Origin of the sequence: Streptomyces cellostaticus (assembly GCF_023630175.1) — a bacterium.
GTDB lineage: Bacteria > Actinomycetota > Actinomycetes > Streptomycetales > Streptomycetaceae > Streptomyces > Streptomyces cellostaticus_A.
The window spans coordinates 55,402-110,195 of sequence record NZ_JALLIN010000025.1 but is presented as its reverse complement, the minus strand read 5'-3'; the positions used below and the strand labels follow the sequence as shown (position 1 = coordinate 110,195).

Sequence of the window (54,794 nt, the reverse complement as noted above, 5' to 3'; positions counted from 1 at the left end):
CTCTCAAGCGCTGCGGCGGTTGGGCGCAGTGGCAAGCGCCGGCGAGGACGAGTTCTCAGCCGTGGGGTTGGACCGGCACCGACACAGCGAGGCGTGGATTGACTGACGCGCGGCTTCCGGATTCCCGCGCTCACGGGCAGGTTCCCGGCTCAGCTCGCGCAGTCCGCTGGTGAGTGCGAGAACGTCGTGGGCTCGCCGATTCGCGGGTGCAGGTGTGCACCCGCCTACTCGCACGGATGCGACCGCGGTACGTCTTGAGGAACCCGGGTGAACGCCAGTTGGTATCGCCCCCATCACACGCGGCACGAGTGTCGTGACGGCGAAGGCTCGCCGGGTTGGCCATGCTGCGCAAGGGAGTTGACCGCGTGCGTATGGTGGGGAGGAAACGCATCAACGCCCGCGCCGGTCATGAGCCGGGCGGGCCGAACGGGGGAAGAAAGGTGCGTGCCCGATGATGGTCGGGCTCCTCTCCACGATCGCTGCTGTGTTCTACGGGGGTACGATCTCGATCCTCGCTCTTACCGCCACCTTTGCTCGGCGCCGCACGCTGCGGCGTGAAGCGCGCAGCACCCTTGCCGTCCTGGTACCGGGGAGGGCGGTGGAGTCGCAGCGAGTGGACGGCGCGGCAGTAGGCCCAAGCAGCTGAGCGGCCACGGCGAAGTCACGTGCTGATCCGTTCTCGGCGCCCGGGCACGTCAGCGCCGGGGTTGGTCAGGCCGAAGGCCCTCGTGGCTGATGTCGTCGACCACCCCCTCGGTGACCAGGAAGTCGGCCGGCTTGGCCAGGCTCCGGGTCGAAAACGGCAGGTCGTGTTCGGCCGGCCTGGACTTGGCGATCTTCTTGATCTCGCGGCGTTCCGAGCGGGTGAAGGTCCTGGGCCGCTCGCCCTTGTACTTGGGGCAGAGCGAGTCGAAGCCGCCGGTGTCGAAGTTGTGGATCACGTCCCGGATCCGGTCCGCGCTGGTGAACGTGACCTCGGCGATCTTCGCTACGGGCATGCCCTGGGCGGACAGCAGCACCATCTGGGCCCGCCGCCAGGTCACCACCGACCCGGTGCCCCTGCGGATGATCCGCGGCAGCCGTCTGCCCTCGGCGTCACTGATCTCGCGGACCCGCACTCGCTCTGCCATCGGCCCGGCCTGGCGCCCGCGCGCCGTCCGAAGGGGCACCCGGACGCCGCGTCACATCTGCGCCCGAGCACGTAGTTGGCAGGATTTGCCACCTGCTGTGGTCAGCCTGGCGCCTCGACGCCGTCAGTGGAGGCGCGCAGCAGATGCTGTACCGGCAGGGCCAGGCCGCCGAGCACGCTGAGGTGCTACCGGCCCAGCCCGTTCACCGGGCGCACCTTAGCTCACCGCCTGCTTCACGAGCGCACCGATCCGCGCCTCCACCTCGGCCGTCACCTCGGTCAGGGCGAAACCGGCCGCCCACATCGTGCCCTCGTCCAGCTTCGCCTGGTCGCTGAACCCGAGCGTCGCGTAGCGCGCCTTGAACTTCTCCGCGCTCTGGAAGAAGCACACGACCTTGCCGTCCAGCGCGTAGGCGGGCATCCCGTACCAGAGCTTCGGCGCGAGGGCCGGGGCGCTGGCTGTGACGACGGCATGGATCCGCTCAGCCATGATCCGGTCCGAGTCCTGCATCCCGGCGATCTTCGCGAGCACGTCCCGCTCCGCCTCCGCCGCCTTGTCCGCGCGTGAGCTGCGGCGGGCTGCCGTCTTCAGCTCTTGGGCGTGGTCCTTCATCGCGGCCCGCTCCTCGGCCGTGAATCCCTCGTGCGTGCTGCTTTCGGTGCTGCTCATGGCAGATCTCCCTTTGAGGGGCTGATGTGCTGGATCTCGGGCGCGTGGGTGGCGACGTGCAGCCACAGCCAGCATCGGCACGCAGCGTGCCGATCGAGTCTGAATACTGCGCGCAGCCCTCGACATTGTCAACGGCACGCCATGTGCCGTTAGGGTGGCGGCATGACCGACATGCCCGCCACGCCGAGGCGCCGCGGTGCCGCGCGCACCGAAGAGCTGCTGCAGGTGACCCTCGATCTGGCTGCGGAGGTCGGATACGCGGGCCTGAGTATCGAGGCGGTCGGCCGAAGGGCCGGGGTCGGAAAGCACACGATCTACCGGCGCTGGCCGTCCCTGTCGGCGCTGCTGCTCGACGCGCTCAGCCGCGTGTGGACCAGCGACCTGGACTACCGCGACACCGGGGACGTCCGCGCGGATTTGCGCGAACAGTTCCTGCGCTCGGGCCTTGCCCTCTCCAGCCCGCCGATCGGCCCCGTCTACCGCGCGGTCATCGCCGAGGCGCAGGCCGATTCGATGCTGCGGGCGACCCTGCACGAACGGTTCCTGGCCACCGTCGAGCAGAGCACCCTCGACCGGATCACCCGCGCCCAGCGCACCGGTGAACTGACCGCGGAAGCGAATCTGGAATTCGCCGCCGAGGTGCTGTGCGGCACGCTGTACTACCGCAGCCTGCTGTCAACCCGCCCCATCGACGAGGACGCGGTCGACGGACTGCTGGACATGTTCATGGCCGCCTACGGAACCGGCAATTAGGACTCGACCGCACAAGGCGGACTCGCTCTCCCGATCCGGGGACCGTACAGGTCACCACCGCACAGCAGGGCGAAGGTTGTCTGACGCGGCACTGGCAAGCCCTGATGGAGATCGGCGCGTCGCTCGTGGCGGGTGCGGAGTCGTTCGAACCGGTGCAGCCAGGCGAAGGCTCGCTCGATCACCAGGCGCACCTTGCCCAGTCCGGAGCCGTGAGCGACGCCGCGTCGGGCAATCACGGAATCGATTCCCCCTTCGAGGGCCCGGACGTGCGATCCGTTCACGGAGCAGTCGGCCAGGTCCAGGAGGCCGGCGCGGCGAAGCTCGGCCGGCCGGGCCGAGTGCAGGCGCGGCCATACATCCGACTCGGTCCAGTCCCGCAGCCGACGCCAGGCCGTCACTCCAGAGCGGCCCACCGTCTCCGCAGGGACATCACGCCGGGCATCACCGGTCCGCAGCACATACGTCGCACCAGCCGGTGAGCCCCAGGTCCGGGTTCGGGGTCGGCGGGGTCTGGTGGGTGGATCGTGGGCGGTGTGACGGTGTGTCTGTATGACCGCGCGGGGTGTGTGTGGCTTGATCGCCGGGTGGTCCCGGGCAGGGGCCTCTTCACCGGCCGACGTCCGTGGCGCGTTCTGGGTGCCGCGCTCTTTGTCGAGGAGTCTTGTGAGACCGATCCTGCAACGTGCCGTGTTCCGTCGCCGTGGTGCGGGAGTGGCGGGTGAGTTGCGGCGTCCGGCCGTGGCGGGGCGTGCTGCCGTCCTGTGCGCCGCGGTGGCACTGCCGGCGGCGCTGGTGGTGCCCACGGCCGCGCCGGCCACTGCGGCGGCGGCGCCCGTGACGGTCACCTTCGACACGGCGGGTGCCGACCAGCCCTTCACCGTCCCGCCCGGCGTCACCCAACTGTCCGTCATCGCGACGGGCGCCGCGGGCCAGAGCGGGCCCTTCGGCGGCGCGGGCGGCGACGGCGCCACCGTCACCGGCACGGTCACGGTGCCGTCGGGCACGACCACCCTCTTCGTCAACGTCGGCACGGGTGGGGGCCCCGGCGGAGGGCCGAGTGCTCCAGGTGGTGCCGGCGGCGGTTCCAGTGATGTCCGCACCTGCAGCTCGGCCGGCCCCGGCTGCACCCTGACCGGCGTCCCCGCCACCGACCCCCGCCTCATCGTCGCGGGCGGCGGCGGAGGCGGCGGAAGCGGCTCCGACTCCAATTTCCTCAACCCGGAGGCCACCGGCGGAGACGCCGGAGAAACCGGGGGGGACGGCGGCAGCAGACCGGACGGCGGCCAGGGCGGTGGCGGCGGGACCCAGACAGCCGGCGGCGCGGCCGGAGCCGCATGTCCCTCCAACGGCAATGGACCCGGCACTTCGGGCACTCCGGGCACGGCCGGTGCCGGCGGCACCGGCGGAGACGGCTTCGGGGCGGGCGGAGGCGGAGGCGGCTGGTTCGGTGGAGGCGGCGGCGGAGGCTGCAACCGTATCGACAGGCTCCCTCCCTCTTACGGCCCCGGTGGCGGCGGTGGTGGGTCGAATCGCGTCCCCACGGGTGGTGGCTCCGGCACCGCCGCGGGGCCGGCCATGGTGACCATCACCTACACCCCGGTGCCCCTCACCTGCGCGACCGCCACGCCCACCATCACCGGTACCAACCGCGACGACATCCTGACCGGTACCCCGGGCGACGATGTGATCTTCGCTCTGGCCGGGAACGACGTGGTCGACGGCCGCGGTGGCGACGACCTGATCTGCGGCGGCGACGGCAACGACGTCCTCGCCGGGGGCAACGGCGACGACCGCGTCGAGGGCGGCGACGGCACCGACGTCCTGTCCGGCGGCGCCGGCGACGACGCCCTCTTCGGCGGTCCCGGCAACGACGCTCTCGACGGCGGTCCCGGTACCGACACCAACGACGGCGGATCCGGCCACAACAGCTGCGTCAACCCCACCAGCGGCCCCGGCTGCTTCTGACCCACCCCACATGCCTCCGACCTGATCGACGAACATCAGAAACGGGCCCCGGCGCATCCCCCGTCGCGGCGGCGACCAACGCACGGGGCCCGTTTCAACGTCGTCGGTCCTGCCGGTTCGACGGAGCGGAGATCTTGGCGTTCGCGGCGTCGTCCCCGTCGGTGAGGAACGTGGCGTACGCCCGGAAGAGCACAGCGACGCTGTGGCCGGCGCGCTTGGCCACGAGCTGAGGCTCTGCGCCGGAGCTGAGCCAGGTGGACACCGCCGCGTGACGGAGATCGTACGGGCGCTTCGCCGGCGTCGCCCCGAGCTCCGCCGAGGTGAGAGCCGCGGGCACGGGCCTCCACCCAGACCGCGCCGTACCCGGTGTCCTGGGCCGGCCCGCCTCGCACGGTCCGGAACAGCCGGCCATCCGAGGCGGGCCCGCAGGCGGTGACATGCCACCGCGGCAGGGCGACCAGCTCAGGGGTGGCCGGTACGTGACGGACCGCCTTCCGGGCCGATGCCTCAGCCCCGGCGGCCGTGAGCTTCGGCGTTGTCCGTCCAGGCTGAGCCGCGGCTCATCGCCGAGGTGCCCGCCGGGCCGGCTTCCGGGCCGCCCGGGTCCGCCGGCCGGGTGGAGCCGTGGTTTCCAGCGAGGCAGGCTTGGTGCATGAAGTCGCTCATGCGCTCACCCGCGCTGCCCGGAGCAGGCGGTCATCACCGGGTCCTCTTCACGCTGATGCAGTGTGTGCCCTTCCTGATCGCGCTGGCCGTGCTGGTCATCGAGCTCACGCCTGCGCACTTCATCTACACGGGCCCCTTTCTCACCGCGGTCCCGGCTCTGGCCGCGGTGACGCTGGGGCCCGGGGGCACCACCGCGGCGGCGGCCCTCGCGCTGGCGATCAGCGTGACCACCGCGACCGTCAACGGGGCGTGGGGCACCCTGCAGGTCTACAGCAACTTCCTGGCGCTGGCCCTGGTCTTCGCGGCCGGTTTCATCACCAGCCGCGCCATGCGGGAGCGCAGGCAGAGAGAGCTCGACCAGGTCCGGCGCATCGCGGTGGCGGCCCAGGAGGTCGTGCTGCGGGCCGTGCCCGCGCGCCTGGGCCCGCTGCGGGCCGGCAGCCTGTGCCTCGCGGCCGGGACCGGGGCACGGGTCGGCGGTGATCTGTACGAGGCCGTGCAGACGCGCTACGGCGTCCGGATGATCGTCGGGGACGTGCGGGGCAAGGGATTGACCGCGGTGCGAGCCGTCGCGGTGGCGCTGGGCGCGTTCCGGGAGGCCGTCCACTACGAGCAGGATCTGGTGGAGGTCATGAACCGCTGTTCGGCCGCCCTGCGACGGGAGCTCTCCGTGGCGGGCGCGTATGGGCCGGAGGTGGTGCTGGAGGGGTTCACCACGGCGCTCATCGCGCAGGTGCCGGACGCGCCCGTGGTACAGGTGGTCAATCGTGGACATCCCCCACCGCTGCTGTTGCACCAGGGCAGGGCCGCTCCCCTGACGCCGAGCTCGTCGTCGCCGCCGCTCGGTCTCGAGGACCTCGTCACCGGCCTCCCCGAGAAGCCCGAGAGCTATCCGTTCCTCCCCGGTGACCGTCTGCTGCTGTACACCGACGGTGTGATCGAGGCGCGCAACCGCGACGGAGAGTTCTTCGCCCTGCCGGAGGCACTGGAGGGGATAGGCGCCGGTCCCGCCCCACCGGAATTCCTGGAGCGACTGCACCGGGGACTGACCCGCCACACCGGCGGAGACCTGGCGGACGACGTGGCGGTGATCGTCGCCGACCGGTTCGACGGCCTGCCGGGGACGCCGTACGGAAGGGCAGACGGGGGATGACCGTCGTTGCCGGCCGCGGAAGCTCGGCTCGGAGGCCGTCCTCCGCACGGACCGCGAATCCGCCGGCTCGGCCGTCCGGGGTTCGGATCCTGGCGCCGCCACGCTGCGGGAACCCCCCTCCGGCCGGCCCACGGCACGGGTCGCAGGGGGCCTCCTCGCTCCCCGGGCGCCCAGGTGCCGCATCCGCCCGCGCGAGCGATGAGTTCCGCCTCGCCGCGTCGTCTGCATGACGGGAACGTCCCGCAGCGGCTGCGGGAGGCCCGGCGCGTCGGCACGGGGCGTGCGCGCCATGGGCCAGGAGAAGGCGAGCGCCGCGCCGGCCGTCGCCCGCCCGCCGCCGGGATGTTCGCGGTATTGACTCACGGTGGGCCGGTGAGCATGTAGGGGCTTGCCGGCCCGGTCCCAGGGACGGCAGCGGCCACCGGCCGCGGGAAGCGAAGGAGGCCCCGCTGTGGCGATCCGGCGGATGGACAACGTGCTCATCGTCGTCGACGACCTCGACACCGTCATTTCGTTCTTCGTCGAACTCGGCATGGAACTGGAGGGCAGGGGGCCGCTCGAATGGCGCGGTGCCGAGCGTGTCATCGGGCTCGACGACGTGCGGCAGGACATCGCGATGCTGCGGATCCCCGGCGGACACGGGCGGGTCGAACTGGCGCAGTTCCACAGGCCGAAGGCGCGCGCGGCCGAGCCGAGGGACGCGCCGGCGAACACGCCGGGCCTTCGCCGCATCATGTTCGCCGTCGACGACGTCGAGGACGTCGTCACCCGGCTGCGGGCGCACCGCGCCGAACTCGTGGGCGAGATCGTGCGGTACGAGGACGTCTACCGGCTCTGCTACGTCCGTGGCCCGGAGGGCATCGTCGTCGGGCTGGCCGAGGAGCTCGGCTGACGGTGGCCCGGCTCGGTTCCTCCCGGGAATCGGCCGCGACACCACCGCAACACCGTCCGCCGGGACGGTGGTCGGGGCCGCCGGCACAGAGTGGGGAACACGATGCCGGGCGGTGGCCGGAGGAGGTCGGATCCGGTGCCGATCGGGGCGGGCCCCGCGGACCGTCTCACGGGTGCCCGCGCCGCCGTGCGCGCCGTGACCGGGGCCGGTTCCCCGGCGGGGCCGGAGCGCCGCTTCGGCTCCTGCGGTGCCGGTCGTGCAGCGGGCACACTGGCCGCATGTCATCCCGTCGCAGGACCTGCCCCGTGTGCCGCCGTGAGATCGCCGTCGTCGCGGGTCGCTTCGCGCGGCACGACCCGCCCGGGGCGCGGGAGAACGGGGAGCTGCTCTCCTGCTCCGGGTCGCGGCGGCAGGCGCAACTCGGAGCCGTCCAGCCGGCGCTGGACGGCTACGGCGTGCCGGACTTCCCCGGGCAGCTGACTCTCTTCTGACCGGTGGTCAGCTTGTTCCGCCCGGCGATCGGCTGCCGCCCGGTGAACGGCGTCCACCCCGTGAACGGCCGTCGCTCCGCCGGCCGGTGAACGACCGGCCGGCGGCCTCAGTTGCCCGCGACCGACTTCACGGCCACCGACACCGGCGTGGAGCCGCCGATCAGCTCCAGCGTCAGGCCGGCCGTCGCCGAGGTGTCCACCAGCTCCGCCAGCACGGCCGCCACGTCGTCCCGCGGGACCGGGCCGCGGCCGGTGCGCGCCTCCAGCCGGACCAGACCGGTGCCCGGCTCGTCGGTCAGCGCGCCAGGGCGCAGGATCGTCCAGTCGAGGGTCTCCTGCCGGGCGACGTGCGCGTCGGCCTCCCCCTTGGCGCGCAGGTACACGTCGAAGACGTCGTCGCCCTGGTGCGCGGGGTCCGCGCCCATCGAGGAGACCATCACGAAACGGCGCACGCGCGCGCGTACGGCCGCGTCCGCGAACAGCACCGCCGCGCCCCGGTCCACCGTGTCCTTGCGGCCCGTGCCGCTCCCCGGACCCGCGCCCGCCGCGAAGACCGCGGCGTCCGCTCCCTGGAGATAGGCCGCGACCTCCTCCACCGAGGCGGACTCCAGGTCGAGCAGGACCGGTTCGGCGCCCGCCGCCCGCAGGTCGTCGCCCTGCTCCGCCTTGCGGATGATCCCCGCGACCTCGTCCCCGCGCGCGGCGAGCACCCGCTCCAGCCGCAGCGCGATCTGACCATGACCACCAGCGATGACAATGCGCATGATTCCGACCGTACGCCCGAAGGGGTCCGTGCGCCGTACGGGTCGGGGGAGCACGGGGCCCGTCACGCCGGGGCCGCTCCGGGCCGCCGTACGGCGGCGGGCTCCCCGGAGGCAGCGGGGCGCCGCACGGCGGCGGGCGCCCGTGCGGCGGCGGGCGTCCTCACGACAGCTCTCCCCGTCCCTGCCGGGGCAGCCCCAGCTCGGCGGCGACCGCCGAGTTGCAGTACTCGCGGACCGCGCTGGTGCGGGCCACCACCCGGCCGCGGTGCACCACGATCCGGCTGTAGGCGAGGGAGAGGGCACCGGGCAGATGGTCGCCGCGCACCGCCAGCAGTTCGGCGGGGAAACCGGCCTCGACGCGCACCTCCGGCAGGCCCAGGGTCTGCCGGGCCGCGGAGCTGACCGCTTCGTAGGCGTCCTCGGGGCGCATGCCGTGCGCCGAGGCGAGCAGGTAGGCGGCCTCCAGGGGGTCGCCCCGGCCGACGGGGTTGGCCACGTCCCGCAGGGCGCCGCTCCCGGCCGCCACCCGGACCCCGGCCGCGCGCAGCAGCCGCACCGGCGCCGCGCCCCGCCGGTCGGCCGTGCCGCAGCCGCCCTGGGGGAGGCACACCACCGTCACACCGGCCGCCGCGAGCTGCTCCGCGAGCCGGGAGGCGGCCTCGGCCGGCAGACGCGCCAGACCGGCGCACGGGCCGACCGTCACGCCGGGGCGCAGACCGCCCGCCATGGCCGCGAGCCGGGAGAGCCGGGCCGGGTCGGTGGCGTCCGTGTGCAGGTCCACCGGGCAGCCGTGTTCGGAGGCCACCTCCAGGACGGCCTCCACGTATCCGGTGGGATCCGGGTCGGTGTCCGGGCAGCCGCCCACCACCGAGGCGCCCATCTTCACCGCGTCCCGGAGCATCGCGAGCCCCTCGGCCCCCGCCGCCCCGGTCAGCAGGCGCGGCATCGCCACCGTGGTCAGCTCCGCGAGGCCCCGCAGCGAACGCCGGGCCTGCAGCACGGCACCGAGCGCCCCGAGGCCCTGCACGCCGCCCACGCGTACGTGCGCGCGGGCCGCCGTGGCGCCGTGCCCGAGCTGGAGCAGGGCCGCCTCCGTGGCCCGGCGCTGGACGTCCTCGGGGGCGTACGAGACCGGGCCGGGGTGCTCGGCGGACAGCGCGGTGTCTCCGTGGGCGTGCGGCTCGGCCGGGGCCGGCAGGAGCAGGTAGCCGCTGAGGTCCACGCGGGAGACGCCCGGTCTGGGCGGGCCCGTCGTCAGGCTGCCGGCCGTGCCGACGGCCTCGATGCGTCCGCCGCCCAGCCGTACGTCCACGGTCCGGCCGTCGGTGAGGCGCGCCCCGCACAGCAGCACCACCGCCTGGTCGGGCTGCCCGGAGGATCCCGACTGGTTCGACGGCCACGGGGGTGGCTGCGGCTGGCTGTCGGGCATCGGACTCCAGGGTTCGGGCCGGGGGTTCGGGGCGGGGCCGCGTGAGCGGGGTCCGGGACGTGGGCCGACCCCAAGATCACGCAGAGTGGGTCGAGCCTAGGGTGGCGAACGCTGCGGGACGCGGAGGAGCGCAATAGTCGTACCGGCGTGGCCCGCCCCTGGCAGGACGTCCGTCACCCGCTCCGAGAGGCCGTCTGCACGCGCCCGTGCGCCGGCGCCCGGAAGGGCTCCGCAGGCGGTCCGAAGGGGCCGGAACCGCCCGGGAAGAGGAGCGTGGCGGGCCCCCGGATACGGATTTGGGTGAACGGCGGCGGACCGTGTAATGTCTTCATCGCTCGCCCCAATAGCTCAGTCGGCAGAGCGTCTCCATGGTAAGGAGAAGGTCAACGGTTCGATTCCGTTTTGGGGCTCTGGTGCGAGAGGCACCCGTCGAAAGGCGGGTTCCGATCGCATCACAGCGGTGTAGCTCAGTCGGTAGAGCAAGCGGCTCATAATCGCTGTGTCACCGGTTCAAGTCCGGTCACCGCTACTGACAGTAGCCGATTGCGGGGTCGGTCCTTCGATCGGCTACTCTTGCTTGCGTTGAATTAGTCCATCCGTTCGTCTATAGGAGCACTCACGTGGCTGCCACCGACGTCCGCCCGAAGATCACGCTGGCCTGCGTGGAGTGCAAGGAGCGGAACTACATCACGAAGAAGAACCGGCGCAACAACCCGGATCGTCTCGAGATGAAGAAGCACTGCCCGCGTTGCAACGCGCACACCGCGCACCGCGAAACGCGATAAAACAGGCTCGCACGTGAGGCCGCCCCCGCAAGCTGGGGGGCGGCCTCACGTCGTTTCACCGGCTGCTGAGACCAGACACGCTGCTTGAGACCAGGAGGTGCCGGGCCAATGGCGCTCGACCAGTCCTTCGTGGGGCGGACCTACCCGCCCACCCCGCCCTACGAGGTGGGCCGGGAGAAGATCCGCGAGTTCGCCGAGGCGGTCGGGGAGACCAACCCGGCGTACACGGACCCGGAGGCCGCCAAGGCGTTCGGTCACCCGGACGTGATCGCCCCGCCGACCTTCGTGTTCTCCATCACCTTCCGGGCCGCCGGACAGGTCATCGAGGATCCGCAGCTCGGGCTCGACTACAGCCGCGTGGTGCACGGCGACCAGAAGTTCGCCTACGTCCGCCCGGTGCGGGCCGGTGACCGGCTCACGGTGACGTCCACCATCGAGGGCATCAAGTCGCTCGCGGGCAACGACATCCTGGACATCCGCGGCGAGGTGCACGACGAGGCCGGCGAGCACGTGGTGACCGCCTGGACCAAGCTCGTGGCCCGTGCGGCCGAGGAGGCGTGAGGCAACCGATGACGGCGAAGATCGCGTACGACGACGTCGAGGTCGGCACCGAACTGCCGGCCCAGACCTTCCCCGTGACCCGCGCCACGCTGGTGCGGTACGCGGGCGCCTCCGGGGACTTCAACCCGATCCACTGGAACGAGAGGTTCGCCAAGGAGGTGGGCCTGCCGGACGTCATCGCGCACGGCATGTTCACCATGGCCGAGGCCATCCGCGTGGTGACCGACTGGACCGGTGACCCGGGTGCGGTCGTGGAGTACGGCGTCCGCTTCACCAAGCCGGTGGTCGTGCCGGACGGCGACGAGGGCGCGGTGATCGAGGTCGGCGCCAAGGTCGCGGCCAAGCTCGACGACGGGACGGTGCGAGTCGACCTGACGGCGACGAGCGGTGGCCAGAAGGTGCTGGGCATGTCCCGGGCGGTCGTGCGGCTGGCCTGAGGGCTCCGGCGGTTTCGGGTGAGGGGCGTCCACCGTGGTGGGCGCCCCTCACCCGAAACCGGGTCCGGATCCGGGGTTGACGAAGTTAGTTATTGAGCACTAACTTCATTGCATGCCCAGGATGAGTGCGGAGGAGCGGCGCGAGAGCGTCATTCGCGCGGCGATCTCCGAGTTCGCGCGGACGGGGTACTACGGCACCTCCACCGAGGTGATCGCCAGGCGGGTGGGTGTCTCGCAGCCGTACCTCTTCCGGCTCTTCGAGGGCAAGAAGGCGATCTTCGTCGCCGCCTCGCTGCGGTGCGTGGAGGACATCTGCCGGGTCTTCGCGGAGGCGGCCGAGGGACTGGAGGGCGAGGAGGCCCTGCACGCCATGGCCGACGCCTATGTGCGCCTGATCACGGAGCAGCCCGAGAAGCTCCAGATGCAGATGCAGACGTACATCACCGTGGCCGCGGCGGAGGCGGAGGGGGAGCACGGATTCGGGGAGGCCGTACGGGCCGCCTGGATGCGGCTCTGGGACACCGTGCATCTGCCGCTCGGCGCGGACGACGGCGAGACCACGACCTTCATGGCGTACGGGATGCTCATCAACACCCTCGCCGCCATGGGGTTCCCGCCCGAGCACCGGGTCTGGCAGGCGATGTACCCGTCGTCCCGGATCGCCGGGCGGCTCCGGCACTAGTGCCGTGCCGGCCAGGGTTCGCACGGGAGGCGGAGTCCCGCCTCTTCTCTGGCCGCAAAAGTTAGTCAGTGATTACTAATCAATGCGGGAACACCCTCTGGGGGAGAGATGGCACAGCAGACCGCACGTCGCGGGGGCGCCCTATGGGCCCTCGTCATCACCAGTGTCGCCGGGTTCATGGCGGCCCTCGACAACCTCGTCGTCACCACCGCGCTGCCCTCCATCCGCGCGGACCTCGGAGGCGCGCTCGACGACCTGGAATGGACGGTCAGCGCCTACACGCTCACCTTCGCCGTCCTGCTGATGACCGGCGCCGCGCTCGGCGACCGCTTCGGGCGCCGCCGGCTCTTCCTCGCCGGACTCACCGTCTTCACCGGCGCCTCCGCCGCCGCGGCCATGGCTCCCGGCATCGGCTCCCTCATCGCCGCCCGGGCCGTCCAGGGCGTCGGCGCCGCCGTGCTGATGCCGCTCACCCTCACCCTGCTCACCGCCGCCGTGCCCGCCGCGAAGCGCGGCATGGCCTACGGCATCTGGGGCGCCGTCAACGGCCTCGCGGTCGCCTCCGGGCCGCTCATCGGGGGCAGCCTCACCGAACACATCTCCTGGCACTGGATCTTCTGGCTGAACGTCCCGCTCGGCGTGGCGCTGCTGCCGCTCGCCCGCCTGCGCCTCGCCGAGTCCTACGGCACCGGCGCCCGGCTCGACCTGCCCGGCACCCTGCTCGCCAGTGGCGGCCTGTTCGGAATCGTGTACGGCCTGGTGCGGGGACCCGCCGACGGCTGGACCGCCTCCCTGGTGCTGACCGCCCTGTTCGCCGGGGGCGCGCTGCTGGCCGGCTTCATCCTCTACAGCACCCGGGCCGCCGATCCGATGCTGCCGATGCGACTGTTCCGTTCCCGCGCCTTCTCCGGGATCAACGCGGCCAGCCTGCTGATGTTCGTCGGCATGTTCGGCTCGATCTTCCTGCTCAGCCAGTACATGCAGGGTGTGCTCGGCTACTCGCCCACCGAGGCGGGGCTGCGGATGCTGCCGTGGACCGGCATGCCGATGCTCGTGGCGCCCGTGGCGGGCATCCTCTCCGACCGCGTCGGCGGCCGGCCGGTCGTCGCCACCGGCCTCTTCCTGCAGGCGGTGGGCCTCGGCTACCTGGCCTCCGTGGTCTCCGCCGACCTCTCCTACGCGGCCCAGCTCCCCGGTCTGGTGATCAGCGGCATCGGCATGGCCCTCTACTTCGCTCCGGCCGCCAACCTGGTGATGTCCAGCGTCCGCCCGCAGGAGCAGGGCATCGCCTCCGGCGCCAACAACGCACTGCGCGAGGTGGGCGGCGCGCTCGGCATCGCCGTCATGTCGTCGATCTTCGCCGCCCAGGGCGGCTACGCCAGTGCCCAGAACTTCGTGGACGGTCTGCGGCCTGCCCTCGTCACCGGCTCGGCGGTGGTGGCGCTCGCCGGCCTGGCCGCCCTGCTCATCCCGGCCCGACGGCGGACACCGGGCACCGAACCGGCCGCGGGGCAGGAGCCCGCACCGGCGGCCGAGGCACTGCCCGTCTGACGACCAACGGCGTGCGGACGCGCGCGTGGGTCCCTCGGGACGCACGCGCGCGTGCCTCGCTCCGGGCGGTCCGGTGTGTCAGTGGGGTGTCAGGGCGCGGTCAGCGGGTCCTGGCACCGTGGTGGTCGTGAACGGCGCGGGGGACCGGGCCGGGAGCGAGGAGAGGTGCCCGGAGTGGCTTATCGGGGACCGAGAGCATGGCTTGAGGTCGGATCCCTCGGGGTCCGCGCAGGTTCGAATCCTGCCCTCTCCGCTCGCAGGGAACGACGGCGCCACCGGGCCGCCGGAGCCGTCTCGTAGTCTTGGGCCCGTGCAGGAACTCCACGACGCCCCCCTCGCCCCGCTGACCACGTTCCGGCTCGGCGGCCCCGCGGCCCGGCTGGTCACCGCCACCACCGACGCGGAGGTGGTCGACGCCGTCCGCCGGGCCGACGACACCCGGACGCCGCTGCTGATCATCGGCGGTGGGTCGAACCTGGTCATCGGGGACAAGGGTTTCGACGGCACCGCCCTGCGCATCGCCACACGCGGTGTCGAACTGCGCGGCACCACGATGGAGCTGGCGGCCGGCGAGGTCTGGACGGACGCCGTCGCCCGCAGTGCGGAGGCCGGGCTCGCCGGGATCGAGTGCCTGGCCGGGATCCCGGGCTCCGCGGGCGCCACCCCGATCCAGAACGTCGGCGCCTACGGCCAGGAGGTCTCCTCGACGGTCACCGAGGTGATCGCCTACGACCGCCGCGCCGGTGAGACGGTCACGCTGACGAACGAGGAGTGCGCCTTCTCCTACCGGCACAGCCGCTTCAAGGCCGACCCCGAGCGCTACGTCGTGCTGAGGGTCCGCTTCGGGCTGGAGGACGCGGGCGGGCTGTCGGCGCCCGTCAGGTACGCCGAGGCGGCCCGCGCGCTCGGTGTCGAGCCGGGCGACCGGGTGCCGCTCGGCGCCGCCCGCGAGACCGTGCTGAAGCTGCGTGCCGGGAAGGGCATGGTGCTGGACCCCGAGGACCACGACACCTGGTCCGCCGGGTCCTTCTTCACCAACCCGATCCTCGGCGAGGAGCAGTTCGCCGTCTTCCGCGCGCGTGTGCGCGAACGGCTGGGCGAGGGCGCCGAGCCGCCCGCGTACCCGGCGGGTGAGGGCCGCACGAAGACCTCGGCGGCCTGGCTGATCGACAAGGCCGGCTTCACCAAGGGCTACGGCACCGGTCCGGCCCGCATCTCCACCAAGCACACGCTCGCCCTCACCAACCGGGGCGGCGCCACCACCGAGGACCTGCTGGCCCTGGCCCGCGAGGTCGTCGCCGGTGTCCGCGAGGCCTTCGGGGTCGTCCTGGTCAACGAACCCGTGACCGTCGGTGTGAGCCTGTGACGGCATGAGACGGACGCCGTGCGGGTTCTCCGGCCCGGGCGGGACCGCGGGAGCGCCGCGCCCTCCGGACCCGCCGCCTCCGCGGCACCCGGACGCGCGTTCCGGGGCCCTACGGCCCCGGGCCCCGGTGATCACGGCGGGCCGAGCCGAACGGCCGGTGCTCGGGCGCCACGGCTGAGGACGGCCGCTCCCGCGGGCCGCGTCCGGGGGCCGGCGGGGCGGGTCCGGCGACCGGCCCGGGGCGCCGAACCGGTCGCGGGCCGGTCGCCGCCGCCGGTCTCAGGCGGCCGGGCGGGTCAGCCAGCCGTCCACGCCGGACAGCAGCCGGGCCCTGACGTCGTCCGGGGCGGCCGAACCGCGGATGGACTGGCGGGCCAGCTCGGCGAGTTCGGCGTCCGTGAAGCCGTGGTGCTCACGGGCGATGCCGTACTGGGCGGCGAGGCGGGAACCGAAGAGCAGCGGGTCGTCGGCGCCCAGGGCCAGCGGGACGCCCGCCTCGAACAGAGTCCGCAGGGGGACGTCCTCGGGCTTCTCGTAGACACCGAGCGCGACGTTCGAGGCCGGGCACACCTCGCAGGTGACGCCACGGTCCGCCAGCCGCCGCAGCAGCCGCGGGTCCTCGGCCGCGCGCACGCCGTGCCCGATCCGGGAGGCTTGCAGGTCGTCCAGGCAGTCCCGCACCGACGCCGGGCCGGTCAGCTCGCCGCCGTGCGGGGCCGCCAGCAGACCGCCCTCGCGCGCGATGTGGAAGGCGCGGTCGAAGTCCCGGGCCATCCCGCGCCGCTCGTCGTTCGACAGCCCGAAACCGACCACGCCCCGGCCCGCGTAGCGCACCGCGAGCCGGGCCAGCGTGCGGGCGTCCAGGGGGTGCTTCATGCGGTTCGCCGCCACCAGCACCCGCATGCCGAGCCCGGTCTCCCGTGACGTCGTCTCGACCGCGTCCAGGATGATCTCCAGGGCCGGGATCAGACCGCCCAGCCGGGGCGCGTACGAGGTGGGGTCCACCTGGATCTCCAGCCAGCCCGAACCGTCCCGCACGTCCTCCTCCGCGGCCTCCCGGACCAGCCGCTGGATGTCCTCCGGCTCTCTCAGGCAGGAGCGCGCCGCGTCGTACAGCCGCTGGAAGCGGAACCAGCCCCGCTCGTCCGTCGCCCGCAGCCGCGGCGGCTCCCCGCTGGTCAGGGCGTCCGTCAGGGCCTCGGGCAGGCGTACGCCGTACTTGTCGGCCAGTTCCAGGACCGTCGTCGGCCGCATCGAGCCGGTGAAGTGCAGGTGCAGATGGGCCTTCGGCAGTTCGGAGAGATCACGTACATGCTCCATTCCCAGATCCTGCCGCACGTCACCGCCATCCGGGTAGCCGTTTCCCCTTACGTGCTCTTGCCCGCACACAGGAGCGGGCCGCCTCCCCGGAGGGAGACGGCCCGCACACGCGCGTGAATCGGGACGGGACTAGTCCCGCGCCTCCGCCAGCAGCTTCTGGATCCGGCTCACGCCCTCGACGAGGTCCTCGTCCCCGAGCGCGTACGACAGCCGCAGGTAGCCGGGCGTGCCGAAGGCCTCGCCCGGAACGACCGCGACCTCGGCCTCCTCCAGGATGAGGGCGGCCAGCTCGACGGTGTCCTGCGGGCGCTTGCCGCGGATGTCCTTGCCGAGCAGGTCCTTGACCGACGGGTAGACGTAGAAGGCGCCCTCGGGCTCGGGGCAGAGCACGCCGTCGATCTCGTTGAGCATCCGCACGATCGTGCGGCGGCGGCGGTCGAAGGCCTCGCGCATCGTCCGCACGGCCTCCAGGTCACCGGAGACGGCGGCGAGCGCGGCGGCCTGGGCCACGTTGGAGACGTTCGAGGTGGCGTGCGACTGCAGGTTCGTCGCGGCCTTGACCACGTCCTTCGGGCCGATGACCCAGCCCACCCGCCAGCCGGTCATGGCGTACGTCTTGGCGACACCGTTGACCACGACGCACTTGTCGCGCAGCTCGGGCAGCAGGGCCGGCAGCGACACGGCGGACGCGTCGCCGTAGACCAGGTGCTCGTAGATCTCGTCGGTCAGCACCCACAGGCCGTGCTCGGCGGCCCAGCGGCCGATCGCCTCGGTCTCGGCCTCGGAGTACACCGCGCCGGTCGGGTTGGACGGGGAGACGAAGAGGACGACCTTGGTCTTCTTCGTGCGCGCCGCCTCGAGCTGCTCCACGGTGACGCGGTAGCCGGTGCTCTCGTCGGCGACGACGTCGACCGGGACACCGCCGGCCAGGCGGATCGACTCCGGGTAGGTCGTCCAGTACGGCGCCGGGACGATGACCTCGTCGCCCGGGTCGAGGATCGCCGCGAACGCCTCGTAGATGGCCTGCTTGCCGCCGTTGGTGACCAGGATCTGCGAGACGTCGGGCTCCCAGCCGGAGTCGCGCAGCGTCTTGGCGGCGATCGCGGCCTTCAGCTCCGGCAGTCCGCCGGCCGGCGTGTAGCGGTGGTACTTCGGGTTCTTGCAGGCCTCGACGGCCGCTTCGACGATGTAGTCCGGCGTCGGGAAGTCCGGCTCACCCGCGCCGAAGCCGATCACCGGACGCCCGGCGGCCTTCAGGGCCTTGGCCTTGGCGTCGACGGCGAGGGTTGCGGACTCGGAGATCGCGCCGACTCGGGCGGAGACCCGGCGCTCGGTGGGAGGGGTTGCAGCGCTCATACGCCCATCGTTTCAGACCGGAAATGACCCCGGCACGCGGGTTTCACAGACTGAACAGCATCGGGTCGAGGCGTGAACACGGGTCCGAATCCCGCCTCCGGCCTGGACGATCTTCCTCCGGACGACCCCGGACCGGGTCTTTCTGTTCGACGCCGGGCCCCGGACCACGTACACTCTTCCCTCGTTGGCCTTCAGCAGCCGCTGCAGCGCAGGTGCACACCGAGCATCCGGCTGAATGCGGTACGTTGGGGGACACACAAAGGGTCGTAGCTCAATTGGTAGAGCACTGGTCTCCAAAACCAGCGGTTGGGGGTTCAAGTCCCTCCGGCCCTGCTACACACACCGCCAGGATGTGTGCGCATGTACGTACAGCAATGCACCGCCGTGCGGCTCAGAAACCGGGCGCGGCACGGCCACGACCCGGGATCAGGTGAGGACGAATGACGGACGCCGTGGGCTCCATCGACACGCCTGATGCTCAGGACCAGGTGCCCGAGTCCAAGAAGAAGGGCCGCAAGGGCGGCAAGCGCGCCAAGAAGGGCCCGCTGAAGCGCCTCGCCATCTTCTACCGCCAGATCATCGCGGAGCTCCGCAAGGTCGTCTGGCCGTCTCGCAACCAGCTGACGTCGTACACCACGGTGGTGATCTTCTTCGTCGCCATCATGATCGCCCTGGTGACCGTGATTGACTATGGGCTCAACCACGCGGCCAAGTACGTCTTCGGCTGAGCCGAAAGCGAAGGGCGCCGTGGTACCGGCGCCCGTTTTCGCATGTTCCACCCCTATGTATCCAGGAAGAAGCAGCCATCGTGTCTGACCCGAACCTGAACGACGCCATCGAGCCGGACGAGACGGTGGACGACGAGCTCGACATCGTCGAAGGCGCGGACGAGCGGGACGAGTTCGAGGCTGCCGAGGCCGAACTGGGGGAGCCGGCCGAGGAGGCCGCTCTGCACGTCGAGGGCGAGGAGGGCGCGGACGCCACGGACGACGAGCCCGCCGCCCCGGCCGCCGAGGCCGACGAGGAGCCGGCCGAGCCCGTCGACCCGATCCAGGCCCTGCGCGAGGAACTCCGCACCCTGCCCGGCGAGTGGTACGTCATCCACACCTACGCCGGCTACGAGAACCGGGTGAAGACCAACCTGGAGCAGCGCGCCGTCTCGCTGAACGTCGAGGACTACATCTTCCAGGCCGAGGTGCCGCAGGAAGAGGTCGTCCAGATCAAGAACGGCGACCGCAAGACGATCAAGCAGAACAAGCTGCCGGGTTACGTCCTGGTCCGCATGGACCTGACCAACGAGTCCTGGGGCGTCGTCCGCAACACCCCGGGCGTCACCGGCTTCGTCGGCAACGCCTACGACCCCTACCCGCTGACCCTGGACGAGATCGTCAAGATGCTCGCCCCGGAGGCCGAGGAGAAGGCCGCCCGCGAGGCCGCCGAGGCCGAGGGCAAGCCCGCCCCGCAGCGCAAGGTCGAGGTCCAGGTGCTGGACTTCGAGGTCGGCGACTCGGTCACCGTCACCGACGGCCCGTTCGCCACGCTCCAGGCGACCATCAACGAGATCAACCCCGACTCGAAGAAGGTCAAGGGCCTGGTGGAGATCTTCGGCCGCGAGACGCCGGTCGAGCTCTCCTTCGACCAGATCCAGAAGAACTAGCCCCTTCTGGACGAACTGCTTCCGTGCAGGTCAGGCGGGCGCTCGGCGTCGGCCTGACCTGCACGGTTTTCAGCCGCGCATCTATACCCGTTATCGTTGTGCGGTATGCCTGCGTCCGGGTGGTCCCCGGATGTGGGCAGGACCCGAATTGAAAGGACCCGGAGAGCTATGCCTCCCAAGAAGAAGAAGGTCACGGGGCTCATCAAGCTCCAGATCAACGCCGGTGCGGCGAACCCGGCCCCGCCGGTCGGCCCGGCGCTGGGTCAGCACGGCGTCAACATCATGGAGTTCTGCAAGGCCTACAACGCCGCGACCGAGTCGCAGCGTGGCTGGGTGATCCCGGTGGAGATCACGGTCTACGAGGACCGCTCCTTCACCTTCGTCACCAAGACGCCGCCGGCCGCGAAGATGATCCTCAAGGCCGCGGGCGTGGAGAAGGGCTCCGGCGAGCCGCACAAGACCAAGGTCGCCAAGATCACCGAGGCGCAGGTCCGCGAGATCGCCACGACCAAGATGCCCGACCTCAACGCCAACGACCTGGACGCCGCGTCGAAGATCATCGCCGGCACCGCCCGCTCCATGGGCATCACGGTCGAGGGCTGAACCCCACCTTCGTAGAACCATGCGGCCGTGACGGCCGCACGTGGCAGGGCCTGCTCGGCCCGTACCACGACTCCGCACAGAACCCACAGGAGCAGTTGTGAGCAAGCGCAGCAAGGCTCTCCGCGCTGCGGACGCCAAGGTCGACCGGGAGAAGCTGTACGCCCCGCTCGAGGCCGTCCGTCTCGCCAAGGAGACCTCCACGACCAAGTTCGACGGCACCGTCGAGGTCGCCTTCCGCCTGGGTGTCGACCCGCGCAAGGCCGACCAGATGGTCCGTGGCACCGTGAACCTTCCGCACGGCACCGGTAAGACCGCCCGGGTCCTGGTCTTCGCGACCGGTGACCGTGCCGAGGCCGCGCGTGCCGCGGGCGCCGACATCGTCGGCGCCGACGAGCTGATCGACGAGGTGGCGAAGGGCCGTCTGGACTTCGACGCCGTCGTCGCCACCCCGGACCTCATGGGCAAGGTCGGCCGTCTCGGCCGCGTCCTCGGCCCGCGTGGTCTGATGCCGAACCCGAAGACCGGCACCGTCACCCCCGACACGGCCAAGGCCGTGACGGAGATCAAGGGCGGCAAGATCGAGTTCCGCGTCGACAAGCACTCGAACCTGCACTTCATCATCGGCAAGACGTCCTTCGAGGACGCCCAGCTGGTGGAGAACTACGGCGCGGCCCTGGAGGAGATCCTCCGTCTGAAGCCGTCCGCCGCCAAGGGTCGCTACATCAAGAAGGCCGCCATCAGCACCACGATGGGCCCCGGCATTCCGGTCGACTCGAACCGCACCCGCAACCTCCTCGTCGAGGAGGACCCGGCCGCCGTCTGAGCCCTGTGCTCTCCCGGTAGCCGCGTCACGGACGCGTAAGCAAAGGGCGGACCCCGCAACCTTCGAGGTGCGGGGTCCGTCCTTTCTCTGTGCGGACTGTCGCACGACTGTCAGTGGCCTGGGCTACGGTGCAGGCACCGGACTCGCATGGGGGTAGGACGAATGAAGAGCACGACCGTACGCCGGGTGGCCCTTTCCGCCGCGGTGGTCACCGCGTTGACCGGGTTGGCCGCCTGCGGCACCGAGGACTCCGCCAACGGCGACAAGGCGGTCGGCAGGAGCCTCACCCACGCCAATCCGCTCGCCGCCCTGCGCTCCGCCGAGAAGTCCACCGACAAGGCGGAGTCGGCCCGGGTCCGCTCGACCACCAGCATCGGCGACACCATGTCGATGACCGCGAACGGCGCCCTCACGTGGGGCGACGGCATGAAGGGCAACCTCACCATCACCTACACCGGCGGCAAGCTGGCGGAGGCGATGCGCAAGGCCGGCACGTCCTCGATGGAGGCCCGCTACCTGCCGGACGCCTACTACGCCAAGATGAGCGAGCAGTTCGCCCAGCAGTCCGGCGGCAGGCACTGGATCAGGTACGCCTACGACGACCTCGCCAAGCTCGGCGGCGGCTCCGGGGCGTACATGAAGGACCAGATGCAGAACACCACGCCGAACCAGTCGGTGAAGCTGCTGCTGGCCTCCGGCGACGTGAAGAAGGTCGGCCAGGAGCAGGTCTCCGGTGTCAGCGCCACGCACTACTCCGGCACGGTCGACGTGGCCGACCTCGCGGGGAAGAACAGCGGACTCGACGCCGGCCAGCTCGCCGACCTGAAGAAGCAGCTCAGCCAGGCGGGTGTCAGCACGGAGACCGTCGACATCTGGATCGACGGCCAGGACCTGCTGGTCAAGAAGGTCGAGAAGGCGCGGATGACCGCCGGTGTCATGACCAGCACGGCCTACTACAGCGACTACGGCGTGCCGGTCACCGCCGAGGCGCCCCCGGCCGCCGACACCAAGGACTTCAAGGACCTGATGAAGGCGGGCGGCCCGGCGTCGGGCAGCGGCGTCGGCGCCTCCTGACCGGCCGCCGCACCGGGACCGGGGCGGGACCGTGGAGCCCGATTTGCTCGACGGTGCCCCGGTCCCGTACTCTCCTACCGAAGCCAAAGACCGCTGGTCGTTGCCGCACGTTCGAATGAGGGTGCGGTGGCCGAAGGATCCGCTGCAAAGTGGACGACCCGCGCAGGTGTCAGTGGAAGCACTCCCGGACGGTACGCGCCCAGCGTGTCCTGACGGTCGAGTCCGCCCCGAGCGCCTGCGCCGGGGCGTTTCGTTTTCCCCAGTCCTCCTTCGGGTCCGCGCGGTCAGAATCACCCGGAAGGAGGCCGAGGCTCTATGGCGAGGCCCGACAAGGCTGCTGCGGTTGCCGAGCTGACGGACAAGTTCCGCAGCTCCAGCGCTGCCGTGCTGACCGAGTACCGCGGTCTCACCGTGGCACAGCTCAAGACGCTGCGCCGGTCGCTCGGTGAGAACGCCCAGTACGCCGTGGTGAAGAACACGCTGACCAAGATTGCGGCCAACGAGGCCGGGATCACGCTGGACGACCAGCTCTTCGCTGGTCCGACGGCCGTCGCCTTCGTCACCGGTGACCCGGTGGAGTCGGCGAAGGGTCTCCGTGACTTCGCCAAGGACAACCCGAATCTCGTCATCAAGGGCGGTGTCCTTGACGGCAAGGCGCTGTCCGCCGACGAGATCAAGAAGCTTGCGGACCTCGAGTCCCGCGAGGTTCTGCTCGCCAAGCTGGCGGGCGCCTTCAAGGGCAAGCAGACCCAGGCTGCTCAGGTCTTCCAGGCGCTCCCGTCGAAGCTCGTCCGCACCGTGGACGCGCTTCGTGCCAAGCAGGGCGAGCAGGGCGGTGCCGAGTAATTCGGCTCGCTTTCTGATCCGGGCCGCCTGACGCGGCCGGGGTCACAGCGGGCCAACGTACGCCCGCCACTCATGTACATCCGGCACCAGCCGAATTAGTGGAAGGATCGCCCATCATGGCGAAGCTGTCTCAGGAAGACCTGCTCGCGCAGTTCGAGGAGATGACCCTCATCGAGCTCTCCGAGTTCGTGAAGGCGTTCGAGGAGAAGTTCGACGTCACCGCCGCCGCCGCGGTCGCCGTGGCCGCCCCGGGCGCCCCGGGTGCCCCGGTCGAGGCCGAGGAGGAGAAGGACGAGTTCGACGTCATCCTCACCGGTGCCGGCGACAAGAAGATCCAGGTCATCAAGGTCGTGCGTGAGCTGACCTCCCTGGGCCTGAAGGAGGCCAAGGACCTCGTCGACGGCACCCCGAAGCCGGTCCTCGAGAAGGTCAACAAGGAGGCCGCCGAGAAGGCCGCCGAGTCCCTCAAGGGCGCCGGCGCCTCCGTCGAGGTCAAGTAACACCTTCCGGGTTCCCGTAACCCGGCTGCGCGCCGATTGCGGTCCCTGGGGGCTGTAACGCGAACGCACCGAAGAGCGATCATCCATCTGGGTGGTCGCTCTTCGGCGTCTGCGGAGGGGGACCCGGGTCGCCTTGAACTCGCCCCGGCGAGGGGTATGGTGATCTTCGTTCTGTCTCCGGACGGCCTCGTTTGGGCTGGGGGGCCTTGACGAACCGCACGCAGCGCGCAATTCTCAGGACGCGTCGTCACAAGGATCCGAATCCGAGGCATGGATCGACGGCGAAGAGGGCAGTATCAACGTGCGTTGAGGGCAGACTTGCCGAGGGCGTTGGTGACGAAGGCGTTGAGCACGACGAGGGTCTCGAGAAACCCGAGCTGGACATCAGTGTGCCAAGTGGCTACACTGACCCTTTGCGCTGCCTGTTAGCTTCCCCTGCCCGTCACCAGGGGTCTGCCCTCACTCGAGCACTGATGACCGAAGCCCCTCTGACCTGGGGTTTGCGTCTCTGTGTCTGAGAGAGGGGCCGGTACGCGCGTAGTGAGTCCGAGCCCTCGGAAGGACCCCCTCTTGGCCGCCTCGCGCAACGCCTCGACCGCGAATACGAACAACGGCGCAAGCACCGCCCCGCTGCGCATCTCCTTTGCAAAGATCAAGGAGCCTCTCGAGGTTCCGAACCTGCTCGCGCTGCAGACCGAGAGCTTCGACTGGCTGCTCGGCAACACCGCCTGGCAGAGTCGGGTCGAGGAGGCTCTTGAGGACGGTCAGGACGTCCCCACCAAGTCCGGTCTGGAGGAGATCTTCGAGGAGATCTCCCCGATCGAGGACTTCTCCGGGTCGATGTCCCTGACGTTCCGGGACCACCGCTTCGAGCCGCCGAAGAACTCCATCGACGAGTGCAAGGAGCGCGACTTCACGTACGCGGCCCCGCTCTTCGTCACCGCCGAGTTCACCAACAACGAGACCGGTGAGATCAAGTCCCAGACGGTCTTCATGGGCGACTTCCCGCTCATGACGAACAAGGGCACCTTCGTCATCAACGGCACCGAGCGTGTCGTGGTGTCTCAGCTGGTCCGTTCCCCCGGTGTCTACTTCGACTCCTCCATCGACAAGACGTCCGACAAGGACATCTTCTCCGCCAAGATCATCCCGTCCCGGGGTGCCTGGCTGGAGATGGAGATCGACAAGCGCGACATGGTCGGTGTCCGCATCGACCGCAAGCGCAAGCAGTCGGTCACCGTTCTGCTGAAGGCGCTCGGCTGGACGACCGAGCAGATCCTCGAGGAGTTCGGCGAGTACGAGTCGATGCGCGCCACCCTGGAGAAGGACCACACCCAGGGCCAGGACGACGCGCTGCTGGACATCTACCGCAAGCTGCGTCCGGGCGAGCCCCCCACGCGTGAGGCCGCGCAGACGCTGCTCGAGAACCTCTACTTCAACCCCAAGCGCTACGACCTCGCCAAGGTCGGCCGCTACAAGGTCAACAAGAAGCTGGGTGCGGACGCTCCGCTGGACGCGGGTGTCCTGACCGTCGAGGACGTCATCTCGACGATCAAGTACCTGGTGAAGCTGCACGCCGGTGAGACCGAGACCGCCGGCGACAACGGTGGCACGATCGTCGTCGAGACGGACGACATCGACCACTTCGGCAACCGCCGTCTGCGCAGCGTCGGCGAGCTGATCCAGAACCAGGTCCGTACGGGTCTCGCCCGTATGGAGCGCGTCGTGCGCGAGCGCATGACGACCCAGGACGTCGAGGCGATCACGCCGCAGACCCTGATCAACATCCGGCCGGTCGTCGCCTCCATCAAGGAGTTCTTCGGCACCAGCCAGCTGTCGCAGTTCATGGACCAGAACAACCCGCTGTCGGGTCTCACCCACAAGCGCCGTCTGTCGGCGCTCGGCCCGGGTGGTCTCTCCCGTGAGCGGGCCGGCTTCGAGGTCCGCGACGTGCACCCCTCGCACTACGGCCGCATGTGCCCGATCGAGACGCCCGAAGGCCCGAACATCGGTCTGATCGGCTCGCTCGCGTCCTACGGCCGGGTCAACGCGTTCGGTTTCGTCGAGACGCCGTACCGCAAGGTCGCCGACGGCCAGGTCACCGACGAGGTGGACTACCTGACGGCCGACGAAGAGGACCGGTTCGTCATCGCGCAGGCCAACGCCACGCTCTCGGACGACATGCGGTTCGCCGAGAACCGCGTCCTGGTCCGCCGCCGCGGCGGCGAGGTCGACTACGTCGCCGGTGACGACGTGGACTACATGGACGTCTCGCCGCGCCAGATGGTGTCGGTCGCGACCGCCATGATCCCGTTCCTCGAGCACGACGACGCCAACCGCGCCCTCATGGGCGCGAACATGATGCGTCAGGCCGTGCCGCTGATTAAGTCCGAGTCCCCGCTCGTCGGCACCGGCATGGAGTACCGCTCCGCGGTCGACGCCGGCGACGTGGTCAAGGCCGAGAAGGACGGTGTGGTCCAGGAGGTCTCCGCGGACTACATCACCACCGCCAACGACGACGGCACGTACATCACGTACCGCCTGGCCAAGTTCTCCCGGTCCAACCAGGGCACCTCGGTCAACCAGAAGGTCATCGTCAACGAGGGCGACCGGATCATCACGGGCCAGGTGCTCGCCGACGGTCCCGCCACCCAGAACGGCGAGATGGCCCTCGGCAAGAACCTGCTCGTGGCGTTCATGCCGTGGGAGGGTCACAACTACGAGGACGCGATCATCCTGTCGCAGCGCCTCGTGCAGGACGACGTCCTCTCCTCGATCCACATCGAGGAGCACGAGGTCGACGCCCGTGACACCAAGCTCGGCCCCGAGGAGATCACCCGGGACATCCCGAACGTCTCCGAGGAGGTCCTCGCCGACCTCGACGAGCGCGGCATCATCCGCATCGGTGCCGAGGTCATCGCCGGTGACATCCTCGTCGGCAAGGTCACGCCGAAGGGTGAGACCGAGCTGACCCCCGAGGAGCGCCTGCTGCGCGCGATCTTCGGCGAGAAGGCCCGTGAGGTCCGCGACACCTCGCTGAAGGTGCCGCACGGCGAGACCGGCAAGGTCATCGGCGTGCGCGTCTTCGACCGCGAGGAGGGCGACGAGCTTCCCCCCGGCGTGAACCAGCTCGTGCGCGTCTACGTCGCGCAGAAGCGCAAGATCACCGACGGTGACAAGCTCGCCGGCCGGCACGGCAACAAGGGCGTCATCTCCAAGATCCTGCCGATCGAGGACATGCCGTTCCTGGAGGACGGCACCCCGGTCGACATCATCCTCAACCCGCTGGGTGTGCCGTCCCGAATGAACCCGGGACAGGTCCTGGAGATCCACCTCGGCTGGCTCGCCAGCCGCGGCTGGGACGTCTCCGGTCTCGCGGACGAGTGGGCCCAGCGCCTCCAGGCGATCGGCGCCGACTCGGTCGCTCCGGGCACCAACGTCGCCACCCCGGTGTTCGACGGTGCGCGCGAGGACGAGCTGGCGGGTCTGCTGCAGCACACCATCCCGAACCGGGACGGCGAGCGCATGGTGCTCCCGACCGGCAAGGCGCGGCTGTTCGACGGCCGCAGCGGTGAGCCGTTCCCGGACCCGATCTCGGTCGGCTTCATGTACATCCTGAAGCTGCACCACCTGGTCGACGACAAGCTGCACGCCCGGTCGACCGGTCCGTACTCGATGATCACCCAGCAGCCGCTGGGTGGTAAGGCCCAGTTCGGTGGCCAGCGGTTCGGTGAGATGGAGGTGTGGGCCCTCGAGGCCTACGGCGCCGCGTACGCCCTCCAGGAGCTGCTGACCATCAAGTCCGACGACGTCACCGGCCGCGTGAAGGTCTACGAGGCCATCGTCAAGGGCGAGAACATCCCGGAGCCCGGCATCCCCGAGTCCTTCAAGGTGCTCATCAAGGAGATGCAGTCGCTCTGCCTGAACGTGGAGGTGCTGTCCAGCGACGGTATGTCCATCGAGATGCGCGACACCGACGAGGATGTCTTCCGCGCTGCGGAGGAGCTCGGCATCGACCTGTCCCGGCGCGAGCCGAGCAGCGTCGAAGAGGTCTGACGGGAGTCCGGTAGGGGCCTCGCCACCGTGTGAGGCCCCCGCCGACCCCCAGGCCCCCGTTTCAGACCACAGACTTACGACCCTGAGAGGGATTGACGCATAGTGCTCGACGTCAACTTCTTCGACGAGCTCCGGATCGGCCTGGCCACCGCTGACGACATCCGTCAGTGGAGCCACGGTGAGGTCAAGAAGCCCGAGACCATCAACTACCGCACGCTCAAGCCGGAAAAGGACGGGCTCTTCTGCGAGAAGATCTTCGGTCCCACCCGGGACTGGGAGTGCTACTGCGGCAAGTACAAGCGCGTCCGCTTCAAGGGCATCATCTGCGAGCGCTGCGGCGTCGAGGTCACGCGCGCCAAGGTGCGCCGTGAGCGGATGGGCCACATCGAGCTGGCCGCGCCCGTCACGCACATCTGGTACTTCAAGGGTGTCCCCTCGCGCCTCGGCTACCTGCTGGACCTGGCGCCGAAGGACCTCGAGAAGGTCATCTACTTCGCGGCGTACATGATCACGTACGTCGACGAGGAGCGCCGCACCCGCGACCTGCCCTCCCTGGAGGCGCACGTCTCCGTCGAGCGCCAGCAGATCGAGAACCGCCGCGACTCCGACCTGGAGGCCCGGGCCAAGAAGCTCGAGACCGACCTGGCCGAGCTCGAGGCCGAGGGTGCCAAGGCCGACGTGCGCCGCAAGGTGCGCGAGGGCGCCGAGCGTGAGATGAAGCAGCTCCGCGACCGCGCGCAGCGCGAGATCGACCGCCTCGACGAGGTGTGGACCCGGTTCAAGAACCTCAAGGTCCAGGACCTCGAGGGCGACGAGCTGCTCTACCGCGAGCTGCGCGACCGCTTCGGCACGTACTTCGACGGCTCGATGGGTGCCGCGGCGCTGCAGAAACGCCTGGAGTCCTTCGACCTCGACGAGGAGGCCGAGAAGCTCCGCGAGATCATCCGCACCGGCAAGGGCCAGAAGAAGACCCGTGCGCTGAAGCGCCTGAAGGTCGTCTCCGCGTTCCTGCAGACCTCGAACAGCCCCAAGGGCATGGTCCTGGACTGCGTCCCGGTCATCCCGCCGGACCTGCGTCCGATGGTGCAGCTCGACGGTGGCCGCTTCGCGACCTCCGACCTGAACGACCTGTACCGCCGTGTGATCAACCGGAACAACCGTCTGAAGAGGCTCCTGGACCTCGGTGCCCCGGAGATCATCGTCAACAACGAGAAGCGCATGCTTCAGGAGGCTGTTGACGCCCTCTTCGACAACGGCCGTCGCGGCCGTCCGGTCACCGGCCCCGGCAACCGCCCGCTGAAGTCCCTCAGCGACATGCTGAAGGGCAAGCAGGGCCGGTTCCGCCAGAACCTGCTCGGCAAGCGAGTCGACTACTCGGCGCGTTCCGTCATCGTCGTCGGCCCGCAGCTCAAGCTGCACCAGTGCGGTCTGCCCAAGGCCATGGCGCTGGAGCTGTTCAAGCCGTTCGTGATGAAGCGCCTGGTCGACCTGAACCACGCGCAGAACATCAAGAGCGCCAAGCGCATGGTGGAGCGCGGCCGCACGGTCGTGTACGACGTCCTCGAAGAGGTCATCGCCGAGCACCCGGTTCTGCTGAACCGTGCTCCCACCCTGCACCGCCTCGGCATCCAGGCCTTCGAGCCGCAGCTCGTCGAGGGCAAGGCCATCCAGATCCACCCGCTCGTCTGCACCGCGTTCAACGCGGACTTCGACGGCGACCAGATGGCCGTGCACCTGCCGCTGTCCGCGGAGGCGCAGGCCGAGGCCCGCATCCTGATGCTGTCCTCGAACAACATCCTCAAGCCGGCCGACGGCCGTCCGGTGACGATGCCGACCCAGGACATGGTCCTCGGTCTGTTCTTCCTCACCACCGACGGCGAGCTGCGCGAGACCAAGGGCGAGGGCCGCGCGTTCGGTTCCACGGCCGAGGCGATCATGGCGTTCGACGCCGGTGAGCTCGCGCTGCAGTCGCCGATCGACATCCGCTTCCCGGTGGGCACCATCCCGCCGCGCGGCTGGACCCCGCCGGCGCGCGAGGAGGGCGAGCCCGAGTGGCAGCAGGGTGACTCGTTCCGCCTGCGCACCACCCTGGGCCGCGCGCTCTTCAACGAGCTGCTGCCCGAGGACTACCCGTTCGTCGACTACTCGGTGGGCAAGAAGCAGCTCTCCGAGATCGTCAACGACCTGGCCGAGCGCTACCCCAAGGTCATCGTGGCGGCGACGCTCGACAACCTGAAGGCGGCCGGCTTCTACTGGGCGACCCGTTCCGGTGTCACCGTGGCCATCTCCGACGTCGTCGTTCCCGAGGCGAAGAAGGAGATCGTCCGCGGCTACGAGGCGCAGGACGAGAAGGTCCAGAAGCAGTACGAGCGCGGTCTGATCACCAAGGAAGAGCGCACTCAGGAGCTCATCGCGATCTGGACCAAGGCGACCAACGAGGTCGCCGAGGCGATGAACGAGAACTTCCCCAAGACCAACCCCATCTTCATGATGGTCGACTCGGGTGCCCGAGGAAACATGATGCAGATGCGGCAGATCGCCGGTATGCGCGGTCTGGTGTCGAACGCGAAGAACGAGACCATCCCGCGTCCGATCAAGGCGTCCTTCCGCGAGGGTCTGTCGGTGCTGGAGTACTTCATCTCCACGCACGGTGCCCGTAAGGGTCTGGCGGACACCGCCCTGCGTACCGCCGACTCGGGTTACCTGACCCGTCGTCTGGTGGACGTCTCGCAGGACGTCATCATCCGCGAGGAGGACTGCGGCACCGAGCGCGGTCTGAAGCTGCGGATCGCCCACCGCGGTGCCGACGGTGTGCTGCGCAAGGCGGACGACGTCGAGACCAGCGTCTACGCCCGCATGCTCGCCGAGGACGTCGTCATCGACGGCAAGGTGATCGCGCCGGCCAACGTGGACCTCGGCGACGTGCTCATCGACCAGCTCGTGCGCCACGGCATCGAGGAGGTCAAGACCCGCTCGATCCTGACCTGCGAGTCGCACGTCGGCACCTGCGCCATGTGCTACGGCCGTTCGCTGGCCACCGGCAAGCTGGTCGACATCGGTGAGGCGGTCGGCATCATCGCCGCCCAGTCCATCGGTGAGCCCGGTACCCAGCTCACGATGCGTACCTTCCACACCGGTGGTGTGGCCGGTGACGACATCACCCAGGGTCTGCCCCGTGTCGTCGAGCTCTTCGAGGCCCGTACCCCGAAGGGTGTCGCCCCGATCTCCGAGGCCAACGGCCGCGTGCGGATCGAGGAGACCGAGAAGACCAAGAAGATCGTCGTCACCCCGGACGACGGCAGCGACGAGACGGCGTTCCCGATCTCGAAGCGTGCCAAGGTCCTGGTCAAGGAGGGCGACCACGTCGAGGTGGGCCAGCAGCTCACCGTGGGTGCCACCAACCCGCACGACGTGCTGCGCATCCTGGGTCAGCGTGCCGTCCAGGTCCACCTGGTCGGCGAGGTCCAGAAGGTGTACAACTCGCAGGGCGTGTCGATCCACGACAAGCACATCGAGATCATCATCCGGCAGATGCTGCGCCGCGTGACGATCATCGAGTCGGGCGACGCCGAGCTGCTGCCCGGCGAGCTGGTCGAGCGCTCGAAGTTCGAGACCGAGAACCGTCGTGTGGTCCAGGAGGGCGGTCACCCGGCCTCCGGTCGTCCCCAGCTCATGGGTATCACCAAGGCCTCGCTGGCGACGGAGTCCTGGCTGTCGGCCGCCTCCTTCCAGGAGACGACCCGAGTCCTGACGGACGCGGCGATCAACGCCAAGTCCGACAGCCTCATCGGCCTCAAGGAGAACGTCATCATCGGTAAGCTCATCCCGGCCGGTACGGGTCTGTCCCGCTACCGCAACATCCGGGTGGAGCCCACCGAGGAGGCCAAGGCCGCGATGTACTCGGCCGTCGGCTACGACGACATCGACTACTCGCCGTTCGGCACCGGCTCCGGCCAGGCCGTTCCGCTGGAGGACTACGACTACGGTCCGTACAACCAGTGAGTGGTTGAGATGAACTGAAGGGCGGTCACCCCGGTCGGGGTGACCGCCCTTCGGCGTTCTGGTGGACGTCCGCCCGGCTACGGGATGCCCAGCTCGAAGATCACGTAGTGCGCGTACCAGCCCGATGCCACCGCCGTCGTCGTGAAGAAGACGGTCAGCCCGGGCCACTTCAGGCGGCTGAGAGCGGCCGCCGGAGCCAGGAGCAGCGGGAAGGCGGGCAGCAGGTAGCGGGAGGTGTTGCCGAACATCTGCTGGGTGCCCAGGACGGTGACGACGCCGGCCAGGGTGTAGGCGACGAGCACCAGCGGTGGCCTCCGGCGCAGCATCAGCGCGATCAGGAAGGGCAGCGCGACGACGAGCTGGACGCCGAGCAGATCGGGCGTGGAGAAGGCGAACAGGTAGTCGTTGTGCCCGACGGCGACGTTGCCGAGGACGTCCGCCGTGTAGGCGCCCCAGTCGAAGTAGTGCGCCCACCCCTCGCGCTGGAGCGTGAAGTAGGCGGTGAGGTCGCCCATCCTCCACCCGACCCACGCGACGTAGGTGAGCAGGCCGAGCGGCGCCGCGACCATCGCGAAGACCGGCTGCCCGACCCCGTGTTCGCGCCGGCCGTCCCGCCGCAGGACGGTGACCAGGGCGGCCAGCCCCACCGCGCCGATGAGGGCCGCCGAGGTGGGCCGGTTCAGCCCGGCCAGGAAGGCCAGCAGGCCCGCGGCGACCCAGCGGCCCCGCATCACGCTGTAGCAGGTCCAGGCGGCGATGGCGACGAACAGGGACTCCGAGTACACGGCCCATTCGACGCCCGCCCCGGGCACGACGGCCCACAGCCCGGCGGCGATGGTGCCCGCCCGCACCCCGGCCAGCGCCGAGACCACGGCGTAGACTCCCGCAGCCGCCACCAGCGAGGCCAGGACCGACACGAGGATCCCGGAGCCGTACAGGCCGAGCCCGGTCGTCTCCGAGACGGAGCGGATCAGCCCCGGGTAGAGCGGGAAGAACGCGACCGAGTTCTGCTTGACGGTGAAGAGGCCCCCGCCGGGCAGCGGTTCCAGCGGCTTCGGGTCGTACCCGTGCCCGGCGACCTGCAGGTACCACCAGCCGTCCCAGGTGGACAGCACGTCCCACCAGTGGGCGCCGCCACCGAATCTGGGGTCCTTCCTCCGGTAGTCGCCCGCATGCTCCAGCAGGCAGGCGAATATGGTGAGGCCCACGAGCTTCGTGACGCAGTACAGGACGAGTGGGGCCACGTACGGCCGCGCACCCGGCGGCAGCGTGAGCCGGCGGCTCGGGCGCGGAGTGCCGGACTGTTCCCCGGGCAGGACGGTGTCCGCCTCGATGCCCCCGGAAGCCGTGCTCATCCCTGCGGTCTCCCCCCTCGGCCGACCGCCGGGGCCGAGGGAGGTGCCGCGGGCCCGGGGGTCGTGAAGTGTCAGTCACAAGACCACACGAGGATCACTCGTGTGTGGCCAAAGCGTCGCATGCGCGGGGCGGAGGGGGGAGAAGCGGGTGACCGGAGGAGCGGACCCGGCGATCGAGCTGTCCGTCGTCGTACCCATGTTCAACGAGGCCGAGGCGCTGCCCGCGCTCGTCAGCCGGCTGCGCCCGGTCCTCGGGGACCTCGGCGTGCCGTACGAGCTGGTCGCCGTCGACGACGGCAGCACCGACGGCACCGGCGAGCTGCTCGCCGCCTTCCGGCTCGGCTGGCCGGAGCTGCGGGTGATCGGCCTGCGCCGCAACTCGGGGCACCAGGCCGCCCTGACCGCGGGCCTGGACCGGGCCGTCGGCGCGTACGTCGTCAGCATCGACGCGGACCTGCAGGACCCGCCCGAGAAGATCCCCGACATGCTGGCCCTGGCCCGCGCCGAGGGGCTCGACATCGTCTACGGCATCCGCGCCGACCGGGCCAGCGACACCGGCTTCAAGCGGTGGACCGCGGGGCTCTACTACCGGCTGGTGCGCCGTCTCGCCGGTCCCTCCGTGCCCGCGCAGGCGGGTGACTTCCGCCTGCTCAGCCGGGCCGCCGTGGAGGCGCTGAAGGCGCTGCCCGACCAGCAGCGGGTCTACCGGCTGCTGGTGCCCTGGCTGGGCTTTCCGAGCGGCCGGGTGGCCTACGAGCGCGCCCCCCGCACGGCCGGCCGCAGCAAGTACCCGCTGGGCCGGATGATCCGGCTGGCCGTCGACAGCGTCACGGGGTTCTCGGCGGCCCCGCTGCGGCTGGCCACCTGGCTGGGCGGCTTCGCCTTCCTGGTCTGCCTCGGGCTGATGGTGTACACGCTCGCCGCCCATGTCCTGGACCACACGGTCCCGGGCTGGACCTCGCTGTTCACCGGGGTGCTCTTCATCGGCGCGGTGCAGCTCGTCTGCGTGGGGCTGCTCGGGGAGTACGTGGCCCGCATATACACGGCCATACAGAACCGGCCGACGTACTTCGTGGGCCACGACACGGCGGAGCAGACCGAGGAGACGACGTCGCGCCGCTGATCACCGGAGCCCGCCGGCCCCCGGTCCCGTCGCCTTTGTTTTGACCGGAGTGGGTGCGGTAGGTACGCTCAGACCTTGTGCCTGGGGTGTGCCCTGGCTTTCGTGCGTGCCTTCAACCGCACGCGGAGCCGACACCGGCCATCGCAATCCGTGCCTTTCCCGTCTCGCGGCGGAAGCGCGGCGGATTCGACACACCCGACCGCGTGGGTCGGAGATGTTCCAGGTTAGCTGTACTCATCGGCACACAGAAACCGGAGAAGTAGTGCCTACGATCCAGCAGCTGGTCCGTAAGGGCCGGCAGGACAAGGTCGAGAAGAACAAGACGCCCGCACTCGAGGGTTCCCCTCAGCGTCGTGGCGTCTGCACGCGTGTGTTCACGACCACCCCGAAGAAGCCGAACTCGGCCCTCCGCAAGGTCGCGCGTGTGCGTCTGACCAGCGGCATCGAGGTCACCGCTTACATTCCGGGTGAGGGACACAACCTGCAGGAGCACTCCATCGTGCTCGTGCGCGGCGGCCGTGTGAAGGACCTGCCGGGTGTTCGCTACAAGATCATCCGCGGTTCGCTCGACACCCAGGGTGTCAAGAACCGCAAGCAGGCTCGCAGCCGTTACGGCGCCAAGAAGGAGAAGTAAGAATGCCTCGTAAGGGCCCCGCCCCGAAGCGCCCGGTCATCATCGACCCGGTCTACGGTTCTCCTCTGGTGACCTCCCTGATCAACAAGGTGCTGCTGAACGGCAAGCGCTCCACCGCCGAGCGCATCGTCTACGGCGCCATGGAGGGTCTGCGTGAGAAGACGGGCAACGACCCGATCATCACGCTGAAGCGCGCGCTTGAGAACATCAAGCCGACCCTCGAGGTCAAGTCCCGCCGTGTCGGTGGCGCCACCTACCAGGTGCCGATCGAGGTCAAGCCCGGTCGCGCCAACACGCTGGCACTGCGCTGGCTGGTCGGTTACTCCCGCGCCCGTCGCGAGAAGACCATGACCGAGCGCCTGCTCAACGAGCTTCTCGACGCCTCCAACGGCCTGGGTGCCGCTGTGAAGAAGCGCGAGGACACGCACAAGATGGCCGAGTCCAACAAGGCCTTCGCGCACTACCGCTGGTAGTCGCTACCCACATCGAGACCGAGAGAAGACTGAAGCCTTATGGCTACCACTTCACTTGACCTGGCCAAGGTCCGCAACATCGGGATCATGGCCCACATCGACGCGGGCAAGACGACCACCACCGAGCGGATCCTGTTCTACACCGGTGTGTCCTACAAGATCGGTGAGGTCCACGACGGCGCTGCCACCATGGACTGGATGGAGCAGGAGCAGGAGCGTGGCATCACGATCACCTCTGCTGCCACCACCTGCCACTGGCCGCTCGAGAACGTCGATCACACCATCAACATCATCGACACCCCGGGTCACGTCGACTTCACCGTCGAGGTGGAGCGCTCCCTGCGTGTGCTCGACGGTGCCGTGACGGTGTTCGACGGCGTCGCCGGTGTCGAGCCCCAGTCCGAGACGGTGTGGCGTCAGGCGGACCGCTACGGCGTCCCGCGCATCTGCTTCGTCAACAAGCTCGACCGGACCGGTGCCGAGTTCCACCGCTGCGTCGACATGATCACCGACCGTCTGGGTGCCCAGCCGATCGTGATGCAGCTGCCGATCGGTGCCGAGGCCGACTTCAAGGGCGTCATCGACCTCGTGACGATGAAGGCCCTGGTCTGGTCCGCCGAGGCCACCAAGGGCGAGATGTACGACACCGTCGACATCCCGGACACGCACGCCGAGGCTGCCGAGGAGTACCGCGGCAAGCTGCTCGAGGCCGTGGCCGAGAACGACGAAGAGATCATGGAGCTGTACCTGGAGGGCCAGGAGCCCACCGTGGAGCAGCTGTACGCCGCGATCCGTCGTATCACCATCGCGTCCGGCAAGGGCACCGGCACCACCGTGACCCCGGTGTTCTGCGGTACCGCCTTCAAGAACAAGGGCGTCCAGCCCCTGCTCGACGCGGTCGTGCGCTACCTGCCGTCGCCGGTCGACATCGAGGCCATCGAGGGCCACGACGTCAAGGACCCCGAGGTCGTCGTCAAGCGCAAGCCGTCCGACGAGGAGCCGCTGTCCGCGCTGGCGTTCAAGATCATGAGCGACCCGCACCTCGGCAAGCTCACCTTCGTCCGGGTCTACTCGGGCCGCCTGGAGTCCGGCACCTCGGTGCTGAACTCCGTCAAGGGCAAGAAGGAGCGCATCGGCAAGATCTACCGCATGCACGCCAACAAGCGTGAGGAGATCGACTCGGTGGGCGCCGGCGACATCGTCGCCGTCATGGGCCTGAAGCAGACCACCACCGGTGAGACGCTGTCCGACGACAAGAACCCGGTCATCCTGGAGTCCATGGACTTCCCGGCGCCGGTCATCCAGGTCGCCATCGAGCCCAAGTCGAAGGGCGACCAGGAGAAGCTGGGCGTCGCGATCCAGCGCCTGGCCGAGGAGGACCCGTCCTTCCAGGTCCACTCGGACGAGGAGACCGGCCAGACCATCATCGGTGGTATGGGCGAGCTGCACCTCGAGGTGCTGGTCGACCGTATGCGCCGTGAGTTCAAGGTCGAGGCCAACGTCGGCAAGCCGCAGGTGGCCTACCGCGAGACGATCCGCAAGACCGTCGAGCGCGTCGACTACACCCACAAGAAGCAGACCGGTGGTACCGGTCAGTTCGCGAAGGTGCAGATCGGCATCGAGCCGCTCGAGGGTGGCGACACCTCGTACGAGTTCGTGAACAAGGTGACCGGTGGCCGTATCCCGAAGGAGTACATCCCTTCGGTCGACGCCGGTGCGCAGGAGGCCATGCAGTTCGGCATCCTCGCCGGTTACGAGATGACCGGCGTGCGCGTCATCCTCCACGACGGCGCCTACCACGAGGTCGACTCCTCCGAGCTCGCCTTCAAGATCGCCGGTTCGCAGGCGTTCAAGGAGGCCGCGCGCAAGGCCGGCCCCGTGCTCCTCGAGCCGATGATGGCCGTCGAGGTCACCACGCCCGAGGACTACATGGGTGAGGTCATCGGCGACATCAACTCCCGCCGTGGCCAGATCCAGGCCATGGAGGAGCGGGCCGGTGCCCGCGTCGTGAAGGGCCTCGTGCCCCTTTCGGAGATGTTCGGCTACGTCGGCGACCTCCGCAGCAAGACGTCGGGTCGCGCGAGCTACTCGATGCAGTTCGACTCCTACGCCGAGGTTCCGCGGAACGTCGCCGAGGAGATCATCGCGAAGGCCAAGGGCGAGTAACGCACCGCGTTCTCACGCTTTAGGCTTGACTCCGGAGCCTCAAGGGGCAAACAGCCGCAAACGTGGATGTCTGCCCCGGGTTCCGGGCTTTAACAGCAAAGATCACCTGGCGCCGATGAAGTAAGGCGTACAGAACCACTCCACAGGAGGACCCCAGTGGCGAAGGCGAAGTTCGAGCGGACTAAGCCGCACGTCAACATCGGCACCATCGGTCACATCGACCACGGTAAGACCACCCTCACGGCGGCCATTACCAAGGTGCTGCACGAGGCGTACCCGGACCTGAACGAGGCCACCCCGTTCGACAACATCGACAAGGCGCCCGAGGAGCGTCAGCGCGGTATCACCATCTCCATCGCGCACGTCGAGTACCAGACCGAGGCGCGTCACTACGCCCACGTCGACTGCCCGGGTCACGCGGACTACATCAAGAACATGATCACCGGTGCCGCGCAGATGGACGGCGCGATCCTCGTGGTCGCCGCCACCGACGGCCCGATGCCGCAGACCAAGGAGCACGTGCTCCTGGCCCGCCAGGTCGGCGTTCCGTACATCGTCGTCGCCCTGAACAAGGCCGACATGGTGGACGACGAGGAGATCATGGAGCTCGTCGAGCTCGAGGTCCGTGAGCTCCTCTCCGAGTACGAGTTCCCGGGCGACGACCTGCCGGTCGTCCGTGTCTCCGCGCTGAAGGCCCTCGAGGGCGACGCGCAGTGGACGCAGTCCGTCCTGGACCTCATGAACGCCGTCGACACCGCGATCCCGGAGCCGGAGCGCGACGTCGACAAGCCGTTCCTGATGCCGATCGAGGACGTCTTCACGATCACCGGTCGCGGTACGGTCGTCACCGGCCGTATCGAGCGTGGTGTCCTCAAGGTCAACGAGACCGTGGACATCATCGGTATCAAGCAGGAGAAGACCACCACCACGGTCACCGGCATCGAGATGTTCCGCAAGCTGCTCGACGAGGGCCAGGCCGGTGAGAACGTCGGTCTGCTGCTCCGCGGCATCAAGCGCGAGGACGTCGAGCGCGGCCAGGTCATCATCAAGCCGGGCTCGGTCACCCCGCACACCGAGTTCGAGGCGCAGGCCTACATCCTCTCCAAGGACGAGGGTGGCCGCCACACGCCGTTCTTCAACAACTACCGTCCGCAGTTCTACTTCCGTACGACGGACGTGACCGGCGTCGTGACCCTCCCCGAGGGCACCGAGATGGTCATGCCGGGTGACAACACCGAGATGAAGGTGGAGCTCATCCAGCCCGTCGCCATGGAAGAGGGCCTGAAGTTCGCCATCCGTGAGGGTGGCCGGACCGTGGGCGCCGGCCAGGTCACCAAGATCAACAAGTGATCTTGGACTGACTCGGCCCGGTCTCTGACCTGGTAGCTGTCGGAGAGGCCCGTACGACTTCGGTCGTGCGGGCCTCTTCGCCGTGCGCCGCCGTACTCGTTCGCGGGGTTGTGCGGCGGGGCGCTGCGAACCCGTACCGGTTGGATCACGGCTTCCGTACGACGCCGTCCACGCCTTGTGAACAGGGCGGACGACCGCCTAGGAATGATCGAGTCACTTGTGGATTCCAACGGAAGCGAGCCCGTGAGCACCGCCCCGCCTCCCGAACGGCCCGACGGAACACCGGACGGGCAGCCGTCGCCCTCCGACGATCAGTGGGAGGCGTTGTTGCAGGATCCGGCCGGGGGCGCCCGCTCCGCCGCGCCGAAGGAACCCTCGGCGCGAGCCAGGTTGGTGACCCGGCGGCTGCGTGAGCAGGACGAGGCGCAAGCGCGGGGCAGAGGCCGCGGCGGCCGCGCATGGTGGCCCGGTGCCGCCCGGAAGGCGACGCCGCCCGCCACTCCGCCCGGCTGGCGCACCGGTCCGGCCTGGCGGGAGATGGACGGCAGCGCGGCCCGTGGGCGCCGGGTGCGGACCGCGTTCGGGGTGGCGCTGGCCGTAGCGGTCGCCGTGGTGGCCGTGCGCCCCTCGCTGCTGCTGGACCGGCTGCCCGGCCACGACCCGTCGGACGGGGACACCGTGGCGGCCCCGTCCACGCTGCCGGCCGAGACGGCCCGGCCCACCAGTGCCCCGGCCGTGGCCGGCCAGGACGGCGCCCCCACACTCGCGCACCCCTTCCTCGGTTCGCCCGCGCGGAACTGGGCCGACGGCGCCGACGCCATCGAGCTGCCGGACGCCGTGGCGGTCGGCGGTCTCGGCAAGGCGGACGTCGCGCTCGGTCTGCGCCGCACCAAGGAGTTCCTGGTCGCCGCCAACCTGGACCGGGAGGTGCTGGCCGGCGGCCGGCCCACCCGGGCCCTGTCCCTGCTCGACCCGAGCCAGCCGGAAGTGCCGGCCGGCCTCCGGCGCTCGCTGAGCCACCCCGACCACGAGCACAACCCGCTGAACCTCATCACCCGCTTCGACCCGGACGACGCGCGCCAGGCCGGCGAAGTGATCAAGGTGCGGGGCCATATGACGCTCGGGCCGGGCCGGGCCGGGGAGGCGCGGATCCACGCCGACTACACCTTCGTCTACGCGATGCGGCCGGCGCACGGTGGCGGTGACGAGGTGGCGCGCACCATCGTCCGGCGCAGCATGACCGTCAGCGTGTTCGACCCCAGCCGGTGGCAGGCCACCCGGGGCAAGGTGCAGCTACGGGACTACAGCGCGGAGTACTCCAACATCGACTGCCGGGCCCAGGACGGCCTGCTCCATCCCGCCTTCGCCGGCACCACGCAGAGCGGTGCCCAGCCCACCGGCCCGGCCGAGGACCCCTATGACCGCAGCCGGAAGATGAACAACGAGGCCGCCGACTGCTCCCGGGTCTCGCGCACCTGAACGGTGCCGGGTCCGTCCCCGTTTCCTTCCCGGTACCGCCGGGCCGTCGCGCAGGGAGGCGCCGTGCTGGACAGGGTGGCAGGCAGACTGCGGGAGACGGCACAGGCGGTGGTTCCGTGGCTGGCCGTGGCCGCCGTCGTGATCGCGGCCGCCCAGCAGCAGGGACTGTTCTCGCTGGTGGGGCGGTACGCGGCGGGGCCTGCGAAGGCCGTCCCCCTGCCGGGGGGCGGCGTCTTCGACGGCGACCGGTGCGGGAGCGTGGGATATCACCACTTCCGGCTGCCCGCGGGCGCCACATCACCCCCGCTCCCGCACGACGCGCCCGACGGTCCGCGGCTCGTCCTGGGCGCCCACGGGTACGAGCAGGGACCCCGTACGGCCGCCCGTCTCACCTTCACCCTCCTCCTCGCCCCCGGTGGGGAGCGGCCCCTCGAACTGTCCCGGACCCTCGGTGCGGACGGCGTCGCGGTGGAGATCGAGGGATCGGACGGGCTGGTCGCCGGCGCGTACGGTCTGCCGGTCACATGGCGCGAGCCCGCCGGGCAGGAGCCCGGCCACCGGGTGCGCCTCGGCGCCCGTGACGGCGCGATCGCCGTGGTCGCACTGCCGGTACGGGCGTTGTGCCCCGGCGAGCGGGGGACCGAGGTCAGCCGCAGGCTCCAGGCTCCGATCGACTCGCACCACACCATCACCGGGCAGCCGCCGTACACCCTGACCGTCTCCTTCTCCGACCCGGGCGTCGGGCGGTCGCGCGCCTCGCTGGGTTCGCCGGAGCGCGGTGACGTACTCGCCGTCAGCAACCTGATCCCCGTGGGCCCGCGGACAAGCCGCGTCTGAGCCAGGGCGGGGTCCGGCAGGCCGCCGCCGACCACGAGCCGTGCGTGCCGCCCAGCCGCGGCCGCTGCGGTTCGCACCGGGTCCGGGCGGGCCGCACCGCCTCCTGCCGGAGTCCACTCAGTGCCGGCGGCACGATCCGGGTGCGCTCCGGCACCGGTGCGCCCAGGGGGTGGCCCGTACGCCGTGCCGCCCCCGTTCGAGCAGGGGCCCGCCGAGGGCCCGTTCGATCCTCCTGGGCTCGGCGCTCAACGCGGGCTGCGCGAGCCCGAGCAGCGTCGCGGCCCGCGTCGGACGATCCGCCTCCGCGATCGTCCTGATGGTCCTCAGGTGCCGCAACTCCAGGTCCGTGAGGGGAGCTTGCGGCAGCGGTGCACCGGCGGCGAAGGACGTCAACGCGGCGCGTGCGAAACCCCCCCGTGACGAAGATCGGCGCCCACCGGTTGAAGGAGCGGCGGTGGACGTCGATACGGCGAGGGGCGAGCGGTGGACGGTCCGGCAGGAGGCAACGGCGGGCACGGCGACGGCTCCGGCGCGGGGAGGAGACTCGCGTCCACCCCCGCCGAGAAGCGGGCGGCGGCCAAGGCCCTGAACGACCACATCGAACCGGGGACCCGCAGGGCCGGTGAGTGGGCGGACGACGAGACCGGGGCGGCGGTGAGGGCCTTCGGCGCCCGCGACGGACACGGCTGGCTCACCGCTGCCGCGCTGCGCCGGGCCCACGCGACCTGGGGCGACCAGGTGCGGAACCTGATGGACCGGCTGGGTGCGGAGAAGGACGCGCTGCGCAGTACGAACGTGGTCCTGACCGGCTCGGACCTCGCGGCCGGCTCGGCACTGCGGCGCACCTCCGCGCTCGACCTGTACTGACGGGGGAGCGGCCGGGCATGCCGACGTACCACGAGATCATGAGCACCGACCTCGCCACGCTCACCGGCGCCGCCGAGCGCTGGGAGGGCATGGCGGCGGAGTTCGCGAAGCAGGAGCAGGCGTACCGCCGGGACGTCCACCGCATCACGACCGCCCCCGCCTGGAACGGGATGAGCGCGGAGGCCGCCCACGGCCGCTTCGGTGTCACGCTCAAGGAACTGCGGTACGCCCAGACGGAGGCGAAGGCGATCGCCTCCCTGCTGCGGGACGCCCACGCCCAGTTCGCGGAGCTGACGGGCAGGCTCACCGCGGCGCACGAGGAGGCCCGGGCGGCCGGGATGCGGATCTCGGACCGGGGCCGGGTCAGCACCGACCCCGCACACGCGAAGGAGCCGGACGAGTCGTCCGTACGGTCCTGGCAGGACCGTGTCGACGCGGCGGTACGGGCGGTGTCGGACGCGGACACGGGTGTCGGGACCGCCCTCGCCGCCGTGGTCGTCGACGCGGACCCGCTGGTGGGCGGCCGCGGCTTCAACGGCCGCGCGCTGGGGGACGTCGAGGCGTACGAGGCGCAGGCCGCGCAGGAGACGCTCGGCAGGCTCAGCCGGGGCGAGCACCTGTCACCACGCGAACTGGCCGAACTGCGGCGCACGCTCCGCGACAACTCCGGCGACGAGGCGTTCTCCCGCACCCTGCTGGACGACCTGGGCGCGGCGGGCACGATCACCCTGACGAACGAGCTCAACGACCTGATCCACGTGCGCGGCGGACCGGGGGCGGGCACGTACGCGACGATCGAGTCGGGCCTCGCGGACGCCCTGGCGACGGCGACGAGGGACACGGACTCGCCCTGGTACGGGCACTGGCGCGCCGCGATGCGGCACGCCGGGGTCGAGCACCACGCGACACACGCGCAGGGCGAACGCATGGACAAGGCGGTGGGCTACCAGTCCCTCGTCACCCTCATGCGGCAGGGCCACGGCTACGCGCCGCGGATGGTCGAGGACCTCACCGACGACATGATCGCGGCGGAGCGCCGGGAGCCGGGCATCTGGCGGCTGAAGCACGAGTACAGCGGCAGGCACGGCGGCTGGTTCGCGAACGACCCGGTGGACGGCGCGCTGGACGTCATGAGCCGCGACCCGCGCACGGCCGCGGAGTACCTCGGCTCGGACGCCCGTATGAAGTACCTGGTCGAGGACCGGGACTGGAACGTCGTCCTGCACGCGCACGGGGGCGACAAGACCGGCACCTACGAGGCCGGCCCCGACGGGGACGACCGCGCGGGCCTCGGCAGGGCCCTCCAGGCGGCGGCCACCGGGATCGACCCGTCCGACGCACACGCGCACCACGTGCCCCACACCCGGCAGAACGAGGCGGTCCTCCGGTCGGCGATCGGCCACCTGTCCGACAGCGGCGACGACTTCCCGCCGTCCCTGCGGCAGCCCATGGCGTCGATCCTGGTCAACCACGGCACCACCGTGCACGCCGCGATGAGCGAGATCGACATCTCCGGGTCGCCCCTGCCCCAGGACCAGCTCTTCGAGGTCACCAAGCAGGTGTCGAAGGACAAGGACGCCTACGGCACCCTGAACGGCGGCCTGAACCAGGCGATGGTCTCCGGCATCCACGGGGATCACACAGAGTCCGCGGAATCTCTCCGCCGCTCCGGCCGCACTGTCGGCTTCCTGGAGGAGGCTCGAATTCAAGCAACGGGAGACCCCAAGACCGCCGAGTTCGAAACGAAGCCGCTCTTTGACAAGGCCATCAGCTACATCCCCGTGATCAGTGAAGATGTGCAGAGCGGCTTTGATTACGTGACGGAGCAGTGGCTTGCAGACGAGGAGAGGCGCCTTGATGACCAGCAGGCGGACGACAACGTCAAGGCTTACTCCAAGCGGAACGGACAACTCATGGCACTGGCGGAAGAGTGGGAAAAGGCTCATCGGGTGCAAACCGCGTACTTCAACTCCAAGGAGGAGATCACTCAATCATCCCAGGCTGGTGCTGCGCATGCCGCCGGAATGTCGGGAGCGCAGCCCAAATGAGATTGCCACGGCGTGTAGGTCTGCTCGGCCCGAGCCTGGCTTCCCTGGTGATCGTCGCGATGTCGTGTACCGCTCGCCCTGATCGCGCGGTACCGGATGTTGTCTGTGGGACCCGGGTTCGCCCTGCTCTCACTCGCATGCTCGTGACGCCTGCTGATGATTTGCATGAGTTCAGCCGGGTGGATCGAGCCGAGGCGGTCACGGCACCTTGTGTACTCTTGTCAAAACATGACCCCGTGCTCGAGTTCCGCTTCTCCTGGGACACTCGTGCGACGGACCTCATGTATCTGGCGACCGACCCAGGCGCTGTCTCGAATGTGACTGCGCCGCGCTATGTGGAGAACTTTCCCGCGAAAATGCTGGTAGGTGTCGACGGCGCCATTTCTCAGACAGCCTGTGTAACTAAGGGCGGCAGATATTTCACCCTCACCCTTCAGCTCCCTCAGGTGCAGATGGCGAGAAAATCCCGCCGCGACGACATCGAAAAGTTCATGCGCGCATATTTTCCAGCTACGGTCAAGACGCTCGACTGCGCTTGACGTCGGGAGTTCTGCTGTACCGCCTCGCTGGACGGGCCCCGAGCCCTGGGTGCGCCATCTGTCGCTCTGATGTGAATCCGGGGACTGCACCTGCGCCCGGTCTCGCCGCCCTCCCGCCAGCCAGCGCGGCGGTAGAGGCTCGGCGTCGCGGGTGGGTGCGGGGCGTCGGTTTGACCTGCGTCACCCCGGGGGTACTCTCTTCGACCCGATTGGCCAGCCCGCCACCCCATATGGCAGACTGTCCGAGTTGCTCGGTCGAGTGTTGATGCTGCGCGCCTCCCGCCGGGAGGACCGGAAGCGAGTCCCACAGTACTCGTCGCCCTAACTGCCCACGGGCAGCACTGGGGCGGACGTACGGGAATCTTCCGGGAAGTGTGGGCGCGGCACCGGCCAGGCGCCCGGTGGGCCCGAGGTCCCCGGTCCGCGGTTCCGGAAGGGCCGTCGCATTCCCCCGCAGGGATGTTCGAACAAGGGACATCTGTGTCAGCGGAAGCGCGACACACCCGACCGCGTGGGTCGGAGGAGCAAGGACAGCAAAAGGAATCCGCCGGGTTCCAGAGCGTTGAAGAGACAGGACTACTGAGTAGCCATGGCGGGACAGAAGATCCGCATCCGGCTCAAGGCCTACGACCACGAGGTCATCGACTCCTCGGCGAAGAAGATCGTCGAGACGGTGACCCGCACTGGTGCGTCGGTCGCGGGCCCGGTGCCGCTGCCCACTGAGAAGAACGTGTACTGCGTCATCAAGTCGCCGCACAAGTACAAGGACTCGCGCGAGCACTTCGAGATGCGCACGCACAAGCGCCTGATCGACATTCTCGACCCCACCCCCAAGACCGTTGACTCTCTGATGCGACTCGACCTCCCGGCCGGTGTCGACATCGAGATCAAGCTCTGAGGGTCGGTGAGCTGAGAATGGCTAAGCAGATCAAGGGCATCCTGGGCGAGAAGCTCGGCATGACGCAGGTGTGGGACGAGAACAACCGTGTTGTTCCGGTCACCGTCGTCAAGGCCGGCCCCAACGTCGTCACCCAGGTCCGCACGAACGATGTCGACGGCTACGAGTCCGTCCAGATCGCTTTCGGCGAGATCGACCCGCGCAAGGTGAACAAGCCCCTCAAGGGCCACTTCGCCAAGGCCGACGTCACCCCCCGCCGCCACCTCGTCGAGATCCGCACCGCGGACGCCTCCGAGTACACGCTGGGCCAGGAGATCTCCGCGGAGGTCTTCGAGGCGGGCGTCAAGGTGGACGTGACCGGCAAGAGCAAGGGCAAGGGCTTCGCCGGTGTCATGAAGCGTCACAACTTCAAGGGCCTCGGCGCCGGACACGGCACCCAGCGCAAGCACCGCTCGCCCGGTTCCATCGGTGGCTGCGCCACCCCGGGCCGCGTGTTCAAGGGCCTCCGCATGGCGGGTCGCATGGGCAACGAGCGGGTCACCACCCAGAACCTGACCGTCCACGCCGTTGACGCGGAGAAGGGTCTGCTGCTCATCAAGGGCGCGGTTCCCGGTCCGAACGGCGGCCTCGTCCTGGTCCGCACCGCGGCCAAGGGGGCCTGAGGTAACCGATGAGCACTGTTGACATCCTTTCGCCGGCGGGCGACAAGGCCGGTTCCGTCGAGCTCCCCGCGGAGATCTTCGACGCCAAGGTCAGCGTTCCGCTGATCCACCAGGTCGTCGTCGCGCAGCTGGCCGCTGCCCGTCAGGGCACGCACAAGACCAAGACGCGTGGCGAGGTCCGCGGTGGTGGCAAGAAGCCCTACCGCCAGAAGGGCACCGGTCGCGCCCGTCAGGGTTCGACCCGTGCGCCGCAGTTCGCCGGTGGTGGCGTCGTGCACGGTCCCGTGCCGCGTGACTACTCGCAGCGCACCCCGAAGAAGATGAAGGCCGCCGCCCTGCGCGGTGCCCTCACCGACCGGGCGCGTCACAACCGCATCCACGTCGTCTCCGGCGTGGTCGAGGGCGCGAACCCCAGCACCAAGGCCGCCAAGAGCCTGTTCGGCAAGATCAGCGAGCGCAAGAACCTGCTCCTGGTCGTCGACCGCTCCGACGAGGCCGCGTGGCTGTCCGCCCGCAACCTGCCCCAGGTCCACATCCTGGAGCCGGGCCAGCTGAACACGTACGACGTTCTCGTCTCGGACGACGTGGTCTTCACCCAGGCCGCGTTCGAGTCCTTCGTGTCTGGCCCCAAGGCCGCTGACACCGAAGGGAGCGAGGCCTGATGGCTACGCGTCACCCGAGCATCGCCTCGAAGGCCGCCAAGGCCGCCAAGGCCGCGCGCGTCGCCAAGGCGAAGCGCCACGCCACCGAGGGCAAGAACACCGTCGAGACCCCGCTGAGCAAGTCGTACACGGACCCCCGTGACGTCCTGCTGAAGCCGGTCGTCTCGGAGAAGAGCTACGCGCTCATCGACGACAACAAGTACACGTTCATCGTCGACCCGAACGCCAACAAGACCCAGATCAAGCAGGCCGTCCAGGCGGTCTTCGACGTCAAGGTCACCGGGGTCAACACGATCAACCGCGCCGGCAAGCGCAAGCGGACCCGCACGGGCTTCGGCCAGCGTGCCGCCACCAAGCGCGCGATCGTGACCCTCGCCGAGGGCGACCGTATCGACATCTTCGGCGGTCCGACCGCGTAAGCGGGTCGGATCGTCCGATATCGGACGAGGACTGAGAAATGGGAATCCGCAAGTACAAGCCGACTACGCCGGGCCGTCGTGGCGCCAGCGTCGCCGACTTCGTCGAGGTCACGCGGTCCACGCCGGAGAAGTCGCTGGTCCGCCCCCTGCACAGCAAGGGCGGCCGTAACAACGCCGGTCGTGTGACCGTTCGCCACCAGGGTGGCGGACACAAGCGCGCCTACCGTGTGATCGACTTCCGTCGTCACGACAAGGACGGCGTGCCGGCGAAGGTCGCGCACATCGAGTACGACCCCAACCGCACCGCGCGCATCGCGCTGCTGCACTACGCCGACGGCGAGAAGCGCTACATCCTCGCCCCGCGCAACCTGCAGCAGGGCGACCGCGTCGAGAACGGTCCCGGGGCCGACATCAAGCCGGGCAACAACCTGGCCCTCCGCAACATCCCGGTCGGTACCACGATCCACGCGATCGAGCTCCGTCCCGGTGGCGGTGCCAAGTTCGCCCGCTCCGCCGGTGCCTCCGTGCAGCTGCTCGCGAAGGAGGGCTCGATGGCCCACCTCCGCATGCCGTCCGGTGAGATCCGCCTGGTCGACGTCCGCTGCCGCGCCACCATCGGCGAGGTCGGCAACGCCGAGCAGAGCAACATCAACTGGGGCAAGGCCGGCCGTAAGCGGTGGCTGGGCGTTCGCCCGACCGTCCGTGGTGTCGTCATGAACCCGGTCGACCACCCGCACGGTGGTGGTGAGGGCCGGACCTCCGGTGGTCGCCACCCCGTGTCCCCGTGGGGCAAGAAGGAAGGCCGTACTCGTTCGCCCAAGAAGGCGTCGAACAAGTACATCGTCCGCCGCCGCAAGACGAACAAGAAGCGCTAAGGACGGGTTGAGATGCCTCGTAGCCTGAAGAAGGGGCCCTTCGTCGACGACCACCTGATCAAGAAGGTGGACGCCCAGAACGAAGCCGGCACCAAGAACGTCATCAAGACCTGGTCCCGTCGCTCCATGATCGTCCCGGCCATGCTGGGCCACACGCTCGCGGTGCACAACGGCAAGACCCACATCCCGGTGTTCGTCACCGAGTCGATGGTCGGCCACAAGCTCGGCGAGTTCTCGCCGACGCGCACCTTCCGGGGTCACGTCAAGGACGACCGGAAGTCGAAGCGCCGCTAAGCGCGGATCGCATTCAGACACGTAAGTAACTGAGAGGGACAACCATGGAAGCCAGGGCCCAGGCGCGGTACATCCGCGTTACGCCCATGAAGGCCCGCCGCGTGGTGGACCTTATCCGTGGCATGGACGCCACGGAGGCTCAGGCGGTCCTGCGATTCGCTCCGCAGGCCGCCTCAGTGCCCGTCGGCAAGGTGCTCGACAGCGCCATCGCCAACGCCGCGCACAACTACGACCACACCGACGCCGACAGCCTCTTCATCTCCGAGGCGTACGTCGACGAGGGCCCGACCCTGAAGCGGTTCCGTCCGCGCGCCCAGGGCCGTGCCTACCGGATCCGCAAGCGGACCAGCCACATCACCGTGGTCGTCAGCAGCAAGGAAGGAACCCGGTAATGGGCCAGAAGGTTAACCCGCATGGGTTCCGGCTCGGTGTCACGACCGACTTCAAGTCGCGTTGGTACGCCGACAAGCTGTACAAGGACTACGTCAAGGAAGACGTCGCCATCCGTCGGATGATGACGTCCGGCATGGAGCGCGCCGGCATCTCGAAGGTCGAGATCGAGCGCACCCGTGACCGCGTGCGTGTGGACATCCACACCGCCCGTCCGGGCATCGTCATCGGCCGCCGTGGCGCCGAGGCCGACCGCATCCGCGGTGACCTCGAGAAGCTCACCGGCAAGCAGGTCCAGCTGAACATCCTCGAGGTCAAGAACCCCGAGACCGACGCTCAGCTCGTGGCCCAGGCCGTCGCCGAGCAGCTCTCCTCCCGCGTCTCCTTCCGCCGTGCCATGCGCAAGAGCATGCAGTCGGCGATGAAGGCCGGCGCCAAGGGCATCAAGATCCAGTGCGGCGGCCGCCTCGGCGGCGCCGAGATGTCCCGCTCGGAGTTCTACCGCGAGGGCCGCGTGCCCCTGCACACGCTCCGTGCGAACGTGGACTACGGCTTCTTCGAGGCCAAGACGACCTTCGGCCGCATCGGCGTGAAGGTCTGGATCTACAAGGGCGACGTCAAGAACATCGCCGAGGTCCGCGCCGAGAACGCTGCGGCCCGTGCGGGTAACCGCCCGGCCCGTGGCGGTGCCGACCGCCCGGCCCGTGGTGGCCGTGGTGGCGAGCGGCGCGGTCGCAAGCCGCAGCAGGCTGCCGGCGCCGAGGCCCCCAAGGCCGAGGCTCCCGCGTCCGCTCCGGCTGAGAGCACCGGAACGGAGGCCTGACCGAAATGCTGATCCCCCGTAGGGTCAAGCACCGCAAGCAGCACCACCCGAAGCGCAGCGGTATGTCCAAGGGTGGAACGCAGGTTGCGTTCGGCGAGTACGGCATCCAGGCGCTGACCCCGGCGTATGTGACGAACCGTCAGATCGAGGCCGCTCGTATCGCCATGACGCGTCACATCAAGCGTGGCGGCAAGGTCTGGATCAACATCTACCCGGACCGTCCCCTCACCAAGAAGCCTGCCGAGACCCGCATGGGTTCCGGTAAGGGTTCTCCGGAGTGGTGGATCGCCAACGTCAAGCCCGGACGCGTGATGTTCGAGCTGTCGTACCCCAACGAGAAGATCGCCCGTGAGGCGCTGCTTCGTGCGGCCCACAAGCTGCCGATGAAGTGCCGGATCGTCAAGCGCGAGGCAGGTGAAGCGTGATGTCGGCCGGTACCAAGGCGTCCGAGCTGCGCGAGCTGGGCAACGAGGAGCTTCTGGGCAAGCTCCGCGAGGCCAAGGAAGAGCTGTTCAATCTCCGCTTCCAGGCGGCGACCGGTCAGCTCGAGAACCACGGCCGGCTGAAGGCCGTCCGTAAGGACATCGCGCGGATCTACACCCTGATGCGTGAGCGCGAGCTGGGCATCGAGACGGTGGAGAGCGCCTGATGAGTGAGAGCAACGTGACTGAGCAGACTGCAGAGGCCCGCGGCTTCCGCAAGACCCGCGAGGGTCTCGTCGTCAGCGACAAGATGGACAAGACCGTCGTCGTCGCTGTCGAGGACCGCGTCAAGCACGCGCTGTACGGCAAGGTCATCCGCCGTACCAACAAGCTCAAGGCGCACGACGAGCAGAACGCCGCGGGCGTCGGCGACCGCGTCCTCCTGATGGAGACCCGGCCGCTGTCCGCGACGAAGCGCTGGCGCGTCGTCGAGATCCTCGAGAAGGCCAAGTAGGCAATTCCCGCGAGGGAATTCCACCATGTACGTTCCTGCGGGGCATCCCTCGCAGGACAGTTCCGCCAGGCTCCGGGAGCCGCTCCGCTGAGCGGCTCCCGGGGAACCGGCAGACACACAGGAGATAGACGTGATCCAGCAGGAGTCGCGACTGCGCGTCGCCGACAACACTGGTGCGAAGGAGATCCTTTGCATCCGTGTGCTCGGTGGCTCCGGTCGCCGCTACGCGGGCATCGGTGACGTCATCGTCGCCACCGTCAAGGACGCGATCCCCGGCGGCAACGTGAAGAAGGGTGACGTCGTCAAGGCGGTCATCGTTCGCACCGTCAAGGAGCGCCGCCGTCCGGACGGCTCGTACATCCGCTTCGACGAGAACGCCGCCGTCATTCTGAAGAACGACGGCGACCCTCGTGGCACCCGTATCTTCGGCCCGGTCGGCCGTGAGCTGCGCGAGAAGAAGTTCATGAAGATCATCTCGCTCGCGCCGGAGGTGCTGTAAGCATGAAGATCAAGAAGGGCGACCTGGTCCAGGTCATCACCGGCAAGGACAAGGGCAAGCAGGGCAAGGTCATTGCCGCTTACCCGCGCGACGAGCGTGTCCTGGTCGAGGGTGTCAACCGGGTCAAGAAGCACACCAAGGCCGGTCCGACCGCCAGCGGTTCGCAGGCCGGCGGCATCGTCACGACCGAGGCGCCGATCCACGTCTCCAACGTCCAGCTGGTCGTTGAGAAGGACGGCCAGAAGGTCGTCACGCGTGTCGGTTACCGCTTCGACGACGAGGGCAACAAGATCCGCGTTGCCAAGCGGACGGGTGAGGACATCTGATGGCTACCACCACCACTCCGCGTCTGAAGCAGAAGTACCGCGAGGAGATCGCGGGCAAGCTGCGTGACGAGTTCAAGTACGAGAACGTCATGCAGGTTCCCGGCCTCGTCAAGATCGTGGTCAACATGGGTGTCGGCGACGCCGCCCGTGACTCGAAGCTGATCGAGGGCGCGATCCGCGACCTGACCACCATCACCGGTCAGAAGCCGGCCGTCACCAAGGCCCGCAAGTCCATCGCGCAGTTCAAGCTGCGCGAGGGCCAGCCGATCGGTGCCCACGTCACGCTCCGTGGCGACCGCATGTGGGAGTTCCTGGACCGCACCCTGTCGCTCGCGCTGCCGCGCATCCGCGACTTCCGCGGCCTGTCCCCCAAGCAGTTCGACGGCCGTGGCAACTACACCTTCGGTCTCACGGAGCAGGTCATGTTCCACGAGATCGACCAGGACAAGATCGACCGCACCCGGGGTATGGACATCACCGTGGTGACCACGGCGACCAACGACGCTGAGGGCCGTGCGCTCCTTCGTCACCTCGGCTTCCCGTTCAAGGAGGCGTGAGCGAGATGGCGAAGAAGGCTCTGATCGCTAAGGCTGCTCGCAAGCCCAAGTTCGGTGTGCGTGGCTACACCCGCTGCCAGCGCTGCGGCCGCCCGCACTCCGTGTACCGCAAGTTCGGCCTGTGCCGCGTGTGCCTTCGTGAGATGGCTCACCGTGGCGAGCTGCCGGGCGTGACCAAGAGCTCCTGGTAATCCCTGTAATAGGGGATTCCTGAAGCTCTCGGTAAGCATCTGGGTCGGCAGGGGCCCTTCTCCGCATGCCTTAGGCTTGTGGGGTTGGGCGTCTGCCGCGCCCGTACGACTTACTACGCCGTAGGTCCACCGCGCCGCACCCGTCCCGTCTCGGATCGGGGAGAGGGATGGCGCATCAGGAAACCCCGGCGAGAGAGGCCGAAGGCCAATTCATGACCATGACTGATCCGATCGCAGACATGCTTACGCGTCTGCGGAACGCGAACTCGGCATACCACGACTCCGTGACGATGCCGGCATCGAAGATCAAGTCTCACATCGCGGAGATCCTCCAGCAGGAGGGCTTCATCACGGGCTGGAAGGTCGAGGACGCCGAGGTCGGCAAGAACCTCGTCCTCGAGCTGAAGTTCGGCCCGAACCGTGAGCGCTCCATCGCGGGCATCAAGCGGATCTCCAAGCCCGGTCTCCGGGTTTACGCGAAGTCCACCAACCTGCCGAAGGTGCTCGGCGGCCTGGGCGTGGCGATCATCTCCACGTCGCACGGGCTCCTCACCGACAAGCAGGCCGGCAAGAAGGGCGTGGGTGGGGAAGTCCTCGCCTACGTCTGGTAGCGGAAGGGAACGGAGGAAACAGCTATGTCGCGTATTGGCAAGCTCCCCATCACGGTTCCCGCCGGCGTGGACGTCACCATCGACGGCCGTACGGTCTCGGTCAAGGGCCCCAAGGGCACGCTGACCCACACCGTCGTCGCGCCGATCGACATCGTCAAGGGTGAGGACGGCGTGCTCAACGTCACCCGTCCGAACGACGAGCGTCAGAACAAGGCCCTGCACGGCCTGTCCCGCACGCTGGTGGCGAACATGATCACCGGCGTGACCCAGGGTTACGTGAAGAAGCTCGAGATCAGCGGTGTCGGTTACCGCGTCGCGGCCAAGGGTTCGAACCTCGAGTTCGCGCTCGGCTACAGCCACCCGATCGTCGTCGAGGCGCCCGAGGGAATCACCTTCAAGGTGGAGACCCCGACCCGCTTCCAGGTCGAGGGCATCGACAAGCAGAAGGTCGGCGAGGTTGCGGCCAACATCCGCAAGCTGCGCAAGCCCGACCCGTACAAGGCCAAGGGCGTCAAGTACGAGGGCGAAGTCATCCGCCGCAAGGTCGGAAAGGCGGGTAAGTAAGCCATGGCATACGGGCAGAAGATCCTCAAGGGCGACGCCTACAAGCGCGCCGCGATCAAGCGCCGTCACATCCGGATCCGCAAGCGGATCGCCGGTACGGCGGAGCGTCCCCGTCTGGTCGTGACCCGCTCCAACCGCCACATCGTGGCGCAGGTGATCGACGACCTCAAGGGCCACACCCTGGCGTCCGCGTCCACCCTGGACGCGTCCGTCCGCGGCGGCGAGGGCGACAAGTCCTCGCAGGCCAAGCAGGTCGGCGCCCTGGTCGCCGAGCGCGCCAAGGCCGCCGGTGTCGAGGCTGTCGTGTTCGACCGTGGTGGCAACCAGTACGCCGGGCGCATCGCCGCCCTGGCGGACGCCGCCCGCGAAGCCGGGCTCAAGTTCTGAGCCTGCCGTAGCTAGCGGAAACGAAGAGAGGTAATTCCAATGGCTGGACCCCAGCGCCGCGGTGGCGGTGCCGGTGGCGGCGAGCGGCGGGACCGGAAGGGCCGTGACGGCGGCGCTGCTGCCGCCGAGAAGACCGCGTACGTTGAGCGCGTCGTCGCGATCAACCGCGTCGCCAAGGTTGTGAAGGGTGGTCGTCGCTTCAGCTTCACCGCGCTGGTCGTGGTGGGCGACGGTGACGGCACCGTGGGTGTCGGATACGGCAAGGCCAAGGAGGTGCCGGCCGCCATCGCCAAGGGTGTGGAGGAGGCCAAGAAGCACTTCTTCAAGGTCCCCCGCATCCAGGGCACCATCCCGCACCCGATCCAGGGTGAGAAGGCTGCCGGCGTCGTGCTGCTCAAGCCCGCGTCCCCCGGTACCGGTGTTATCGCCGGTGGTCCGGTGCGCGCCGTGCTCGAGTGCGCCGGTATCCACGACATCCTGTCGAAGTCGCTCGGCTCCGACAACGCGATCAACATCGTGCACGCCACCGTTGCGGCCCTCAAGGGCCTGCAGCGTCCCGAGGAGGTCGCGGCCCGCCGTGGTCTGCCGCTCGAGGACATCGCTCCCGCGGCCCTGCTGCGTGCGCGTGCCGGGGCGGGTGCGTAATCATGGCGCAGCTCAAGATCACGCAGGTCAAGTCCTACATCGGCAGCAAGCAGAACCACCGTGACACCCTGCGTTCCCTTGGTCTCAAGGGCATCAACACGCAGGTCGTCAAGGAGGACCGCCCCGAGTTCCGCGGCATGGTGCACACCGTCCGCCACCTCGTGACGGTCGAGGAGGTCGACTGATCATGGCGGAGCAGAACCCGCTGAAGATCCACAACCTCCGTCCCGCCCCGGGCGCCAAGACCGCCAAGACCCGTGTGGGTCGTGGTGAGGCGTCGAAGGGTAAGACGGCCGGTCGTGGTACCAAGGGCACCAAGGCCCGTTACCAGGTTCCGGAGCGCTTCGAGGGTGGCCAGATGCCCCTCCACATGCGCCTCCCGAAGCTGAAGGGCTTCAAGAACCCGTTCAAGACCGAGTACCAGGTCGTGAACCTCGACAAGCTGGCCGCGCTCTACCCCGAGGGTGGCGAGGTCACCGTCGAGGGTCTGGTGGCCAAGGGTGCCGTTCGCAAGAACAGCCTCGTCAAGGTCCTGGGCCAGGGCGAGGTCTCCGTGGCGCTGCAGGTGACGGTCGACGCCGTCTCCGGCTCCGCCAAGGAGAAGATCACCGCCGCCGGCGGTACGGTCACCGAGCTGGTCTGAGCCCCTCAGG

General features: G+C 69.4%; 60 protein-coding genes, 3 tRNA genes and 2 pseudogenes (1 of these 65 running past the window's edge). 55 read left to right on the top strand and 10 right to left on the bottom strand.

What is annotated here, in order from left to right; translation table 11 throughout:
* A protein-coding gene (locus MXD57_RS17845; protein WP_250402430.1) for a hypothetical protein crosses the window boundary here: on the top strand, window positions 1-106 show its 3' end. Its footprint begins 365 nt before the window's first position; 106 of the gene's 471 nt are visible here — the last part of the coding sequence; its start codon lies off the left edge, out of view; its stop codon occupies window positions 104-106.
* 610 nt (window positions 107-716) lie between these two features.
* Here MXD57_RS17845 and MXD57_RS17840 read toward each other — a convergent pair.
* Window positions 717-1,130 (bottom strand): annotated as a pseudogene (locus MXD57_RS17840) (helix-turn-helix domain-containing protein); the annotation flags it as partial.
* Between the two features lie 216 nt (window positions 1,131-1,346).
* Window positions 1,347-1,799, bottom strand: a complete 453-nt coding sequence (locus tag MXD57_RS17835) for an iron chaperone (RefSeq protein WP_250402428.1) — start codon at window positions 1,797-1,799, stop codon at window positions 1,347-1,349.
* Window positions 1,800-1,961: 162 nt separating this feature from the next.
* On the opposite strand from MXD57_RS17835, the gene MXD57_RS17830 reads away from it, so the two are divergent.
* Window positions 1,962-2,552, top strand: a complete 591-nt coding sequence (locus MXD57_RS17830; protein ID WP_250402427.1) for a TetR/AcrR family transcriptional regulator — start codon at window positions 1,962-1,964, stop codon at window positions 2,550-2,552.
* Here the strand turns inward: MXD57_RS17830 and MXD57_RS17825 are convergent.
* Window positions 2,549-3,103: a hypothetical protein gene (locus MXD57_RS17825; protein ID WP_374114717.1), complete on the bottom strand. Its 555-nt coding sequence runs from the start codon at window positions 3,101-3,103 to the stop codon at window positions 2,549-2,551. The two genes, MXD57_RS17830 and MXD57_RS17825, sit on opposite strands and share 4 nt — an antisense overlap.
* A gap of 187 nt (window positions 3,104-3,290) precedes the next feature.
* On the opposite strand from MXD57_RS17825, the gene MXD57_RS31820 reads away from it, so the two are divergent.
* Window positions 3,291-4,517, top strand: a complete 1,227-nt coding sequence (locus MXD57_RS31820) for a calcium-binding protein (RefSeq protein ID WP_308290813.1) — start codon at window positions 3,291-3,293, stop codon at window positions 4,515-4,517.
* Window positions 4,518-4,611: 94 nt separating this feature from the next.
* On the opposite strand, the gene MXD57_RS31815 is transcribed toward MXD57_RS31820, so the two are convergent.
* A complete protein-coding gene (locus MXD57_RS31815; protein WP_308290812.1) occupies window positions 4,612-4,740 on the bottom strand; it encodes a hypothetical protein in 129 nt (42 codons plus the stop codon).
* Window positions 4,741-5,169: 429 nt separating this feature from the next.
* Between MXD57_RS31815 and MXD57_RS17805 the strand changes: the two genes are divergently transcribed.
* The 3 genes from MXD57_RS17805 to MXD57_RS17795 all read left to right on the top strand — a co-directional run bounded on the left by MXD57_RS17805 (window position 5,170) and on the right by MXD57_RS17795 (window position 7,719).
* Complete coding sequence (locus MXD57_RS17805) at window positions 5,170-6,336, top strand: PP2C family protein-serine/threonine phosphatase (RefSeq protein WP_250402425.1); 1,167 nt, start codon at window positions 5,170-5,172, stop codon at window positions 6,334-6,336.
* A gap of 451 nt (window positions 6,337-6,787) precedes the next feature.
* Window positions 6,788-7,228, top strand: a complete 441-nt coding sequence (locus MXD57_RS17800; protein WP_250402424.1) for a VOC family protein — start codon at window positions 6,788-6,790, stop codon at window positions 7,226-7,228.
* A 278-nt stretch (window positions 7,229-7,506) separates the two neighbouring features.
* On the top strand, window positions 7,507-7,719 hold the full coding sequence (locus tag MXD57_RS17795) for a hypothetical protein (protein ID WP_250402423.1): 213 nt from the start codon (window positions 7,507-7,509) through the stop codon (window positions 7,717-7,719).
* A 107-nt stretch (window positions 7,720-7,826) separates the two neighbouring features.
* On the opposite strand, the gene MXD57_RS17790 is transcribed toward MXD57_RS17795, so the two are convergent.
* Window positions 7,827-8,483: an SDR family oxidoreductase gene (locus MXD57_RS17790; protein ID WP_250402422.1), complete on the bottom strand. Its 657-nt coding sequence runs from the start codon at window positions 8,481-8,483 to the stop codon at window positions 7,827-7,829.
* Between the two features lie 160 nt (window positions 8,484-8,643).
* Window positions 8,644-9,912: an amidohydrolase family protein gene (locus MXD57_RS17785; protein WP_250402421.1), complete on the bottom strand. Its 1,269-nt coding sequence runs from the start codon at window positions 9,910-9,912 to the stop codon at window positions 8,644-8,646.
* 337 nt (window positions 9,913-10,249) lie between these two features.
* Between MXD57_RS17785 and MXD57_RS17780 the strand changes: the two genes are divergently transcribed.
* From MXD57_RS17780 to MXD57_RS17745, 8 genes are all read left to right on the top strand, one after another.
* Window positions 10,250-10,322, top strand: a tRNA-Thr gene (locus tag MXD57_RS17780).
* Window positions 10,323-10,368: 46 nt separating this feature from the next.
* Window positions 10,369-10,441, top strand: a tRNA-Met gene (locus MXD57_RS17775).
* 91 nt (window positions 10,442-10,532) lie between these two features.
* Window positions 10,533-10,697, top strand: a complete 165-nt coding sequence (gene rpmG, locus MXD57_RS17770) for a 50S ribosomal protein L33 (protein ID WP_003948671.1) — start codon at window positions 10,533-10,535, stop codon at window positions 10,695-10,697.
* A gap of 108 nt (window positions 10,698-10,805) precedes the next feature.
* Complete coding sequence (locus tag MXD57_RS17765) at window positions 10,806-11,258, top strand: MaoC family dehydratase N-terminal domain-containing protein (RefSeq protein WP_250402420.1); 453 nt, start codon at window positions 10,806-10,808, stop codon at window positions 11,256-11,258.
* Between the two features lie 8 nt (window positions 11,259-11,266).
* Window positions 11,267-11,695 carry a MaoC family dehydratase gene (locus tag MXD57_RS17760; protein WP_250402419.1) on the top strand — a complete coding sequence of 143 codons (429 nt, stop codon included), beginning with the start codon at window positions 11,267-11,269 and terminating at the stop codon, window positions 11,693-11,695.
* Between the two features lie 112 nt (window positions 11,696-11,807).
* Window positions 11,808-12,377, top strand: a complete 570-nt coding sequence (locus tag MXD57_RS17755) for a TetR/AcrR family transcriptional regulator (RefSeq protein WP_250402418.1) — start codon at window positions 11,808-11,810, stop codon at window positions 12,375-12,377.
* Between the two features lie 108 nt (window positions 12,378-12,485).
* Complete coding sequence (locus MXD57_RS17750; protein WP_250402417.1) at window positions 12,486-13,928, top strand: DHA2 family efflux MFS transporter permease subunit; 1,443 nt, start codon at window positions 12,486-12,488, stop codon at window positions 13,926-13,928.
* Window positions 13,929-14,238: 310 nt separating this feature from the next.
* Window positions 14,239-15,294 (top strand): UDP-N-acetylmuramate dehydrogenase, encoded by a 1,056-nt coding sequence (locus MXD57_RS17745; RefSeq protein ID WP_250402416.1) that lies wholly within the window; start codon window positions 14,239-14,241, stop codon window positions 15,292-15,294.
* 279 nt (window positions 15,295-15,573) lie between these two features.
* Here MXD57_RS17745 and MXD57_RS17740 read toward each other — a convergent pair whose 3' ends face one another.
* Both MXD57_RS17740 and MXD57_RS17735 read right to left on the bottom strand, forming a co-directional pair.
* Window positions 15,574-16,614, bottom strand: coding sequence for an adenosine deaminase (locus MXD57_RS17740; protein WP_250402415.1), 1,041 nt, complete (start codon window positions 16,612-16,614; stop codon window positions 15,574-15,576).
* Window positions 16,615-16,743: 129 nt separating this feature from the next.
* The gene (locus tag MXD57_RS17735) at window positions 16,744-17,970 is read right to left on the bottom strand and encodes a pyridoxal phosphate-dependent aminotransferase (RefSeq protein WP_250402414.1); all 1,227 of its coding nucleotides are present in this window, start codon (window positions 17,968-17,970) and stop codon (window positions 16,744-16,746) included.
* Between the two features lie 260 nt (window positions 17,971-18,230).
* Here MXD57_RS17735 and MXD57_RS17730 point away from each other — a divergent pair.
* The 10 genes from MXD57_RS17730 to MXD57_RS17685 all read left to right on the top strand — a co-directional run bounded on the left by MXD57_RS17730 (window position 18,231) and on the right by MXD57_RS17685 (window position 31,531).
* A tRNA-Trp gene (locus MXD57_RS17730) sits at window positions 18,231-18,303 on the top strand.
* Between the two features lie 107 nt (window positions 18,304-18,410).
* The gene (secE, locus tag MXD57_RS17725; protein WP_250402413.1) at window positions 18,411-18,698 is read left to right on the top strand and encodes a preprotein translocase subunit SecE; all 288 of its coding nucleotides are present in this window, start codon (window positions 18,411-18,413) and stop codon (window positions 18,696-18,698) included.
* A gap of 80 nt (window positions 18,699-18,778) precedes the next feature.
* On the top strand, window positions 18,779-19,627 hold the full coding sequence (gene nusG, locus MXD57_RS17720) for a transcription termination/antitermination protein NusG (RefSeq protein ID WP_250402412.1): 849 nt from the start codon (window positions 18,779-18,781) through the stop codon (window positions 19,625-19,627).
* Window positions 19,628-19,795: 168 nt separating this feature from the next.
* Window positions 19,796-20,230 (top strand): 50S ribosomal protein L11, encoded by a 435-nt coding sequence (gene rplK / locus MXD57_RS17715; RefSeq protein ID WP_018543896.1) that lies wholly within the window; start codon window positions 19,796-19,798, stop codon window positions 20,228-20,230.
* Between the two features lie 97 nt (window positions 20,231-20,327).
* On the top strand, window positions 20,328-21,053 hold the full coding sequence (gene rplA / locus MXD57_RS17710) for a 50S ribosomal protein L1 (RefSeq protein ID WP_250402411.1): 726 nt from the start codon (window positions 20,328-20,330) through the stop codon (window positions 21,051-21,053).
* 162 nt (window positions 21,054-21,215) lie between these two features.
* Window positions 21,216-22,127 (top strand): hypothetical protein, encoded by a 912-nt coding sequence (locus MXD57_RS17705; protein ID WP_250402410.1) that lies wholly within the window; start codon window positions 21,216-21,218, stop codon window positions 22,125-22,127.
* Between the two features lie 315 nt (window positions 22,128-22,442).
* Complete coding sequence (gene rplJ / locus MXD57_RS17700; RefSeq protein WP_250402409.1) at window positions 22,443-22,973, top strand: 50S ribosomal protein L10; 531 nt, start codon at window positions 22,443-22,445, stop codon at window positions 22,971-22,973.
* 116 nt (window positions 22,974-23,089) lie between these two features.
* Entirely contained in the window at window positions 23,090-23,473 is a 384-nt protein-coding gene (gene rplL, locus MXD57_RS17695) for a 50S ribosomal protein L7/L12 (protein ID WP_250402408.1), read from the top strand.
* A gap of 570 nt (window positions 23,474-24,043) precedes the next feature.
* The gene (rpoB, locus tag MXD57_RS17690) at window positions 24,044-27,529 is read left to right on the top strand and encodes a DNA-directed RNA polymerase subunit beta (RefSeq protein WP_250402407.1); all 3,486 of its coding nucleotides are present in this window, start codon (window positions 24,044-24,046) and stop codon (window positions 27,527-27,529) included.
* 102 nt (window positions 27,530-27,631) lie between these two features.
* Window positions 27,632-31,531 carry a DNA-directed RNA polymerase subunit beta' gene (locus tag MXD57_RS17685; protein WP_250402406.1) on the top strand — a complete coding sequence of 1,300 codons (3,900 nt, stop codon included), beginning with the start codon at window positions 27,632-27,634 and terminating at the stop codon, window positions 31,529-31,531.
* Window positions 31,532-31,608: 77 nt separating this feature from the next.
* On the opposite strand, the gene MXD57_RS17680 is transcribed toward MXD57_RS17685, so the two are convergent.
* Window positions 31,609-32,886 (bottom strand): glycosyltransferase family 39 protein, encoded by a 1,278-nt coding sequence (locus MXD57_RS17680; RefSeq protein ID WP_250402405.1) that lies wholly within the window; start codon window positions 32,884-32,886, stop codon window positions 31,609-31,611.
* Between the two features lie 196 nt (window positions 32,887-33,082).
* Here MXD57_RS17680 and MXD57_RS17675 point away from each other — a divergent pair, with 196 nt between their 5' ends.
* The 7 genes from MXD57_RS17675 to MXD57_RS17645 all read left to right on the top strand — a co-directional run bounded on the left by MXD57_RS17675 (window position 33,083) and on the right by MXD57_RS17645 (window position 40,948).
* A complete protein-coding gene (locus MXD57_RS17675; protein ID WP_250402435.1) occupies window positions 33,083-34,009 on the top strand; it encodes a glycosyltransferase family 2 protein in 927 nt (308 codons plus the stop codon).
* A gap of 262 nt (window positions 34,010-34,271) precedes the next feature.
* Window positions 34,272-34,643 (top strand): 30S ribosomal protein S12, encoded by a 372-nt coding sequence (gene rpsL / locus MXD57_RS17670; RefSeq protein WP_003948652.1) that lies wholly within the window; start codon window positions 34,272-34,274, stop codon window positions 34,641-34,643.
* 2 nt (window positions 34,644-34,645) lie between these two features.
* Window positions 34,646-35,116 (top strand): 30S ribosomal protein S7, encoded by a 471-nt coding sequence (gene rpsG, locus MXD57_RS17665; RefSeq protein WP_003992340.1) that lies wholly within the window; start codon window positions 34,646-34,648, stop codon window positions 35,114-35,116.
* Between the two features lie 39 nt (window positions 35,117-35,155).
* Window positions 35,156-37,282, top strand: coding sequence for an elongation factor G (gene fusA / locus MXD57_RS17660; RefSeq protein ID WP_250402404.1), 2,127 nt, complete (start codon window positions 35,156-35,158; stop codon window positions 37,280-37,282).
* A gap of 156 nt (window positions 37,283-37,438) precedes the next feature.
* Window positions 37,439-38,632 (top strand): elongation factor Tu, encoded by a 1,194-nt coding sequence (tuf, locus tag MXD57_RS17655; RefSeq protein WP_250402403.1) that lies wholly within the window; start codon window positions 37,439-37,441, stop codon window positions 38,630-38,632.
* Window positions 38,633-38,875: 243 nt separating this feature from the next.
* Window positions 38,876-40,111: a hypothetical protein gene (locus MXD57_RS17650; RefSeq protein WP_250402402.1), complete on the top strand. Its 1,236-nt coding sequence runs from the start codon at window positions 38,876-38,878 to the stop codon at window positions 40,109-40,111.
* 63 nt (window positions 40,112-40,174) lie between these two features.
* Entirely contained in the window at window positions 40,175-40,948 is a 774-nt protein-coding gene (locus MXD57_RS17645) for a hypothetical protein (protein WP_250402401.1), read from the top strand.
* A gap of 37 nt (window positions 40,949-40,985) precedes the next feature.
* Here the strand turns inward: MXD57_RS17645 and MXD57_RS17640 are convergent.
* Window positions 40,986-41,284: pseudogene (locus MXD57_RS17640) on the bottom strand (helix-turn-helix domain-containing protein); the annotation flags it as partial.
* 147 nt (window positions 41,285-41,431) lie between these two features.
* Between MXD57_RS17640 and MXD57_RS17635 the strand changes: the two are divergent.
* The 24 genes from MXD57_RS17635 (at window position 41,432) to rplO (ending at window position 54,784) form a co-directional block, all read left to right on the top strand.
* Window positions 41,432-41,815 carry a hypothetical protein gene (locus tag MXD57_RS17635; RefSeq protein WP_250402400.1) on the top strand — a complete coding sequence of 128 codons (384 nt, stop codon included), beginning with the start codon at window positions 41,432-41,434 and terminating at the stop codon, window positions 41,813-41,815.
* Between the two features lie 17 nt (window positions 41,816-41,832).
* A complete protein-coding gene (locus tag MXD57_RS17630) occupies window positions 41,833-43,863 on the top strand; it encodes a hypothetical protein (RefSeq protein ID WP_250402399.1) in 2,031 nt (676 codons plus the stop codon).
* A gap of 137 nt (window positions 43,864-44,000) precedes the next feature.
* A complete protein-coding gene (locus tag MXD57_RS17625; RefSeq protein WP_250402398.1) occupies window positions 44,001-44,402 on the top strand; it encodes a hypothetical protein in 402 nt (133 codons plus the stop codon).
* A gap of 589 nt (window positions 44,403-44,991) precedes the next feature.
* Window positions 44,992-45,300, top strand: coding sequence for a 30S ribosomal protein S10 (rpsJ, locus tag MXD57_RS17620; protein WP_003948644.1), 309 nt, complete (start codon window positions 44,992-44,994; stop codon window positions 45,298-45,300).
* Window positions 45,301-45,317: 17 nt separating this feature from the next.
* Complete coding sequence (gene rplC / locus MXD57_RS17615; RefSeq protein ID WP_005481233.1) at window positions 45,318-45,962, top strand: 50S ribosomal protein L3; 645 nt, start codon at window positions 45,318-45,320, stop codon at window positions 45,960-45,962.
* Window positions 45,963-45,970: 8 nt separating this feature from the next.
* Entirely contained in the window at window positions 45,971-46,624 is a 654-nt protein-coding gene (gene rplD / locus MXD57_RS17610; protein ID WP_250402397.1) for a 50S ribosomal protein L4, read from the top strand.
* The gene (gene rplW, locus MXD57_RS17605; RefSeq protein WP_250402396.1) at window positions 46,624-47,043 is read left to right on the top strand and encodes a 50S ribosomal protein L23; all 420 of its coding nucleotides are present in this window, start codon (window positions 46,624-46,626) and stop codon (window positions 47,041-47,043) included. The genes rplD and rplW overlap by 1 nt, the downstream gene beginning before the upstream one ends.
* Before the next feature lie 38 nt (window positions 47,044-47,081).
* On the top strand, window positions 47,082-47,918 hold the full coding sequence (rplB, locus tag MXD57_RS17600; protein ID WP_031167077.1) for a 50S ribosomal protein L2: 837 nt from the start codon (window positions 47,082-47,084) through the stop codon (window positions 47,916-47,918).
* A gap of 12 nt (window positions 47,919-47,930) precedes the next feature.
* Entirely contained in the window at window positions 47,931-48,212 is a 282-nt protein-coding gene (gene rpsS, locus MXD57_RS17595; protein WP_003992359.1) for a 30S ribosomal protein S19, read from the top strand.
* 44 nt (window positions 48,213-48,256) lie between these two features.
* On the top strand, window positions 48,257-48,604 hold the full coding sequence (gene rplV / locus MXD57_RS17590) for a 50S ribosomal protein L22 (RefSeq protein WP_003974262.1): 348 nt from the start codon (window positions 48,257-48,259) through the stop codon (window positions 48,602-48,604).
* On the top strand, window positions 48,604-49,425 hold the full coding sequence (gene rpsC / locus MXD57_RS17585) for a 30S ribosomal protein S3 (protein ID WP_003998826.1): 822 nt from the start codon (window positions 48,604-48,606) through the stop codon (window positions 49,423-49,425). The genes rplV and rpsC overlap by 1 nt, the downstream gene beginning before the upstream one ends.
* 5 nt (window positions 49,426-49,430) lie before the next feature.
* Window positions 49,431-49,850 carry a 50S ribosomal protein L16 gene (gene rplP / locus MXD57_RS17580; protein ID WP_073901439.1) on the top strand — a complete coding sequence of 140 codons (420 nt, stop codon included), beginning with the start codon at window positions 49,431-49,433 and terminating at the stop codon, window positions 49,848-49,850.
* Window positions 49,850-50,074: a 50S ribosomal protein L29 gene (gene rpmC / locus MXD57_RS17575; protein WP_030174543.1), complete on the top strand. Its 225-nt coding sequence runs from the start codon at window positions 49,850-49,852 to the stop codon at window positions 50,072-50,074. Before rplP ends, rpmC begins: the two co-directional genes overlap by 1 nt.
* Entirely contained in the window at window positions 50,074-50,361 is a 288-nt protein-coding gene (rpsQ, locus tag MXD57_RS17570; protein ID WP_003992363.1) for a 30S ribosomal protein S17, read from the top strand. Before rpmC ends, rpsQ begins: the two co-directional genes overlap by 1 nt.
* Window positions 50,362-50,491: 130 nt before the next feature.
* Window positions 50,492-50,860, top strand: a complete 369-nt coding sequence (gene rplN, locus MXD57_RS17565) for a 50S ribosomal protein L14 (protein WP_003998823.1) — start codon at window positions 50,492-50,494, stop codon at window positions 50,858-50,860.
* A 2-nt stretch (window positions 50,861-50,862) separates the two neighbouring features.
* Window positions 50,863-51,186, top strand: a complete 324-nt coding sequence (gene rplX / locus MXD57_RS17560) for a 50S ribosomal protein L24 (protein ID WP_133043289.1) — start codon at window positions 50,863-50,865, stop codon at window positions 51,184-51,186.
* The gene (gene rplE / locus MXD57_RS17555; protein WP_061920719.1) at window positions 51,186-51,743 is read left to right on the top strand and encodes a 50S ribosomal protein L5; all 558 of its coding nucleotides are present in this window, start codon (window positions 51,186-51,188) and stop codon (window positions 51,741-51,743) included. Before rplX ends, rplE begins: the two co-directional genes overlap by 1 nt.
* Window positions 51,744-51,748: 5 nt before the next feature.
* Complete coding sequence (locus tag MXD57_RS17550) at window positions 51,749-51,934, top strand: type Z 30S ribosomal protein S14 (RefSeq protein WP_003948630.1); 186 nt, start codon at window positions 51,749-51,751, stop codon at window positions 51,932-51,934.
* A gap of 212 nt (window positions 51,935-52,146) precedes the next feature.
* Entirely contained in the window at window positions 52,147-52,545 is a 399-nt protein-coding gene (gene rpsH / locus MXD57_RS17545; protein WP_007384075.1) for a 30S ribosomal protein S8, read from the top strand.
* A 24-nt stretch (window positions 52,546-52,569) separates the two neighbouring features.
* Window positions 52,570-53,109 (top strand): 50S ribosomal protein L6, encoded by a 540-nt coding sequence (gene rplF, locus MXD57_RS17540; RefSeq protein WP_250402395.1) that lies wholly within the window; start codon window positions 52,570-52,572, stop codon window positions 53,107-53,109.
* A gap of 3 nt (window positions 53,110-53,112) precedes the next feature.
* Window positions 53,113-53,496, top strand: coding sequence for a 50S ribosomal protein L18 (rplR, locus tag MXD57_RS17535; protein ID WP_067299854.1), 384 nt, complete (start codon window positions 53,113-53,115; stop codon window positions 53,494-53,496).
* A 39-nt stretch (window positions 53,497-53,535) separates the two neighbouring features.
* Window positions 53,536-54,141 (top strand): 30S ribosomal protein S5, encoded by a 606-nt coding sequence (gene rpsE, locus MXD57_RS17530; RefSeq protein ID WP_193482351.1) that lies wholly within the window; start codon window positions 53,536-53,538, stop codon window positions 54,139-54,141.
* A gap of 2 nt (window positions 54,142-54,143) precedes the next feature.
* On the top strand, window positions 54,144-54,326 hold the full coding sequence (rpmD, locus tag MXD57_RS17525; protein ID WP_003974250.1) for a 50S ribosomal protein L30: 183 nt from the start codon (window positions 54,144-54,146) through the stop codon (window positions 54,324-54,326).
* 2 nt (window positions 54,327-54,328) lie between these two features.
* Complete coding sequence (gene rplO / locus MXD57_RS17520) at window positions 54,329-54,784, top strand: 50S ribosomal protein L15 (RefSeq protein ID WP_030745257.1); 456 nt, start codon at window positions 54,329-54,331, stop codon at window positions 54,782-54,784.
* Window positions 54,785-54,794: the final 10 nt, after the last annotated feature.

Bases quoted from the DNA above. Each gene is read 5' to 3' on its own strand.
- rpsE (WP_193482351.1), top strand. From the start codon at position 53,536: ATGGCTGGACCCCAGCGCCGCGGTGGCGGTGCCGGTGGCGGCGAGCGG.
- rplO (WP_030745257.1), top strand. From the start codon at position 54,329: ATGGCGGAGCAGAACCCGCTGAAGATCCACAACCTCCGTCCCGCCCCG.
- MXD57_RS17550 (WP_003948630.1), top strand. From the start codon at position 51,749: ATGGCGAAGAAGGCTCTGATCGCTAAGGCTGCTCGCAAGCCCAAGTTC.
- rplP (WP_073901439.1), top strand. From the start codon at position 49,431: ATGCTGATCCCCCGTAGGGTCAAGCACCGCAAGCAGCACCACCCGAAG.
- MXD57_RS17795 (WP_250402423.1), top strand. From the start codon at position 7,507: ATGTCATCCCGTCGCAGGACCTGCCCCGTGTGCCGCCGTGAGATCGCC.
- rplJ (WP_250402409.1), top strand. From the start codon at position 22,443: ATGGCGAGGCCCGACAAGGCTGCTGCGGTTGCCGAGCTGACGGACAAG.
- MXD57_RS17740 (WP_250402415.1), bottom strand. From the start codon at position 16,614: ATGGAGCATGTACGTGATCTCTCCGAACTGCCGAAGGCCCATCTGCAC.
- rplD (WP_250402397.1), top strand. From the start codon at position 45,971: ATGAGCACTGTTGACATCCTTTCGCCGGCGGGCGACAAGGCCGGTTCC.
- rplC (WP_005481233.1), top strand. From the start codon at position 45,318: ATGGCTAAGCAGATCAAGGGCATCCTGGGCGAGAAGCTCGGCATGACG.
- rpmC (WP_030174543.1), top strand. From the start codon at position 49,850: ATGTCGGCCGGTACCAAGGCGTCCGAGCTGCGCGAGCTGGGCAACGAG.
- rpsQ (WP_003992363.1), top strand. From the start codon at position 50,074: ATGAGTGAGAGCAACGTGACTGAGCAGACTGCAGAGGCCCGCGGCTTC.
- rpsJ (WP_003948644.1), top strand. From the start codon at position 44,992: ATGGCGGGACAGAAGATCCGCATCCGGCTCAAGGCCTACGACCACGAG.
- secE (WP_250402413.1), top strand. From the start codon at position 18,411: ATGACGGACGCCGTGGGCTCCATCGACACGCCTGATGCTCAGGACCAG.
- rpsH (WP_007384075.1), top strand. From the start codon at position 52,147: ATGACCATGACTGATCCGATCGCAGACATGCTTACGCGTCTGCGGAAC.
- rplX (WP_133043289.1), top strand. From the start codon at position 50,863: ATGAAGATCAAGAAGGGCGACCTGGTCCAGGTCATCACCGGCAAGGAC.
- MXD57_RS17765 (WP_250402420.1), top strand. From the start codon at position 10,806: ATGGCGCTCGACCAGTCCTTCGTGGGGCGGACCTACCCGCCCACCCCG.
- MXD57_RS17835 (WP_250402428.1), bottom strand. From the start codon at position 1,799: ATGAGCAGCACCGAAAGCAGCACGCACGAGGGATTCACGGCCGAGGAG.
- rpmD (WP_003974250.1), top strand. From the start codon at position 54,144: ATGGCGCAGCTCAAGATCACGCAGGTCAAGTCCTACATCGGCAGCAAG.
- MXD57_RS17790 (WP_250402422.1), bottom strand. From the start codon at position 8,483: ATGCGCATTGTCATCGCTGGTGGTCATGGTCAGATCGCGCTGCGGCTG.
- rplF (WP_250402395.1), top strand. From the start codon at position 52,570: ATGTCGCGTATTGGCAAGCTCCCCATCACGGTTCCCGCCGGCGTGGAC.
- rplE (WP_061920719.1), top strand. From the start codon at position 51,186: ATGGCTACCACCACCACTCCGCGTCTGAAGCAGAAGTACCGCGAGGAG.
- MXD57_RS17785 (WP_250402421.1), bottom strand. From the start codon at position 9,912: ATGCCCGACAGCCAGCCGCAGCCACCCCCGTGGCCGTCGAACCAGTCG.
- rplL (WP_250402408.1), top strand. From the start codon at position 23,090: ATGGCGAAGCTGTCTCAGGAAGACCTGCTCGCGCAGTTCGAGGAGATG.
- rpsG (WP_003992340.1), top strand. From the start codon at position 34,646: ATGCCTCGTAAGGGCCCCGCCCCGAAGCGCCCGGTCATCATCGACCCG.
- rplB (WP_031167077.1), top strand. From the start codon at position 47,082: ATGGGAATCCGCAAGTACAAGCCGACTACGCCGGGCCGTCGTGGCGCC.
- rpsC (WP_003998826.1), top strand. From the start codon at position 48,604: ATGGGCCAGAAGGTTAACCCGCATGGGTTCCGGCTCGGTGTCACGACC.
- MXD57_RS17630 (WP_250402399.1), top strand. From the start codon at position 41,833: ATGCCGACGTACCACGAGATCATGAGCACCGACCTCGCCACGCTCACC.
- rplK (WP_018543896.1), top strand. From the start codon at position 19,796: ATGCCTCCCAAGAAGAAGAAGGTCACGGGGCTCATCAAGCTCCAGATC.
- rplV (WP_003974262.1), top strand. From the start codon at position 48,257: ATGGAAGCCAGGGCCCAGGCGCGGTACATCCGCGTTACGCCCATGAAG.
- fusA (WP_250402404.1), top strand. From the start codon at position 35,156: ATGGCTACCACTTCACTTGACCTGGCCAAGGTCCGCAACATCGGGATC.
- MXD57_RS17805 (WP_250402425.1), top strand. From the start codon at position 5,170: ATGAAGTCGCTCATGCGCTCACCCGCGCTGCCCGGAGCAGGCGGTCAT.
- MXD57_RS17675 (WP_250402435.1), top strand. From the start codon at position 33,083: ATGTTCAACGAGGCCGAGGCGCTGCCCGCGCTCGTCAGCCGGCTGCGC.
- MXD57_RS17705 (WP_250402410.1), top strand. From the start codon at position 21,216: ATGAAGAGCACGACCGTACGCCGGGTGGCCCTTTCCGCCGCGGTGGTC.
- MXD57_RS17755 (WP_250402418.1), top strand. From the start codon at position 11,808: ATGCCCAGGATGAGTGCGGAGGAGCGGCGCGAGAGCGTCATTCGCGCG.
- MXD57_RS17735 (WP_250402414.1), bottom strand. From the start codon at position 17,970: ATGAGCGCTGCAACCCCTCCCACCGAGCGCCGGGTCTCCGCCCGAGTC.
- MXD57_RS17625 (WP_250402398.1), top strand. From the start codon at position 44,001: ATGCTCGTGACGCCTGCTGATGATTTGCATGAGTTCAGCCGGGTGGAT.
- MXD57_RS17760 (WP_250402419.1), top strand. From the start codon at position 11,267: ATGACGGCGAAGATCGCGTACGACGACGTCGAGGTCGGCACCGAACTG.
- rpsS (WP_003992359.1), top strand. From the start codon at position 47,931: ATGCCTCGTAGCCTGAAGAAGGGGCCCTTCGTCGACGACCACCTGATC.
- rplW (WP_250402396.1), top strand. From the start codon at position 46,624: ATGGCTACGCGTCACCCGAGCATCGCCTCGAAGGCCGCCAAGGCCGCC.
- rplR (WP_067299854.1), top strand. From the start codon at position 53,113: ATGGCATACGGGCAGAAGATCCTCAAGGGCGACGCCTACAAGCGCGCC.
- MXD57_RS17830 (WP_250402427.1), top strand. From the start codon at position 1,962: ATGACCGACATGCCCGCCACGCCGAGGCGCCGCGGTGCCGCGCGCACC.
- MXD57_RS17750 (WP_250402417.1), top strand. From the start codon at position 12,486: ATGGCACAGCAGACCGCACGTCGCGGGGGCGCCCTATGGGCCCTCGTC.
- MXD57_RS17680 (WP_250402405.1), bottom strand. From the start codon at position 32,886: ATGAGCACGGCTTCCGGGGGCATCGAGGCGGACACCGTCCTGCCCGGG.